The sequence below is a fragment of the Streptomyces sp. NPDC006393 genome, assembly GCF_040628575.1.
GTDB lineage: Bacteria > Actinomycetota > Actinomycetes > Streptomycetales > Streptomycetaceae > Streptomyces.
Window position 1 is genome coordinate 112275 of record NZ_JBEXZD010000003.1, and the last position, 56005, is coordinate 168279.

54 protein-coding genes, 1 pseudogene and 1 riboswitch (2 of these 56 only partly in view) are annotated in these 56005 nt (G+C 72.1%); of the genes and pseudogenes, 31 read left to right on the plus strand and 24 right to left on the minus strand.

The features are described 5' to 3' along the window. The 3 genes from ABZ484_RS02570 to ABZ484_RS02580 form a co-directional block, all read right to left on the minus strand. On the minus strand, positions 1-300 hold the 5' portion of the coding sequence (locus ABZ484_RS02570; protein ID WP_358864056.1) for a C40 family peptidase. It extends 174 nt beyond the left edge of the window; 300 of the gene's 474 nt are visible here — the first part of the coding sequence; its start codon is at positions 298-300; its stop codon lies beyond the left edge, outside the window. Between the two features lie 3 nt (positions 301-303). Then, positions 304-518: riboswitch (cyclic di-AMP (ydaO/yuaA leader) on the minus strand. A 338-nt stretch (positions 519-856) separates the two neighbouring features. Beyond that, complete coding sequence (locus ABZ484_RS02575; protein WP_358864057.1) at positions 857-1165, minus strand: hypothetical protein; 309 nt, start codon at positions 1163-1165, stop codon at positions 857-859. Between the two features lie 7 nt (positions 1166-1172). Continuing rightward, entirely contained in the window at positions 1173-1808 is a 636-nt protein-coding gene (locus ABZ484_RS02580; protein WP_358864058.1) for an ATP-dependent Clp protease proteolytic subunit, read from the minus strand. A 180-nt stretch (positions 1809-1988) separates the two neighbouring features. On the opposite strand from ABZ484_RS02580, the gene ABZ484_RS02585 reads away from it, so the two are divergent. From ABZ484_RS02585 to ABZ484_RS02625, 9 genes are all read left to right on the plus strand, one after another. Further along, complete coding sequence (locus ABZ484_RS02585; RefSeq protein WP_306185545.1) at positions 1989-2348, plus strand: ANTAR domain-containing protein; 360 nt, start codon at positions 1989-1991, stop codon at positions 2346-2348. A gap of 32 nt (positions 2349-2380) precedes the next feature. Continuing rightward, positions 2381-2665 carry a type II toxin-antitoxin system Phd/YefM family antitoxin gene (locus ABZ484_RS02590; protein ID WP_358864059.1) on the plus strand — a complete coding sequence of 95 codons (285 nt, stop codon included), beginning with the start codon at positions 2381-2383 and terminating at the stop codon, positions 2663-2665. A gap of 271 nt (positions 2666-2936) precedes the next feature. After that, positions 2937-3239 (plus strand): urease subunit gamma, encoded by a 303-nt coding sequence (locus tag ABZ484_RS02595; protein ID WP_358864060.1) that lies wholly within the window; start codon positions 2937-2939, stop codon positions 3237-3239. An 11-nt stretch (positions 3240-3250) separates the two neighbouring features. Continuing rightward, positions 3251-3562, plus strand: a complete 312-nt coding sequence (locus ABZ484_RS02600) for an urease subunit beta (RefSeq protein WP_358864061.1) — start codon at positions 3251-3253, stop codon at positions 3560-3562. After that, positions 3555-5276: an urease subunit alpha gene (locus tag ABZ484_RS02605; RefSeq protein WP_358864062.1), complete on the plus strand. Its 1722-nt coding sequence runs from the start codon at positions 3555-3557 to the stop codon at positions 5274-5276. The genes ABZ484_RS02600 and ABZ484_RS02605 overlap by 8 nt, the downstream gene beginning before the upstream one ends. A gap of 11 nt (positions 5277-5287) precedes the next feature. Continuing rightward, positions 5288-5962, plus strand: a complete 675-nt coding sequence (locus tag ABZ484_RS02610; RefSeq protein ID WP_358864063.1) for an urease accessory UreF family protein — start codon at positions 5288-5290, stop codon at positions 5960-5962. A gap of 168 nt (positions 5963-6130) precedes the next feature. Beyond that, positions 6131-6808: an urease accessory protein UreG gene (ureG, locus tag ABZ484_RS02615; RefSeq protein ID WP_358864064.1), complete on the plus strand. Its 678-nt coding sequence runs from the start codon at positions 6131-6133 to the stop codon at positions 6806-6808. Next, positions 6805-7635 carry an urease accessory protein UreD gene (locus ABZ484_RS02620; RefSeq protein WP_358864065.1) on the plus strand — a complete coding sequence of 277 codons (831 nt, stop codon included), beginning with the start codon at positions 6805-6807 and terminating at the stop codon, positions 7633-7635. The genes ureG and ABZ484_RS02620 overlap by 4 nt, the downstream gene beginning before the upstream one ends. A gap of 122 nt (positions 7636-7757) precedes the next feature. Further along, positions 7758-9356, plus strand: coding sequence for an alpha/beta hydrolase (locus ABZ484_RS02625; RefSeq protein ID WP_358864066.1), 1599 nt, complete (start codon positions 7758-7760; stop codon positions 9354-9356). 80 nt (positions 9357-9436) lie between these two features. On the opposite strand, the gene ABZ484_RS02630 is transcribed toward ABZ484_RS02625, so the two are convergent. Together ABZ484_RS02630 and ABZ484_RS02635 are read right to left on the minus strand one after the other, a co-directional pair. Further along, positions 9437-10162 carry a lysophospholipid acyltransferase family protein gene (locus ABZ484_RS02630; protein ID WP_358864067.1) on the minus strand — a complete coding sequence of 242 codons (726 nt, stop codon included), beginning with the start codon at positions 10160-10162 and terminating at the stop codon, positions 9437-9439. Between the two features lie 93 nt (positions 10163-10255). Next, entirely contained in the window at positions 10256-11257 is a 1002-nt protein-coding gene (locus ABZ484_RS02635) for a LysR family transcriptional regulator (RefSeq protein WP_358864068.1), read from the minus strand. An 82-nt stretch (positions 11258-11339) separates the two neighbouring features. On the opposite strand from ABZ484_RS02635, the gene ABZ484_RS02640 reads away from it, so the two are divergent. After that, complete coding sequence (locus ABZ484_RS02640; RefSeq protein WP_358864069.1) at positions 11340-12101, plus strand: sulfite exporter TauE/SafE family protein; 762 nt, start codon at positions 11340-11342, stop codon at positions 12099-12101. A gap of 244 nt (positions 12102-12345) precedes the next feature. Next, positions 12346-14403: a SpoIIE family protein phosphatase gene (locus ABZ484_RS02645; protein WP_358864070.1), complete on the plus strand. Its 2058-nt coding sequence runs from the start codon at positions 12346-12348 to the stop codon at positions 14401-14403. 131 nt (positions 14404-14534) lie between these two features. Here ABZ484_RS02645 and ABZ484_RS02650 read toward each other — a convergent pair whose 3' ends face one another. Continuing rightward, positions 14535-15515 (minus strand): LysR family transcriptional regulator, encoded by a 981-nt coding sequence (locus ABZ484_RS02650; RefSeq protein ID WP_358864071.1) that lies wholly within the window; start codon positions 15513-15515, stop codon positions 14535-14537. 452 nt (positions 15516-15967) lie between these two features. On the opposite strand from ABZ484_RS02650, the gene ABZ484_RS02655 reads away from it, so the two are divergent. The 13 genes from ABZ484_RS02655 to ABZ484_RS02715 all read left to right on the plus strand — a co-directional run bounded on the left by ABZ484_RS02655 (position 15968) and on the right by ABZ484_RS02715 (position 31851). Next, positions 15968-17656, plus strand: coding sequence for an ABC transporter substrate-binding protein (locus ABZ484_RS02655; protein ID WP_358864072.1), 1689 nt, complete (start codon positions 15968-15970; stop codon positions 17654-17656). Continuing rightward, positions 17653-18609: an ABC transporter permease gene (locus ABZ484_RS02660; protein ID WP_358864073.1), complete on the plus strand. Its 957-nt coding sequence runs from the start codon at positions 17653-17655 to the stop codon at positions 18607-18609. Before ABZ484_RS02655 ends, ABZ484_RS02660 begins: the two co-directional genes overlap by 4 nt. After that, positions 18606-19520, plus strand: a complete 915-nt coding sequence (locus ABZ484_RS02665) for an ABC transporter permease (protein ID WP_358864074.1) — start codon at positions 18606-18608, stop codon at positions 19518-19520. The genes ABZ484_RS02660 and ABZ484_RS02665 overlap by 4 nt, the downstream gene beginning before the upstream one ends. A 104-nt stretch (positions 19521-19624) precedes the next feature. After that, positions 19625-20770, plus strand: a complete 1146-nt coding sequence (locus tag ABZ484_RS02670; RefSeq protein WP_358864133.1) for an ABC transporter ATP-binding protein — start codon at positions 19625-19627, stop codon at positions 20768-20770. Then, positions 20767-21843, plus strand: coding sequence for an oligopeptide/dipeptide ABC transporter ATP-binding protein (locus ABZ484_RS02675; protein WP_358864075.1), 1077 nt, complete (start codon positions 20767-20769; stop codon positions 21841-21843). Before ABZ484_RS02670 ends, ABZ484_RS02675 begins: the two co-directional genes overlap by 4 nt. Positions 21844-21918: 75 nt before the next feature. Continuing rightward, complete coding sequence (locus ABZ484_RS02680; protein ID WP_358864076.1) at positions 21919-23742, plus strand: gamma-glutamyltransferase; 1824 nt, start codon at positions 21919-21921, stop codon at positions 23740-23742. A gap of 122 nt (positions 23743-23864) precedes the next feature. Further along, complete coding sequence (locus tag ABZ484_RS02685; RefSeq protein WP_358864077.1) at positions 23865-24788, plus strand: LysR substrate-binding domain-containing protein; 924 nt, start codon at positions 23865-23867, stop codon at positions 24786-24788. Positions 24789-24959: 171 nt separating this feature from the next. Next, the gene (locus ABZ484_RS02690; protein WP_358864078.1) at positions 24960-26303 is read left to right on the plus strand and encodes an MFS transporter; all 1344 of its coding nucleotides are present in this window, start codon (positions 24960-24962) and stop codon (positions 26301-26303) included. A 28-nt stretch (positions 26304-26331) separates the two neighbouring features. Continuing rightward, a complete protein-coding gene (locus tag ABZ484_RS02695) occupies positions 26332-28008 on the plus strand; it encodes an acyl-CoA dehydrogenase family protein (protein WP_358864079.1) in 1677 nt (558 codons plus the stop codon). Further along, positions 28001-29203 (plus strand): CoA transferase, encoded by a 1203-nt coding sequence (locus ABZ484_RS02700; RefSeq protein ID WP_358864080.1) that lies wholly within the window; start codon positions 28001-28003, stop codon positions 29201-29203. Before ABZ484_RS02695 ends, ABZ484_RS02700 begins: the two co-directional genes overlap by 8 nt. 11 nt (positions 29204-29214) lie before the next feature. Continuing rightward, a complete protein-coding gene (locus tag ABZ484_RS02705; RefSeq protein WP_358864081.1) occupies positions 29215-30396 on the plus strand; it encodes an acyl-CoA dehydrogenase family protein in 1182 nt (393 codons plus the stop codon). A gap of 94 nt (positions 30397-30490) precedes the next feature. Continuing rightward, positions 30491-31186 carry a DedA family protein gene (locus ABZ484_RS02710; protein ID WP_358864082.1) on the plus strand — a complete coding sequence of 232 codons (696 nt, stop codon included), beginning with the start codon at positions 30491-30493 and terminating at the stop codon, positions 31184-31186. Between the two features lie 137 nt (positions 31187-31323). Next, positions 31324-31851, plus strand: a complete 528-nt coding sequence (locus ABZ484_RS02715; protein WP_358864083.1) for a DUF4396 domain-containing protein — start codon at positions 31324-31326, stop codon at positions 31849-31851. 36 nt (positions 31852-31887) lie between these two features. Here ABZ484_RS02715 and ABZ484_RS02720 read toward each other — a convergent pair whose 3' ends face one another. Then, on the minus strand, positions 31888-32205 hold the full coding sequence (locus tag ABZ484_RS02720) for a hypothetical protein (RefSeq protein WP_358864084.1): 318 nt from the start codon (positions 32203-32205) through the stop codon (positions 31888-31890). A gap of 186 nt (positions 32206-32391) precedes the next feature. On the opposite strand from ABZ484_RS02720, the gene ABZ484_RS02725 reads away from it, so the two are divergent. Next, positions 32392-32811, plus strand: coding sequence for a CBS domain-containing protein (locus ABZ484_RS02725; protein ID WP_358864085.1), 420 nt, complete (start codon positions 32392-32394; stop codon positions 32809-32811). A 105-nt stretch (positions 32812-32916) separates the two neighbouring features. On the opposite strand, the gene rocD is transcribed toward ABZ484_RS02725, so the two are convergent. The 3 genes from rocD to ABZ484_RS02740 all read right to left on the minus strand — a co-directional run bounded on the left by rocD (position 32917) and on the right by ABZ484_RS02740 (position 35593). Continuing rightward, entirely contained in the window at positions 32917-34137 is a 1221-nt protein-coding gene (gene rocD, locus ABZ484_RS02730; protein ID WP_358864086.1) for an ornithine--oxo-acid transaminase, read from the minus strand. Next, positions 34134-34964 (minus strand): dimethylargininase, encoded by an 831-nt coding sequence (ddaH, locus tag ABZ484_RS02735; protein ID WP_358864087.1) that lies wholly within the window; start codon positions 34962-34964, stop codon positions 34134-34136. Before ddaH ends, rocD begins: the two co-directional genes overlap by 4 nt. A 125-nt stretch (positions 34965-35089) precedes the next feature. After that, the gene (locus ABZ484_RS02740; protein WP_358864088.1) at positions 35090-35593 is read right to left on the minus strand and encodes an Lrp/AsnC family transcriptional regulator; all 504 of its coding nucleotides are present in this window, start codon (positions 35591-35593) and stop codon (positions 35090-35092) included. An 89-nt stretch (positions 35594-35682) separates the two neighbouring features. On the opposite strand from ABZ484_RS02740, the gene ABZ484_RS02745 reads away from it, so the two are divergent. The 4 genes from ABZ484_RS02745 to ABZ484_RS02760 are packed head-to-tail and all read left to right on the plus strand — an operon-like array spanning position 35683 to position 39762. Then, positions 35683-36438: a LytTR family DNA-binding domain-containing protein gene (locus tag ABZ484_RS02745; protein WP_306185517.1), complete on the plus strand. Its 756-nt coding sequence runs from the start codon at positions 35683-35685 to the stop codon at positions 36436-36438. Between the two features lie 13 nt (positions 36439-36451). Beyond that, on the plus strand, positions 36452-36811 hold the full coding sequence (locus ABZ484_RS02750) for a hypothetical protein (protein ID WP_306185515.1): 360 nt from the start codon (positions 36452-36454) through the stop codon (positions 36809-36811). Between the two features lie 12 nt (positions 36812-36823). Next, positions 36824-38554 (plus strand): cation acetate symporter, encoded by a 1731-nt coding sequence (locus tag ABZ484_RS02755; protein WP_358864089.1) that lies wholly within the window; start codon positions 36824-36826, stop codon positions 38552-38554. Next, positions 38551-39762: a histidine kinase gene (locus tag ABZ484_RS02760; RefSeq protein WP_358864090.1), complete on the plus strand. Its 1212-nt coding sequence runs from the start codon at positions 38551-38553 to the stop codon at positions 39760-39762. Before ABZ484_RS02755 ends, ABZ484_RS02760 begins: the two co-directional genes overlap by 4 nt. Before the next feature lie 83 nt (positions 39763-39845). Here ABZ484_RS02760 and ABZ484_RS02765 read toward each other — a convergent pair whose 3' ends face one another. The 5 genes from ABZ484_RS02765 to ABZ484_RS02785 form a co-directional block, all read right to left on the minus strand. After that, positions 39846-40019 (minus strand): hypothetical protein, encoded by a 174-nt coding sequence (locus tag ABZ484_RS02765; protein WP_358864091.1) that lies wholly within the window; start codon positions 40017-40019, stop codon positions 39846-39848. Positions 40020-40144: 125 nt separating this feature from the next. Next, positions 40145-41095, minus strand: coding sequence for a cytochrome c oxidase assembly protein (locus tag ABZ484_RS02770; RefSeq protein ID WP_358864092.1), 951 nt, complete (start codon positions 41093-41095; stop codon positions 40145-40147). A 157-nt stretch (positions 41096-41252) separates the two neighbouring features. After that, the gene (locus ABZ484_RS02775; protein ID WP_030167069.1) at positions 41253-42278 is read right to left on the minus strand and encodes a 6-phosphofructokinase; all 1026 of its coding nucleotides are present in this window, start codon (positions 42276-42278) and stop codon (positions 41253-41255) included. Positions 42279-42582: 304 nt separating this feature from the next. Then, positions 42583-43311, minus strand: a complete 729-nt coding sequence (locus ABZ484_RS02780) for a glutamine amidotransferase (protein ID WP_358864093.1) — start codon at positions 43309-43311, stop codon at positions 42583-42585. Positions 43312-43331: 20 nt separating this feature from the next. Further along, the gene (locus ABZ484_RS02785; RefSeq protein WP_030167062.1) at positions 43332-44570 is read right to left on the minus strand and encodes a MurT ligase domain-containing protein; all 1239 of its coding nucleotides are present in this window, start codon (positions 44568-44570) and stop codon (positions 43332-43334) included. 158 nt (positions 44571-44728) lie between these two features. Between ABZ484_RS02785 and def the strand changes: the two genes are divergently transcribed. Further along, positions 44729-45298, plus strand: a complete 570-nt coding sequence (gene def, locus ABZ484_RS02790) for a peptide deformylase (protein WP_358864094.1) — start codon at positions 44729-44731, stop codon at positions 45296-45298. Positions 45299-45312: 14 nt separating this feature from the next. On the opposite strand, the gene ABZ484_RS02795 is transcribed toward def, so the two are convergent. Further along, positions 45313-45957, minus strand: coding sequence for a TetR family transcriptional regulator (locus ABZ484_RS02795; RefSeq protein WP_030167056.1), 645 nt, complete (start codon positions 45955-45957; stop codon positions 45313-45315). A gap of 170 nt (positions 45958-46127) precedes the next feature. On the opposite strand from ABZ484_RS02795, the gene ABZ484_RS02800 reads away from it, so the two are divergent. Beyond that, on the plus strand, positions 46128-47357 hold the full coding sequence (locus tag ABZ484_RS02800) for an acyl-CoA dehydrogenase family protein (RefSeq protein WP_358864095.1): 1230 nt from the start codon (positions 46128-46130) through the stop codon (positions 47355-47357). A gap of 107 nt (positions 47358-47464) precedes the next feature. Here the strand turns inward: ABZ484_RS02800 and ABZ484_RS02805 are convergent, their stop codons facing one another. The 8 genes and pseudogenes from ABZ484_RS02805 to ABZ484_RS02840 form a co-directional block, all read right to left on the minus strand. Beyond that, positions 47465-48061 (minus strand): cupin domain-containing protein, encoded by a 597-nt coding sequence (locus ABZ484_RS02805; protein ID WP_358864096.1) that lies wholly within the window; start codon positions 48059-48061, stop codon positions 47465-47467. 6 nt (positions 48062-48067) lie between these two features. Beyond that, positions 48068-49246, minus strand: a complete 1179-nt coding sequence (locus ABZ484_RS02810; protein WP_358864134.1) for a cytochrome P450 — start codon at positions 49244-49246, stop codon at positions 48068-48070. 359 nt (positions 49247-49605) lie between these two features. After that, positions 49606-50673, minus strand: a pseudogene (locus ABZ484_RS02815) (type III polyketide synthase); the annotation flags it as partial. Between the two features lie 533 nt (positions 50674-51206). Further along, positions 51207-51446 (minus strand): DUF6213 family protein, encoded by a 240-nt coding sequence (locus ABZ484_RS02820; RefSeq protein WP_028423261.1) that lies wholly within the window; start codon positions 51444-51446, stop codon positions 51207-51209. A gap of 25 nt (positions 51447-51471) precedes the next feature. Next, a complete protein-coding gene (locus tag ABZ484_RS02825; RefSeq protein ID WP_358864097.1) occupies positions 51472-52857 on the minus strand; it encodes an NADP-dependent succinic semialdehyde dehydrogenase in 1386 nt (461 codons plus the stop codon). Between the two features lie 73 nt (positions 52858-52930). After that, on the minus strand, positions 52931-53413 hold the full coding sequence (locus ABZ484_RS02830) for an NUDIX domain-containing protein (RefSeq protein WP_358864098.1): 483 nt from the start codon (positions 53411-53413) through the stop codon (positions 52931-52933). Next, entirely contained in the window at positions 53410-54948 is a 1539-nt protein-coding gene (locus ABZ484_RS02835) for an ATP-dependent DNA ligase (RefSeq protein ID WP_358864099.1), read from the minus strand. Before ABZ484_RS02835 ends, ABZ484_RS02830 begins: the two co-directional genes overlap by 4 nt. A 135-nt stretch (positions 54949-55083) precedes the next feature. Next, positions 55084-56005, minus strand: the 3' portion of a protein-coding gene (locus ABZ484_RS02840; protein WP_358864135.1) for an NAD(P)/FAD-dependent oxidoreductase. Its footprint extends 62 nt past the window's final position; only the last 922 of its 984 coding nucleotides appear in the window; the start codon falls outside the window, past its right edge; its stop codon occupies positions 55084-55086.

Here is a 56005-nt window from a genome sequence, read left to right on the forward strand (position 1 = left end):
GATGTGGCGGGTCCTGTTGTACTGCTGGGCGGCCGTGCGCGGCAGCCGCTTGCCCGCCTTCTTGAACGAGTACAGCGTGAGCCCGGAGCAGTCGAACCTGCGCGGACCGGTCGCTCCCCACTGGTAGGGGGCGCCCTTCTTGGACGCCGCGATCTTGAGCGCCTTCGTCGCCAGGGTCGCGGCCGAGGCGTCCGGCGCGAAGCCCGGCACCACGATCGAGCCGCCCACGGCGGCGATGGTCAGGGCCGAGGCCGTGCCGGCCCGGGCCATGAACGACGGGACACGATTGAGCGCAGTCATGCGCAACCCTTCGTCAGCCGCCTGTGAAGGATGACCTGTCGGATTCGGGCTGGCGAAGTAGCCCGGCCGCGTCGGACGCGGCTTCACCCCAAGGGCTGCTCGGCCCGGCCATGGCGTGACCGAACCGGCGACCCGTCGTGCTCGGGTCCTCCACTCCTGCCGATCCACTGCCGTCGACCGGTCGTCCGGGCGGCGGCAGGACTCGGCGTCCGCCCGGACCGCCCCGCCGCTGCGGCGGGGGCTTGTCGTCAGACAGGGATCTTGGCTCACGGATGTCCGAAAATCCCAACGGAACCGGAGATTTGTGTTGTTACTCACCACTCACCCGTTCGGGTGGACACCCCCGCCTTCGAACGTCTGTCGCCTTCCGGGGCGAGGCCCGGACCAGCGTCGTAACACCTCGTTGCGCCAAGTGGGGCAGGTGCGTTGCGCAACCGCTGCGGCCCGGGAGAAGGATCGTCGTTTCCACCGAAAGGCCGTACGTCATTTGGTCCGTTCCGGCCTATCCGCGCCCGCCGTGTCTCCGCCGCCGGGCCGTCGCACGGCTGCGGGGGCGTCAACTCGCGGCGTCGGAGGGCACCGTGACGCGGGCGGTGCGCCGGTCGCCGTCCAGGACCCGCAGCGCCCGCGCCAGGGTCGCCGCGTGCAGCTCCGTCTCGCCCCGCTGGTGCATCAGCGTCAGAGCGTCGCGCAGCTCGGCCGCCCTGCCGACCAGGGCCTGGGCGGCCCTCAGGCCCCGGTAGGTGTCGCCGGACCGGGCGGGATTGATCCGGCCGAGCAGGTCCACCACGTCGAGGTAACGGTCGATCAGTTCCGCCTCGGCGCGGGTCAGCGCCGGCAGCGGCGGCAGCTCGGGTGGCAGCATCGGCGGCTCACCCCGCGTCCGGTGCGGTCCGTACGGCGTCGCGGCCCGGGACGATCCGGTCCACGAGCCCGTACTCCAGCGCGCCTTGCGCGTCCAGGATCCGCTCGCGGTCCAGGTCCGCGGCCACCTGCTCCGGGGCGCGCCCGGTGTGCCGTACGAGCATGTCCTCCAGGCGGGCCCGCACGCGCAGCAGCTCCTCCGCGCGGACGGTCAGGTCCGACACCTGCCCCTCCACCGGCTCGGGCAGCGACGGCTGGCGCAGCACCATCCGTGCGCCGGGCAGCGCGGACCGCTTGCCCGGGGCGCCCGCGGCCAGCAGCACGGCCGCGGCCGAGACGGCCTGGCCCAGGCAGACCGTCGCCACGTCGCAGGCGACGAACGCCATCGTGTCGTGGATCGCCGCCATGGCCTCGAAGGATCCGCCGGGCGAGTTGACGTACAGCGAGATGTCCCGGTCGGGGTTCTGGTGCTCGAGATGGACGAGCTGTGCGACGACGTCGTTCGCCGAGATGTCGTCGATCGGCGTGCCGAGCAGGACGATCCGTTCCTCCAGGAGTTTCGCGTACGGGTCCAGGGTGCGTCGTCCGGCGCTCGTGAGCTCGGTGAACTCCGGCGGGACGTGGTGGTCGGACGGTCGGTTCATGGCGCATCTCCTCCAGAGAGAGATCTGTAAAAAATGTACAGGACGTACGTACGTGGAGGAGGGGTGTCGCCGGGGATCGCACGGTGATCCGGCGGTGATCCGGTCTCCGGTCGTGCTCCGGAGGGTCCTGGAGCAAGCTGGAGATGGAACTCCGGCCGCTCGACGACCCAGGAGATCTCGATGGCGTTCTTCGCGATTTCCCGGTGGCATCCCCTCCAGCCGCTCTCCGTGACCGATCTCGTGCTGGAGCACGAGCGGCTGCACGAGGAGATCGGCCAGCTGCGGCACGCCGTGACCTCGCACGCCGTCATCGACCAGGCCATCGGTGCGGTGGTGGCCTTCGCCGGGGTGCCGCCCGACGACGCCTGGCGGGTGCTGCGGGAGGTCTCGCAGCGCACGAACACCAAGGTGCGCACGGTCGCCGAGCACGTCCTGAAGTTCGCGCAGGGCGGCGCGCTGTCCGACACCGAGCTGGAGGAGCTGAGGCGGGCGCTCGACCGGCACGCGGCGGGCCTGCCCGTGGGCCGCTCCGAGCCCTGAGGACGACCGCGGACGCCCCGTAAGGTGGGGGTATGGCCTACGAGATTCCGGTGACGCAAGCCAGGGCTGAACTCGCCGATCTGATCAATCGCGTGGTGTACGGCGGTGAGCGCGTCGTGGTCACGCGGCACGGCAAGCCTCTGGTCGCCCTGGTCTCCGCCGCCGACCTGGAACGGCTGGAGAGCGAGTGCGAGGAGCCCGCCGGCGAGCAGGTGATCGGCGCCGTCTCCCAGGTCCGGGACGTCGCCTCCGCCGTCCCGCGCGAACAGCACCGCTTCGGCATCACGGCGGAGCACCGGGGGCCGGAGCCGCGCTAGCGGGTCGCCCTCCGGCCGCACCCTCGTCGTGGCCGGGCCTCCGTCGCGCGCCGCGTATGGGCCGGCCCATCGGCCGGTCATGGAATGATCAAGGTCTGGTTAACGTCGCCGAAACTCCGGCGAACTAGCCTCGCGTTCCACGCCACCTGCGGTTTTTCCGTCCTGGATGTTCGCACATGGGCGATGTGTCCCTGTGTTAGACCTGTCCCGTCGCGGTGGCTGCGGCAACCGGACCCCGCACGGTCCGGAGCGAGGACTGTGAGGTGGGTACGTGCAACTGACCCCGCACGAACAAGAGAGGCTGCTGATCCATGTGGCGGCCGACGTGGCCGAGAAGCGCCGGGCCCGGGGGCTGAAGCTGAACCACCCCGAGGCGGTCGCCCTCATCACGTCGCACATCCTCGAGGGCGCCCGGGACGGCAGTACCGTCGCCGAGCTCATGTCCACCGGACGCAAGCTGCTCACCAGGGACGACGTCATGGACGGCGTGGCGGAGATGATCCACGACGTCCAGGTCGAGGCCACCTTCCCCGACGGCACCAAGCTGGTGACCGTCCACGAGCCGATCGTCTGAGGGGGACCGCCGTGATCCCCGGAGAGATCCTGTTCGCCGACGGCCCCATCCTCTACAACGAGGGCCGCGAGGTCACCCGGCTGACCGTGTTGAACGCCGCCGACCGCCCCGTCCAGGTCGGCTCCCACTACCACTTCGCCGAGGCCAACCCCGGCCTGGACTTCGACCGTGCCGCCGCCCGCGGCAAGCGGCTGAACATCGCCGCCGGGACCGCCGTGCGCTTCGAGCCCGGCATCCCCGTCGATGTCGAACTCGTCCCGCTCGCCGGCGCCCGCGTCGTGCCGGGGCTGCGCGGCCGGATCGGGGGTGCCCTCGATGCCTGAGATCTCCCGCGCCGCCTATGCCGACCTGTTCGGCCCCACCACCGGCGACCGCATCCGGCTCGCCGACACCGACCTGGTCGTCGAGATCGAGGAGGACCGCTGCGGCGGCCCCGGACTCGCCGGTGACGAGGCCGTCTTCGGCGGCGGCAAGGTCATCCGGGAGTCCATGGGACAGTCGCGCGCCACCCGCGCCGACGGCGCCCCCGACACCGTGATCACCGGTGTCGTCATCGTCGACCACTGGGGCATCGTCAAGGCCGACGTCGGCATCCGCGACGGCCGGATCACCGGCATCGGCAAGGCGGGCAACCCCGACACCATGGACGGTGTCCACCCTGACCTGGTCCTCGGCCCGGAGACCGAGATCATCGCGGGCAACGGGCGGATCCTCACCGCCGGGGCCATCGACGCGCACGTCCACTTCATCTGCCCCCAGGTCGCCGACGAGGCCCTCGCCTCCGGCATCACCACCCTGGTGGGCGGCGGCACCGGCCCGGCCGAGGGCTCGAAGGCGACCACCGTGACCCCCGGCCCGTGGCACCTGGCCCGGACACTGGAGGCGCTGGAGGCGTACCCGCTCAACATCGGCCTGCTGGGCAAGGGCAACACCGTCTCCCACGAGGCGATGCTCTCCCAGATCCGCGGCGGCGCGCTCGGCCTGAAGCTGCACGAGGACTGGGGCTCCACGCCCGCCGTCATCGATGCCGCGCTCACCGTCGCCGACCGCACCGGCATCCAGGTCGCCATCCACACCGACACCCTCAACGAGGCCGGTTTCGTGGGCGACACGCTCGCCGCGATCGCCGGGCGCGGCATCCACAGCTACCACACCGAGGGCGCGGGCGGCGGACACGCGCCGGACATCATGACCGTGGTGTCCGAGCCGAACGTGCTGCCCAGCTCCACCAACCCGACCCGCCCGTTCACCGTCAACACCGCCGAGGAACACCTCGACATGCTGATGGTGTGCCACCACCTCAACCCGGCGGTACCGGAGGACCTGGCGTTCGCCGAGTCCCGGATCCGCCCGTCCACGATCGGCGCCGAGGACGTCCTGCACGACCTCGGCGCGATCTCGATCATCTCCTCCGACTCCCAGGCCATGGGCCGGGTCGGCGAGGTGATCCTGCGGACCTGGCAGACGGCGCACGTCATGAAACGGCGCAGGGGAGCGCTGCCGGGCGACGGGCGCGCCGACAATCACCGCGTACGTCGCTATGTCGCCAAGTACACGATCAACCCGGCCGCCGCGCAGGGCCTGGACCACGAGATCGGTTCCGTCCGGACCGGCAAGCTCGCCGACCTGGTGCTGTGGGAGCCCGCCTTCTTCGGTGTCAAGCCGCTGCTGGTCATCAAGGGCGGGCAGATCGCGTACGCCCAGATGGGTGATGCGAACGCCTCGATCCCGACCCCGCAGCCCGTCCTGCCGCGCCCCATGTACGGCGCGATCGGACGGGCGCCCGCGTCCAACTCGTTCAACTTCGTGGCCCCGCTCGCGCTGGAGGACGGGCTGCCGGAGCGGCTGCGGCTGGGCAAGCGCTTCGTCGCCATCGCCTCCACGCGCGGGGTGACCAAGGCCGACATGCGGGAGAACGACGCGCGGCCGGATGTACGCGTCGACCCGGACAGCTTCGCCGTCCGCGTCGACGGCGAACTGGTCGAGGCGACACCGGCCGCCGAACTGCCCATGGCCCAGCGCTACTTCCTCTTCTGAGGGGTGCAGGCATGTCACGAGCGGCACTTCTCGTCCTGGCCGACGGCCGCTTCCCCGCCGGAGGGCACGCGCACTCCGGCGGGGCCGAGGCGGCCGTCAGGGCCGGGCGCATCACCGGGGCGGCGGACCTGGAGGACTTCTGCCGGGGACGGCTGCACACGGCCGGACTGGTCGCCGCCGCCCTCGCCGCGGCCGCCGCGCTCGGGCACGACCCGGCCGAACTCGACGCGGCGGCGGACGCGCGGACCCCGTCACCGGCGCTGCGGGTGGCCGCGCGCAGGCTGGGGCGGCAGCTGATGCGGGCCGCACGGGCGACCTGGCCGGCGGCCGAACTGGACGCCGTGGCGCGGGCGTTCCCCAAAGGCGCCCATCAGCCGGTGGTGCTCGGGCTGACGGCGCGGGCGGCCGGGCTGGAGCCCGAGGACGCGGCGCACTGCGCGGCGTACGAGAGCGTGAGCGGGCCGGCCACGGCGACGGTGCGGTTGCTCGGCCTCGATCCGTTCGACGCGACCGGTGTGCTGGCGCGGCTGGCGCCCGAGCTGGACGCGGTGGTCGAGCGGGCGGTGGGCGCGGCGCGGCGTGCCGCCGCCGACGGGGTCGACGCGCTGCCCGCGGGGTCCGCGCCGCTGCTGGAGATCGGGGCGGAGGCGCATGCGGCCTGGCCGGTGCGGTTGTTCGCGTCGTAGGCCCGTTGCGGGACCGTCCGTCCCGGGGAGTTCGCCCCCGCCGCCCCTTCCCATTCCCGACCCTGAGGGCTTCGCCCCCCAGACCCCCCATCGGCCTGAACGGCCTCGTCCTCAAACGCCGGACGGGCTGACGTGCCCCGACCGGGCCGCTTGTACTGGAGCCATCTGATGCACCTTGACCATTCCCACCACACCACCCCCGCCCCGAGCGCCGACGCGCACCGGCCCGACGGGAGGCGGCGGGCGCTGCGGATCGGGCTCGGTGGGCCCGTGGGGTCCGGGAAGACCGCCACCGTCGCCGCGCTGTGCCGGGCGCTGCGCGAGGAGCTCTCGCTCGCCGTCGTCACCAACGACATCTACACGCGCGAGGACGCCGAGTTCCTGCTGCGCGAGGCGGTGCTGCCGCCCGAGCGGATCACGGCCGTGGAGACGGGCGCCTGTCCGCACACGGCGATCCGGGACGACATCTCGGCGAACCTGGAGGCCGTGGAGGACCTGGAGGACGCCGTCGGTCCGCTGGACCTGGTCCTCGTGGAGTCCGGCGGGGACAACCTCACCGCGACCTTCTCCAAGGGGCTCGTCGACGCGCAGATCTTCGTCATCGACGTCGCCGGCGGCGACGACATCCCGCGCAAGGGCGGTCCGGGTGTCACCACCGCCGACCTGCTGGTCGTCAACAAGACCGACCTCGCACCGTACGTCGGCTCCGACCTCGGGCGGATGGCCGCCGACGCGAAGGCGGCGCGCGGCGAACTGCCGGTCGTCCTCCAGTCGCTGCGGGGCGGGACCGGGGTGTCGGAGGTCGCCGGATGGGTGCGGGCACGGCTCGCGGTGTGGACGGCATGACGGCCGTGGTCCCGAACACGGCCGCTGCCCCCGCCCCGAGGAGCGGCGTCCGGGCCGCCGCGCGGATCGTCGCCCGGGACGACGGACGGGGCGGTACCTCCCTGCCCGTGCTCGAGGGCGAGGGCCCGCTCGCGCCGCGGCGGACGCGGAGCGGCGGCGCCGAGGCGAACGTCCTGCTCGTCGGCGCGATGAGCGGACCGCTCGGCGGTGACCGTTTCACCGTCGACGCAACCGTCGGCAGCGGGGCCCGGCTGCGGATCGGGTCGGCCGCCGCCACCCTCGCGCTGCCCGGCCAGGCCCCGGGCGAGGCCCGCTACGACGTACGGCTCACCGTGGCCGACGGCGGCGAACTGCACTGGCTGCCCGAGCAGCTGATCTCCGCACGGGCCAGCGACCTGCGGGTCACCACGCGCGTCGACTTGGCGCCGACGGCCCGTCTCGTCCTGCGCGAGGAGCAGGTCCTCGGCCGGGCCGGGGAGCGCCCCGGGCGGCTCACCAGCCGTCTGACCGTCCGGGTCGGCGGCCGGGCCGTGCTCGACCAGGAGCTGAGCTGCGGCCCGGGCGCACCGGCCGGCTGGGACGGGCCCGCCGTGCTGGCCGGACACCGGGCCGTGGGGCAACTCGTCGTGGCGCGCCCCGAGTTCGCACGGGCACCGGTGGCGGCCCGCCTGCTCGGCGAGGGCGCCGTGCTGGTGCCTCTCGCCGGGCCCGCCGCGCTGGTGAGCGCGGTGGCGCCGGATGCCCTGCTGCTGCGCCGCCTGCTCGACGAGGCACTGGCCGCTCTCGGCCCGGCGGCGGCCCGGGAACCGGCGCCTGATCTCCGCTGAGCGGAACAGTCCGCGCCGGTTATCGGATTGGCAAAGAAGGTCAACGACCCCTGTTCTCAGGGACCTCACAGCCGCAAGGATCCCCCGTACCCAATTCGTAACGATGTACGGGGAGGTCCTACTTGAGGGACATCAGACCGAAGAGCCGGGTCATGGCGCTCGGTTCGGCCGGCGCGCTGGTCACGGCGACCCTGATAGCCGGCGCCGTGTCCGCCCCCGCGGCCAGCGCGGACAGCCGCCGCGGCCAGGACCGCGAGGCGGTCGGCGCCGCGATCGCCGCCGCCCGCGCCGCCCAGGCCGGTATCGACTGGCAGGACTGCCCCGCCGACTGGGGACTGGCCAAGCCCATCCAGTGCGGCTACGTCTCCGTGCCGCTCGACTACGCGCACCCCTTCGGCAAGCAGATCAAGCTCGCCGTCGACCGCATCGGCAACACCGGCACCCCGCAGGAGCGCCAGGGCGCCCTCGTCTACAACCCGGGTGGTCCCGGCGGCTCGGGCCTGCGCTTCCCGGCCCGGGTCACCGCCAAGAACCCCGTCTGGGCCAACGTGGCGAAGGCCTACGACTTCGTCGGCTTCGACCCGCGCGGTGTCGGCCACTCGGCGCCCATCTCCTGCATGGACCCGCAGGAGTTCGTGAAGGCACCCAAGATGGACCCGGTGCCCGACTCCGAGGCCGACAAGCTCGCCCAGCGCAAGCTGGCCCGCGAGTACGCCGAGGGCTGCCTGGACCGTACCGGCCGGGCGATGCTCGAGCAGATGACCACGCCGAACACCGCACGCGACCTGGACGTCATCCGCGCCGCGCTCGGTGAGAAGAAGATCAACTACCTGGGCGTCTCCTACGGCACCTACCTCGGCGCCGTCTACGGCACGCTGTTCCCGGGCCACGTCCGCCGGATGATCGTGGACAGCGTCGTCAACCCGGCGAAGGAGAACATCTGGTACCAGGCCAACCTGGGCCAGGACGTCGCCTTCGAGGGCCGCTGGAAGGACTGGGAGGACTGGGTCGCCAAGAACGACGCCAGCTTCCACCTGGGCACCACCCGCGACGCCGTCCAGGCCAAGTGGCTCCAGCTGCGCGCCACCGCGAAGAAGAACCCGATCGGTGGGGTCGTCGGCCCGGCCGAGCTGCTCGGCTTCTTCCAGAGCGCCCCGTACTACGACTCCTCGTGGGTCCCGGTGGCGACGGTGTTCAGCAAGTACTTCGCCGGTGACACCCAGGCGCTCGTCGACGCCGCCGCCCCCGACATGTCCGACACCGCGGGCAACATCTCCTCGGAGAACGGCAACGCCGTCTACACGGCCGTCGAGTGCACCGACGCCAAGTGGCCCACCAGCTGGAAGAAGTGGGACCAGGACAACACGCGGCTGAACGCCAAGTACCCGTTCCTGACCTGGTCCAACGCCTGGATGAACCTGCCGTGCGCCACCTGGCCGGTTCAGCAGCGGACCCCGGTGAACGTCAAGACCGGCAAGGGCCTGCCGCAGGTGCTGATCGTGCAGTCCACGCGGGACGCGGCCACCCCGTACCCGGGCGCCGTCGAACTGCACAAGCGCTTCAAGGGCTCCCGCCTGATCACCGAGAAGGACGCGGGCTCCCACGGAGTCACAGGTCTGGTCAACCCGTGCATCAACAGCCGGGTGGACGCCTACCTGCTCACCGGCAAGGTGGACGGGTCGGACGTGACCTGCACCCCGCACGCGACCCCGCAGCCGTAACGGGCGGACGCACGCGGTGAGGGGCGGCCGGCATGCCCGGCCGCCCCTTCGCCGTACCGTCTCGGCCCCGGACCCGGGGGTCAGCCCAGCGGTGACCGCGGGAACCTGCGCTCCCTCTGGCCCGTGGCGGCGGCCTGCTCGGCCTTGGCCACGGCCGCGTACTGGTCGACGTACTCCTGCTCGGACAGCGACAGGATGGCGTACATGATCTCGTCGGTGACGGCGCGCAGGACCGCCTTCTCGTCCTCCATCCCGGCGTAGCGGGAGAAGTCCAGCGGCTTGCCGAAGCGGATGACCACCGGATGGACCCTCGGCACGACCTTGCCCGGGGGCTGGGCCTCGAACGTACCGATCATCGCGCAGGGCACCACCGGGACCCCCGCCCTGAGCGCCATGACCGCGACACCGACCTTGCCCTTGTACAGGCGTCCGTCGTGCGAGCGGGTGCCCTCGGGATAGATGCCGAGCAACTCCCCCTTGCTCAGCACCCCGAGCCCCTCCCGGATCGCCGCCTGGCCGGCCTCCTTCCCGGAGCGGTCGACGGGGATCTGCCCGGCGCTGCGGAAGAAGGCGGCCGTGAGGCGGCCCTTGAGGCCCGGGCCCGTGAAGTACTCCGCCTTCGCCAGGAAGGTGATGCGCCGTCTGAGGATCGCGGGCATCAGGAAGTGGTCGGAGAACGACAGATGGTTGCCCGCGACGATGGCCGCGCCGGAGTCCGGTACATGCTCCAGCCCCTCGATACGTGGCCGGAAGACCATCCGGAGCAGCGGTCCCAGCAGCACGTATTTGAGCAGGTAATAGAACACGGCTCGCTCCTCAACTCTTACCGGGACCGCTTCAAACCGGCGTCTTCGCAGGTCAGCCACAGGATCGCGGCAGTGGCGCCAGTGCGACCTTAGTCATCTGTAACCGAGTTCGGCAGGGCTCATGCTGCCCTCGTGCGAGAGCTGCGGGCCGACCGCGTTGCCGACTGCATCTCTGTGCGGATCGCGGACGGAAGACACGGAAGACTCGGACAGGGCCGCCTGGCGCAGGTGTTCTGCGAGCGCCGCGGTCGCCACCGACGCCGCGCGGTCCCCGACGCCCCAGGCCAGCAGGTGGTGGCGGCGTGCCCAGGGCTCCCGCAGTTCGCACACGTCGAGACGCTGGTGGGGGTCGATGGCGCGGCGCGGCACGACGGCGAGCCCGGCGCCGGCGACGGCAAGGGAGACGAGGACATTCAGGTCGGCGACCGTGGTGCGGTAGCGCACGGCCGGGGCGTGGGGCCCGAGGCGCTTCTCGATCCAGCGGCGCAGTGAGGAGTCGGCGTCGAGGCCGACGAGAGGGTGTTCGGCGACTTCGCTGTAAGTCAGCGCGGTCCGCCCGCTGAGGATTCCTCCTTCCTGGCCGATCACGACGAGGGAGTCGTCGCCCAGGGGTTCCACGCGCAGGCCGCGGTCTCCTGCCTCGTTGTCGAGGACGATCCCCAGGTCCGCCTCGCCGTCGGCGAGCATCCGGAGAGTCTGTGGGGTGCGGCTCTCGGACACCGTGACATCGGTGTCCGGGTGGGCGCGGAGGAACGAGATCAGGGCCTGCGGCACGAGCCGGTGCACCGCGGAGCCGCCGCCCAGCAGGATCAGCGGAGAGGTCGGGGACCGTGTGTAGCTCGCGACGGCGCTCTCGAGCCGCGCGGTCCGGTCGAGTACGTCGCGTGCGTGGCGGGCCAGGGTCGTCCCCGCCGGCGTGGGCCGCACACCCCGTCGGCCGCGGATCAGCAGGGCCACGCCGGCGTGGTGCTCCAGCGAGCGCACTCTGGCACTGGCCGAGGGCAGGCTCAGGTGCATGCGCTGAGCGCCCGCCGTGATCGACCCCTCCGTGAGGATGTGGAGAAACAGACGCAGGTCGTCCAGGTCATAGCGCACCGACCCAGCCTATGGCACAGCCTTAGGCAAGGTACGTCGATTCCGCATTGTGGAACTGTTCGTCCACGATGAAGCTCGACATGTGATCGAGTTTCCCCTTGTCCTGCTGGCCGGTGTCGCCGCCGGAGTCCTCAACGCCATGGGGGGCGGAGGGACGTTCGTCGCCCTGCCCGCTCTCGTCGCCTTCGGCCTGCCGCCGGTAACGGCGAATGCGGTGTCGCGAGTCGCCCTCGTACCCGGCGCCGTGGCCAGTGCTTGGGTGTACCGGCGCGAGCTCGCCCCCGTCGGACCCACCTCCACGAGGGCGCTGACAGCAGTGAGCATGGTCGGCGGTGGCGTCGGTGCCGGCCTGCTGCTGGTGCTGCCCGCCTCGTCGTTCGAGGACGCGGTGCCGTGGCTGCTCGCGTTCGCCACAGTGACACTCGCCTTCGGCCGCCACCTCTCCCGGGCGTTGAGCAGCGCGCTGGGCCGCTCCGTCGATCTGAGCTCACGAGCCGTCCTGATCGGACAGTTCTTCCTCGCCGTGTACGGCGGATACTTCGGCGGAGCCGTAGGCATCATGATGCTGGCCCTGTGGGGCATCGGCCTCGGTCTCGACGCCGCGGCCGGCAACCCGATGCGGGTCACCCAACTCGCGGCCGTCTATCTCAGCGCGACGGTGCTGTTCCTCATCGCCTCGGACGCGCTGAGCGCTCCGCTGCTCCTCACCGTCATGCTGGTCGGCGCGGTGGCCGGTGGCTTCGCGGGCGCCCACCTGACGCGCCGCCTTCCCGCCTGGCTGCTCCGAGGCATCCTCCTGGCGACCGCCGTGATCACAACCGTCCTGTACTTCGTGCGCGGCTGACCAGAGACAGAGGTGGACATCGCCCTTGGGACCGGCCGGCGCGTGGGTCCGCAGGTCACGCGGGTGCACGGCTGTGTTCTGCGGGTGCGGGGGTTCCCGGGCATGATGAGGAAGAGACCGGTCTCGCTGACGGTCGGTGGCCGGGCAGACACGGTCGATCCGGGAAGGCATGGTGATGGCACGCACGGATCCCAGCGCAGGCGGTTGTCCCGGCAGCCCGTCCCCTGGGGCGTTCGACACCACCGTGGACCTGGATGTTCTGTTCGCTCAGGCGCCGGTGGGCCTGGCCGTCTACGACAGCGCGCTTCGCGCGCTGCGTGTCAACGCGGCACTCGAACGTCTCTGCCGGATCGAGGCTGACCAGGTCGTGGGCAAGCCGATCGGTGAGTTCTTCCCCGCGCGTGACATCGCCCGTCTGACCGAGCTCTTGCGCACCGTCCTGGAAACAGGCAGACCTGTGGCGACCACCGTGCCCCTGGCCGTGACCGGAGGTGATCCTGACCGAGTCTGTTCCCTCTCGACGTTCCCTCTGTGTGACTCGAGCGGCCGGCCGATGGGGGTTGCCACCGCGATCTCCGCCATGGGTGGGCGGCCGAGGCCGGCGCGCCGCGAGGGCCTGACCTTGCTGGAAACCGCCACGACGCGCATCGGGTCGACCCTGGAGGTGGTCCGGACCGCGGAGGAGCTCTGCGAAGTGGCGGTCCCCCGCCTGGCCGACTTCGTCGCCGTCGATCTGCTGGAAGGGATCGACCGCGGCGAGGAACCGCTCCCCGGACCGGTGGAACGCGCGACCCTGCTGCGCCGCGCGGCGATCCTCTCGCGCACGGCGCACGCTCCGGAGGCGACCCATCCGGTCGGGGAGCTGATGACCTTCCATCCCAGCACTCCCTACGCCCAGTGCCTGGCCTCAGGGCAGCCGCTGCTGATCCCGGTACTGGACCAGGACGCGAGTTGGCTGGCTCAGGACCCCACCCGCGCCGCCAAGATTCTCGGGGCCGGCATCCACTCGTTGATGACGGTGCCCCTGCGGGCGCGCGAGACCACGCTCGGACTCGCACACTTCTACCGCTGGCAGTTGCCGCAGCCTTTCGAGCCGGACGATCTGGCCCTGGTCCACGACCTCGTAGCCCGGGCCGCGGTGTGCATCGACAACGCTCGCCGCTACACCCGAGAACATCACGACGCCCTCACCCTCCAGCACAGTCTGCTGGTGCGGGGTGCCGTGCCGACGCGCAGCTCGCTGGAGACCGCACACCGTTGTCTGCCCGCCCGCACCCGCGCCGGGGTGGGCGGCGACTGGTTCGACATCCTTCCGCTCTCCGGCGCCCGCGTCGGCCTGATCGTCGGCGACGTGACCGGCCGGGGCATTCAATCCGTGGCCTGCGCCGGACGGCTGCGTACTGCCATGCGAACCCTGGCAGCCTTGGATTTCACTCCGGACGAGGCGCTGGCCCACATAGACGCTCGCGTGCGCCAGGCCGCCGACGACGACCTTTTTGCCGATCAGGAGGCCACATCGCTAGGCTCCACATGCCTGTACGCCATCTACGACCCCGTCACCGGGCGATGCTCCGCGGCCAGCGCCGGCCATGTGCCGCCCATCGTCGTACGTCCCGGAGGAGCAGCCGGGCTTCTGCCTCTGTCCGTGGGTCCGCCGCTCGGCCTGGGGGGCCTGCCGTTCGAGACGACGGAGACGCGTCTGCCCGACGGCAGCCTGCTGGCCCTGTACACGAATGGTCTCCTCCACGGCCTCCAGCACGACCCGGACGGCCTGATGCATCTGCTGCACGCCTTGACCGAGCCGGGCCGGCCGCTGGACGACCTCTGCCAGGCCGCTGTGGAGGCCGCCCTCGACGAAGGGCCGCCGACGGACGACGCCATCCTTCTCCTGGCCCGCACCCGCAGCCTCGAGGCCGACCGGGTCGCCACTTGGGACCTGCCCGCCGAGCCCGAAGTCGTCGCCCGGACTCGAGCCCGGGCCTCGCGCCAACTCACTGTCTGGGGCCTCGCAGAAGAAGCGCCGTCGGCCGAGCTGGTCATCAGCGAGCTGGTGACCAACGCGATCCGCTACGGCCGCAGTCCCATCCAGCTGCGGCTGATCCGGGAACACACGCTCATCTGCGAGGTCTCGGACGCCTCCCACACATCGCCCCACCTGCGCCAGGCGACCAGCGACGACGAAGGTGGCAGAGGTCTGTTCATGGTCGCGCAATTCGCGGACGCGTGGGGCACGCGCTATACGCCCACCGGCAAGACCATTTGGGCGGAGCTGACCATCACCCCCTCGGCCGCCGGCCTCTGACGGCTTCCCCGCCATGACCATCGTGCGGGTGCGGCGCCGGCAAGCGGGGAGTCGGCGGGTGGTACGACGATCGTTGAGCCCGGGCGGTCGGTCCGGCTCGGCGAGGCCGAAAGTGCCCGCCTCGCCGCCGATCAGTCGCTGTCACCTGGAGGTGCCTCGGGCAGCCGGGAGCCGGTCCCCCAGCTGGTCTCCGAGCCCGTGTCGGCGACTCCTCGACCGGACCCGGCGTCGGTGAGCGCCCACTGCATGGTGGCGTCGATGAAGGCTCTGGCCGCCGGAGTGAGCGGCCCGCGGCGGTGCACCAGCCATTGGGGAAGCCGTTCTGGAGGCGTGAAGGGGTAGAGGCGGGCGCCGGCCCGTCGGGCGAGGTCCGACCAGCCGTCCGGTACGAGCCCGGCGCCGATACCACGGAGGACCATCGGGAGGATCACACTGCGGTCGCCCACCTCGGCCGCGATGGTCATGTCCCCCACCGTGGCGGCGAGCCGGTCGAAGACGGCGCGGACCGCCGTGGGCGGCTGGGGCACCACGAAGCGCCTGCCGCGCAGGACCTCGGGCGTCACGCCGCCCCCCGCCTCCACCACCTCGTCGGACGGGAGGACGAGCAGAATCTCCTCGTCGCGCAGATGACGTGCCTGCAGTCCCTGGGCGGCGGGGGGCCCGGAGTTGCCGCAGACGCCGACCTCGCAGTGGCCGCGCAGCACCATGGCGACCACCTCGGACGCGGACAGTGCCGGGGTGACGCTGACCGTCACCCCGGGGTGTCGCTCGCGGAGATCCGCGACGACGCTGGTGACGGGCTCCAGCGCGGAGGACGATGTGGCGGCGACGTCCACCCTGCCGGCCACACCGTCGCCGATCGATCGAGCCGCGGCGTGCAGGGCGTCGAGATCGCGCAGCACCAGTCGTGCCTTTTCCACCAGCGCCTCTCCTGCCGAACTGAGGACCGCGTTGCGCCCCACCCGATGGAAGAGAGTCACGCCGAGTTCGCGTTCGAGTCGCTGGATGGCCCGGGACAGAGAGGGCTGAGCCGTGCACAGGGCCCGGGCGGCCCTGCCGAAGCCGCCGTGCTCCACGATGGCCACGAAGTACTCGATCTGATGACGTTCCACGGTGGCTCTCCGGACTCATAGCTGCAGTGCATCAACACGGTGTCACATGTGTCTTGGACGCCGGACTGTGGCTGCCGGTTAACTCCTTGCCAACGGCCAGGGAACGCCGAGGGAGCACCCGTGCGGGATCCGCGTGAACGCCGGTTCGTCGAGCCGGCCGGAGAAGTGAGCGGCACCGTCGAAGTGCAGGTCGTCACCGCGCGGCGGTCGGCGGTGCCGGGAGGGGCGAGCACGGTCGTACGGACGCAGGGACGCCCGGGCGCGTCGCGTCGCGTCACCGCTCTCGCGCCCACCGGCATGGCGTTAACCCCGAACCGCTGAACACAGGCGGGGCGCGGCGGGAACTCCCGGGTCGCAGGCGTCCGCCGCGCCACCGGCACACCGACCGCCGCAGACCGTCATTCCGCTGCCACAGTCCCGAGCATCCCGGAGCCAGAGAGGGAGAATCCCGCATGCACCGCACAGGCCGGGGCAGCCGCCCCGGAGCTCCACCGGCAGGGCCGTCCACACCCCTCGCCACGGGCGCCGCCCGGCGCCGCGTACGCCGGTGGCGTGCCGTCCCGTCGACCGCTGTCCTGCTGGCGCTGACGGCGGGCTGCGCCTCGCTGAGCGACCCCGCCAGAAGCGCGGTCACGGAGCGGACCTCCGACGACCGTCCGGTGCGCGACGGCGGAACGCTCACCGTCGCCCTCAAATCGGAACCCGACAAACTGGACCCGACCCTTGCCGAGACCCTCGTCGGGCGGACGGTCTTCGCCGCCATGTGCGAGAAGCTGTACGACATCGACCGCAGCGGAAAGATCGTCCCGCAGCTCGCCTCCGCGTTGCCGCGGACCTCCGACGGCGGCCGCACCGTCACGATCACCCTCCGCAGGGGCCTGCGGTTCAGCGACGGTACTCAGCTGAACGCCCGGGCCGCGGCGGCCTCCCTGATGCGCCACCGCTATCTGCCCGGTTCGGCGCGCGCGACCGAACTCGCCCCGCTGAAGTCCGCCGTGGCCGCCGGCCCGTACACGCTCACGCTCCACCTGGCCCAGCCCTATGTCCCGCTCACCGCCGTGCTGGCCGACCGGGCCGGGATGGTCCTCTCGCCGCGAGCGGTGAAGAAGTACGGGAAGAACTTCTCCAACCACCCCTCCTGCGTCGGCCCGTTCAAGTTCGTCGAGCGGGTGACCGGTGACCGGATCGTGCTGAAGAAGGATCCCCTCTACTACGACGCCGACCACGTGCACCTGGACGAGGTGGTCTTCAAGCCGATCCCCGACGGCAGCGTGCGCCTCGCGAACCTCCGCGCTGGAGACGTACAGGTCGGCGACCAGATGGACCCCGTCGACGTGCGAAGCGCCCTCACCGAGAAGAACCTGCAGCTGTTCGCCTCGCCCTCGCTCGGCTACCAGGGCATCGGCTTCAACGTGGGCAACACCCGGGGCCTCGGGCAGAAGCCCGGGAAGATCGACACCCCGATCGCCCGCGACCCCCGTGTCCGGGAGGCGTTCGAGCTCTCCCTCGACCGCGACGTGATCAACAAGGTGGTCTTCCAGGGCATGTACGCGCCCGCATGCGGACCAGTGTCGCCCAAGTCGGCCATCGCTCCCGCCGCACCCGGCTGCCCCGGACGCGATCTGAAGAAGGCGAAGCAGCTGCTGAAGGAAGCCGGGGTGAAGCTCCCGGTCCGGCTCGAACTCAAGGTCTCCACCTCGCCCGTGGACATCCGGTTCGGGCAGGTCGTCCAGGCGATGGCCAAGGACGCCGGGTTCGCCGTACGGCTGGCACCCACGGAGTACACCACCATGTTGCAGGAGACCGACGCAGGCCGTTACGACGCGTACAGCAGCGGCTGGTCCGGGCGGCTCGACCCGGACGGCAACATCGCCTCCTTCCTCGGCACGCGCGGCGCCATGAACACCTACGGCGTCTCCGATCCGGACATCGACCGACTCATCGCGGAAGGCCGCGCCACCGCGGGCGAGAAGGCCCGCGCCCGCATCTACGCCGACCTCACGCGCCGCATCCGTGACCAGCACACGCTGATCTACCTCTACCGGAACAACAACTACGTCGTCGCCCGCAGGGACGTCGCGGGCGTGAAGGTCTACGACGACGGCCTGGTCCGGGTCAAGGAAGCGGGGTACGCCCGGTGAGCCGCTACCTGCTCGTCCGCCTCCGGCAGTCCCTGGTGACGCTCTTCCTCGTCAGCGTCGTCGTCTTCGCGGGCGTCCGCGCACTGCCCGGCGATCCGGCCCTCGCCCTCGCCGGCGAGGAGCGCAGTCCGCAGGCGCTCGCGGCGATACGCCAGGCCTACGGCCTGAACGACAACATCGTGATCCAGTACGGGCGCTTCGTCGGCCACGCCCTCACCGGAGACCTCGGCACCTCCTCGCGCACCGGCCTGCCCGTCCTGGACTCGATCACCTCGGCCCTCCCCGTCACGCTCGAACTCGCCGCGTTCTCACTGCTGCTGGCCGTGGTGCTCGGCATCGGTGCCGGCGTCGTCGCCGCCGTGCGCCGGGGGCGGCCGGAGGAGTGGCTCGCCAACGCCGCCGCCCTCCTCGGCCTGTCGGTGCCCCACTTCTGGCTGGGCATCGTGCTCGTCCTCGTCTTCGCCATCGCCGTCCCCGTCTTCGCCGCCTCGGGCTTCGTCCCCTTCGGCGCCGACCCCCTGGAGAACATCCGCCACCTGGTGCTCCCGGCCGTCGTCCTCGGCTCGGGCCTCGCCGCGGTCGTCATGCGGCAGACGCGCGCGGCGATGCTGGAGAACCTGTCCGCCGACTACGTCCGCACGGCCCGCGCCAAAGGGCTCTCACGCCGCCAGGTGATCGCCGGGCACGCGCTCCGCAACAGCCTGGTGACCGTCGTCACCGTGCTCGGCCTGCAACTCGGCCAGCTCATCTCCGGAGCCGTGGTCACCGAGCAGATCTTCGTCCTCCCCGGCTTCGGCAAGCTCACCATCGACGCGGTCTTCACCCGTGACTACGCGATGCTGCAAGGGGTCGTGCTGTTCACCTCCGCCGCCTACATCCTCATCAATCTCCTGGTCGACGTGCTCTATTCGGTCGTCGACCCGCGTATCCGGCTCGGAGGTGCCCCCCGATGACCGCAGCCCCGGCCTCCGTGGCTCCTCCCGTCCAGGCCGCGGCCGGCGACGCCCCGGCGGCGGCACACGGCAGAGGCGCCCGCGACAGGCTCCGCGCCCTGTGCAGGAACCGGCTCGCCCTCACCGGCGCCGTCATCGCCGCCGTGTTCGTGCTGGCCGCGGTGTGCGCGCCGCTCCTGGCCCCGTACGACCCGGCCCAGCCGCACTTCGGCGACACGCTCGCCGCCCCCAGCACGGAGCACTGGCTCGGCACCGACGACCTGGGCCGCGACCAGCTCTCCCGGATCATCTTCGGCGCCCGTGCCTCCATGCAGGTCGGCGTTCTCGCGGTCGTCCTGGCCTTCGTCGTCGGGGTCCCGATGGGTCTGGTGGCGGGCTACTACGGGCGGATCGCCGACGGGATCGTCTCCCGGATCACCGACACCCTGCTCGCCTTCCCGTTCCTGGTCCTCGCCGTCGGGCTGGCCGCCGTCCTCGGCCCGTCCCTCCTCAACGCCACCATCGCGGTCGGCATCGCGCAGGTCCCGCCGGTCATCCGCATCACCCGTGCGGAGACCCTGCGGCTGAAGCACGCCGACTACGTCGCCGCGGCCATCGCCAACGGCGGCGGTGACCGCACCGTCCTGCTGCGGCACATCCTCCCCAACGCGACCTCGGCGCTGATCGTCCAGGCCACCGTCGGCATCCCGGCGGCGATCATCGGCGAGGCGCTGCTCAGCTTCCTCGGCCTCGGCGTGCAGCCCCCCGACGCGTCGCTCGGCGTGATGCTCTCCAGCGCCCAGGCATTCCTGGCCCCCGCGCCGTGGCTGGCCGTCTGGCCGGGCCTCGCCATCGTGGCGGCGACCCTGGCGTTCAACCTGCTCGGCGACGGAGTCCGCGACGTCTTCGACCCCCGTGGAGGCACCCGGTGACCACGACCGAACCGTCCGGCTCGACGCAACCGTCCGACACACAGCGACCGTCCGACACGACGCGCCCGTCCGGCACGGCCGAACCGGTCCTCAGCGTCCGCGACCTGACGGTCTCCTTCCGCTCCGACACCCGGACCGTGCACGCCGTCGACCGCGTGTCGTACGACCTGGCCCGCGGCGAAGTCCTCGCCGTGGTGGGCGAGTCCGGCTGCGGCAAGTCCGTCACCTCCATGGCGGTCATGGGCCTGCTGCCGCCGAGTGCCACGGTCTCCGGGTCCGTCCGTCTCGGCGGACGGGAGCTGGTGGGCGCGAGCGACAAGGTTCTTCAGCGGATCCGGGGCCGGGACATCGCGATGATCTTCCAGGAGCCGATGACCTCCCTGAACCCGGTGCTCACCATCGGCCGCCAGATCGGCGAGGTGCTGCGTCGCCACCAGGGGATCGGCCGCAAGGAGGCCAGGGAACGGGCAGTGGAACTGCTCGACCTCGTCGGCATCCCCGCACCGCGCGAGCGCGTCCACGACTACCCGCACCAGCTCAGCGGTGGCATGCGGCAGCGTGTGATGATCGCGACGGCGGTGGCGTGCGACCCGGCCGTCCTGATCGCCGACGAGCCGACCACCGCCCTGGACGTCACCGTGCAGGCCGGCATCCTCGAGGTGCTCCAGTCGCTGCGCGAGCGGCTCGGCACGGCGATCGTCCTCATCACGCACGACCTCGGCGTCGTGGCGGACATCGCCGACCGGGTGCTGGTCATGTATGCGGGACGTCCGGTGGAGCAGGCGCCGGTGGACGACCTGTTCGCCGCGCCCCGGCACCCCTACACCGGCGGCCTCCTGGGCGCGGTGCTCCGCCCCGGCGCGATGCGCAAGGGTGTACCGCAGGACGGGCCCAGGCCCCGGCTGCGGGAGATCCCCGGCATGGTGCCGAGCCTGTCCGGACAACCCGACCGCTGCACGTTCGCGTCCCGCTGCGAGCACGCGGACGAGCGTTGTGCCGCCCAGCAGCCGCCGTTCGTCACGGTGACCACGGCGCCCCGCACGGCCGCTGCCACCCGCCCCGCGGCCGAGGCGGGTGGCACCGGGGCCCCCGCATCGGCGAGTGCCTCCGCGGCCGCGGCGACGGCGGCGACCGCGCCGCCCGGAGCCTCAGGTCCGCCGGCCGCGCACCGGGTCGCCTGCTGGCACCCGATCGACACCGCGCCGGGGGAGCACCCCGGCCTCGTATCCACCGAGGAGGCCGCCCGATGACTCCGGCGGATTCGATCCCGGCGCCGCGCGACACCACGGACCTCAGGCGCTCCGCCACCGACGCGGGTACCGGTGCCTCGGCGCCCGCGCTCCACCTGTCCGAGCTCACCCGGCACTTCCGCACCGATCAGGGCACCGTGAAAGCCGTCGACGGCGTCAGCCTCACCGTCGGCCGCGGCGAAGTCGTCGGCCTGGTCGGCGAGTCCGGCAGCGGCAAGTCCACCGTCGGCCGGTGCGCCGTACGGCTCGACGAGCCCACCGGCGGCACCGTACGCATCAACGGCAGGGACGTCACCCACCTGTCCCGACGTGCCCTGCGGCCCCTCCGCAAGGATTTCCACCTGGTCTTCCAGGACTCCTCCTCGTCCCTCGACCCGCGGATGACGGTCGGCCGGATCATCGCCGAGCCGCTGCGTCTGCACGGGCTCGCGTCCAAGACCGCCGCCCGCACGCGGGCCGCGGAGCTGTTGGGACAGGTCGGGCTGCGCCCGGAGCACGCCGACCGGTACCCGCACGAACTGTCCGGCGGCCAGCGGCAGCGCGTCTCCATCGCCCGCGCGCTGTCCGTCGACCCGGATCTGCTCATCGCGGACGAGCCGACCTCCGCGCTGGACGTGTCCGTGCAGGCCGCCGTGCTCAACCTGCTGGCCGATCTGCAGCGCGACCGCGGCTTCGGCTGCCTGTTCATCACCCACGACCTGGAGGCGGTCGAGTACCTCGCGGACCGCATCGCGGTGATGTACCTCGGGCAGATCGTCGAGGAGGCGCCCGCCCCCGAGCTGTTCGCCCGCCCCGCACACCCGTACACCCAGGCCCTGCTGTCCGCGGCGCCCGTACCCGATCCGGCCGTCCAGCGCACCAGGGAACGCATCGTGCTCAGCGGGGAGCTGCCGAGCCCGCTCGCACCGCCGCCCGGCTGCCGCTTCCACACCCGCTGCCCGCTCGCCGACGCCCGCTGCCGCACCGAGATCCCCGAGCTCCGCACACTGTCCGGCGGCCGACGGGTCGCCTGCCATCTCGTGTCCACCGACGGCACCGCGCCCGACGCGGCCGCGGCGGCCGCGGCCCCCTGACGGCACCGGACCCCGAACCGCAGCCGTCCGTCCCGTGCCTCAGGGCAGAACCACACCGCACCAAGGAGTCGTCAGATGACGTTCACCACCCGGCCGACCCTCCAGGGCACCTTCGGCATGGTGTCCTCCACCCACTGGCTGGCGTCCCAGTCGGCGATGGCCGTCCTGGAGGACGGCGGCAACGCCTTCGACGCGGCGGTCGCCGCCGGATTCGTGCTGCACGTCGTCGAACCCCACCTCAACGGGCCCGCCGGCGAGGTACCGGTCATCCTCGCCCCCGCCGACGGGCCGGTGCGCGTCCTGTGCGGCCAGGGCCCCGCGCCCGCCGGAGCGAGCATCGACCACTACACCTCGCTCGGTCTCTCCCTCGTCCCCGGCACCGGGCCGCTCGCCGCCGCCGTGCCGGGCGCCTTCGACGCCTGGATGCTGCTGTTGCGCGACCACGGCACCAAGTCCCTGGAAGACGTGCTGAAGTACGCCATCGGGTACGCCGAGAACGGCCACGCCCCCGTCGAACGGGTCGGACAGACCGTCGAGACCGTGCGCGCACTGTTCGAGAAGGAGTGGACCTCCTCCGCCGAGCTCTACCTGCCCGGGGGCCGGCCCCCGGTCCCGGGCACCCTCTTCAGGAACCCCGTCCTCGCCGCCACCTGGCGCCGCCTCATCACCGAGGCCAAGGCCGCCGGCAGCGGCCGCGAGGCGCAGATCGACGCCGCCCGGCGCGTCTGGCGCGACGGCTTCATCGCCGAGGCCCTCGCCAAGACCGCCGCCCTGCCCACCCTCGACACCTCGGGCGAACACCACGCCGGCACCCTCACCGGCGACGACCTCGCCGCCTTCTCGGCCGGCTACGAGGAACCCGTCACCCACGACTGGAACGGCTGGACGGTCTGCAAGGCGGGAGCCTGGTCCCAGGGCCCGGCGTTCCTGCAGCAGCTGGCGCTGCTCCCCGAGGAGCTGCCCGCCTACGGCACCGCCGACTACCTCCACACGCTCATCGAGGGCACCAAGCTCGTCATGGCCGACCGCGAGGCCTGGTACGGCGACGCCGACGGCCCCTCGACCGCGCCGCTGACCGCCCTGCTCTCCGCCGACTACAACGCGGAGCGCCGCGCGCTGATCGGCGACACCGCCTCCTACGACCTGCGCCCCGGTGCCCCCGGCGGGCGCACGCCGAGGCTGAGCGCGCACGCGGGAGCCGTCGCGGCCGGCGAGCCGGGTTTCAGCCCCATGGGCATCCCGGGCGCCCCGGTGGCGGGCGTCGGGGAGCCGACCGTCGCCCAGGACGGTACGACCCGCGGTGACACCTGCCACGTCGACGTCGTGGACCGGTGGGGCAACATGGTCGCCGCGACGCCCAGCGGCGGCTGGCTCCAGTCCAACCCGGTCGTGCCGGAGCTCGGCTTCCCGCTCGGTACCCGGCTGCAGATGGCCTGGCTCGATCCGGGGCTGCCGAACTCGCTCACCCCGGGCCGCCGGCCCCGGACCACGCTCACCCCGTCGCTCGCGCTGCGGGGCGGCGTTCCGGTGATGGCCTTCGGCACCCCCGGTGGCGACCAGCAGGACCAGTGGCAGGTGCATTTCTTCCTGGCGGTCGCGCTCCGTGGGGCGGTGCGCGGCGGGCTCGACCTCCAGGGCGCCATCGACGCCCCCAACTGGCACACCGACAGCTTCCCCGGCTCCTTCTTCCCCAGGGAGATGCGGCCGGGCGGCGTCACCGTGGAGTCGCGCATCGGGGACGAGGCGATCGACGAGCTGCGTCGGCGCGGTCACGACGTGACCGTGGGCGACCCGTGGTCCGAGGGGCGGATGTGCGTGGTCGGCCGCGACCCGGAGACGGGCGTGGTGTCGGCCGGCGCCAACCCGCGCGGCATGCAGGGGTACGCGGTCGGCCGCTGAACGGCGTCGTCACCGCCGCCGGCGATCTCCCGAGGACGGACCGTGGGCGGGGGTGGCAGTCCTGTCGTTCACAGCGGGGGCTGCTTCGGGAACGGGCGGCGTGAGGTGGCATGGTCGGGCGTGTGGAACTACGTCACCTCTCCGGATTCGTCGCCGTCGCCGAGGAGCTGCACTTCGGCCGGGCGGCCGAGCGGCTGCACATGGCGCAGTCGCCGCTCAGTCAGCAGATCCGGCTGCTGGAGCGCGACCTCGGGGTCAGGCTGTTCGACCGTACGACCCGGTCGGTGCGGCTCACCGCCGCGGGGAAGGCGTTGCTGGAGCCCGCCCGGCATCTTCTGGCCGAGGCCTCGGCCGTGCGGCGAGCCGTGCAGGTGGCGCACCTGGGCGAGGTCGGCCGCGTCACGCTGGGCTTCGCGGGTGCCAGCAGTTACTCCGCACTGCCGGTGCTGACGCGGGCGATCACCTCCGAACTGCCCGGGATCGAGCTGGTGCTGGAAGGCCAGACCTATGCCGGCGAGGCGCTGGGACGCATCGCCGACGGGACCCTGGATCTCGGGTTCGTGGCGCTGCCGGTGCGGCGCGGGATCAGTGCACGCGTCGTCCGCATGGAGCGGCTGCTGCTTGCGCTGCCGGACAGCCATCGGCTTGCCGAGCGCGCCGAGGTCGCCGTCGCGGAGCTCGCGCGGGAGCCCTTCGTGACGTTCCCCCTCTCGCGCGGCTCCGCCGTCCGGGAGGCGACGGTGCAGGCCTGCCACGAGGCGGGGTTCGCACCGCGGATCGCGCAGGAGGCCCCCGACTCGTACAACCTGCTCGCCCTCGTCGGCGCGGGCGTCGGTGTCGCGGTGGTCGTGGAGTCGGCGCGTCACATCCATCTGGAGCATGTCGTCTTCCGTCCCCTCGCCGGGGAGGAGGTGCCAGTGCTGCCGATCGCGCTGGGCTGGCGTTCCGGCGACCGGTCCGCGGCGCTGGCCGCGGTGCTGCGCGTCGCCGAGCGGGTGCTGCCGACACCGGCTGAAGCCGGTGGACAGGAGCCCCGGAAGCGATGAACGACTTTGACGGATGACGTCTTACCGGAGGGCCGGATTGGTCTTGGACACCACCTAATCGGCGGGTGCAGAGTCATCCGTGTCTCGCGCACGGGGCATGGACCGGCCGCTCGGTTCCCCCACCCGCATGCTCTCCGTGGCGCGACCTGCCGCTACGAGAGGACGCTCGTCATGCAGCACGACACTCCCGCTCAGGTCACTCCCGTCAGCTCGACGCCCACGGCCCGCGACGCCAGGCGCGCCGGGATCACCGCCTTCGTCGGCACCACCATCGAGTGGTTCGACTTCTACATCTACGGCTCCGCCTCCGCGCTGGTCCTGGGCAAGATCTTCTTTGCCGATGTCCCACCCACGGTCGGCACGCTCGCCGCCTTCGCCACCTTCTGGGTCGGCTTCCTCGCCCGCCCGCTCGGCGGCCTGGTGTTCGGCCACTTCGGAGACCGCTACGGCCGCAAGAAGGCACTGGTCACCACGCTCACCATGATGGGCACGGCCACCTTCTGCGTCGGGCTGCTGCCCGGATATGCGCAGATCGGCGCCGCCGCCCCCGTACTCCTCGTCCTGCTGCGCATGGTCCAGGGCGTCGCGATGGGCGGCGAGTGGGGCGGCGCGGTGCTCATCGCCACCGAGTACGCCCCGCCGAAACGGAAGCTGCTCTACGGCGCCTTCGCCCAGCAGGGCTCGCCGGTCGGCAACCTCCTGGCGACGCTCGCCTTCCTCGGCATCGCCAGGCTCCCGGACGCGGCCTTCGAGTCCTGGGGCTGGCGCGTCCCGTTCCTCGCCTCCGCCGTGCTGGTGATCGTCGGCCTGGTCATCCGGCTGCGGCTGGCCGAGACCCCCGAGATGCTCGCCGTCCTGGAGCGCCGGCAGACTGCGAAGCTGCCGGTCAAGGAGGTCCTCACCCGCAGTCCGCTGCTGGTCGTGCTGGGCGTGTTCGCGGGTACCGCCGGCGTCGCGATCACCTACGTCAAGACGACCTTCGCGCTCTCCTGGGCCACCTCCGACCTCGGCTTCGACCGCACCACCTTCCTGACCGTCATCTCGATCGCCCTCGTCGTGCAGGTCGTGGTCCAGCCCTTCGGGGCCGTCCTGGCGAGCAGATGGCCGGTGAAGAAGGCCGTTCTGTGGATGCTGCTGCCCGAATTCGTCCTGCTGCCGCTGATGTTCGTGCTCGTCGGCACCGGCAACTTCTGGCTCGCCGTCCTCGGCATGGGTCTGGCGACCTTCCCGCACGCCATGTACTACGCGGCACTCGCGGGCATCCTCGCCCGTGTCTTCCCCGTCGAGGTCCGGTACACCGGCATGTCGCTGTCGTACCAGCTCTGTACGACGCTCTTCGCCGGCACCGCGCCGATCGTCGCCCAGTACCTGCTCACCACCTCCGGCTCCATCTGGCCGGTCGTCGGACTCGGCCTCGGCTACACCGTCGTGACCCTCCTCGGTGTGCTGCCCCTGCTGGCCCGCACCACCGAAGAGGCCCCCGCCCGCACCGCCCGAACCGCCTCGCTCGCCTGAGCCGCACCACCCCTGAGGAGACCCAGCCATGAACTACGCCGACCGGGACCCCGCCCTGCGCCCCCTGCTCGACCGGATCCTGTCCGCCGAGGACCGCGCCCGTGCGGAGCCCCTGCTCACCGAGCTCGGTGAGCTGGCGGCAGGTGAGCTGGACCGGCAGGCCGCGCTCGCCGACGCCAACCCGCCCAGGCTGCGCCAGTACGCCCCGGACGGCGAGCGCGTCGACGAGATCGAGTACCACCCGGCCCACGACCGGGTGGCCTCGATCGCGTACGAGCGGTTCGGCCTCGCCGCGATGTCCCACCGCCCCGGCGTCCACGGCTGGCCCGCCACGATCCCGCACGCGGTCAAGTACGCGCTCTCCTACCTGTATGTGCAGGCGGAGTTCGGCATGGCGTGCCCGCTGTCGATGACGGACTCGGCCGCCCGCATCCTGCGCCTGTTCGACCCGGGGCGGTACGCCGACGAGATCGCCGCGCTGTCCTCCACCGACCCGCGACTGCGCGCCACCGGTGCGATGTTCATGACCGAGCGGCAGGGCGGCACGGATGTCGGGCTCACGGAGACCCGCGCCACCGACCGCGGCACGCACTGGACGCTCACCGGCAAGAAGTGGTTCGCCTCCAACCCGGGCGCCGACGTGATCCTCACCCTCGCCCGCGTCCCGGGACAGGGCCCGGGCACGCGCGGGCTCGGCATGTTCCTCGTCCCGCGGCTGCGTCCGGACGGCAGCCGCAACGCGGTCCGCGTCGACCGCCTCAAGGACAAGCTCGGCTCGAGGTCCATCGCGAGCGCCGAGGTCACCCTCGACGAGGCGTACGCGACGCCCGTCGGCGAACTCGGCCGCGGTTTCCGCCAGATGGCCGAGATGGTCAACGTCTCCCGTCTCTCCAACGCCATGCGCGCCACCGCCCTGATGCGCCGGGCCGTCCGGGAGTCCATCGACCACACCCGCACCCGCGAGGTGTTCGGCAAGCCGCTCTTCGAGCAGCCTCTGATGCGGGCCACCCTGCTGCCGTTGATCGTCGACGCGGAGGCCGCGCTCGGGCTCGTCCTCGAGGCCGCCGGCCGCCTGACGGCCGCCGACGAGGGATCCACCGCCGCCCGTGACCTCGTCCGTGTCCTCACCCCGCTCGCCAAGCACACCCTGTGCAAGCGGGCCCGTACCGTCACCGGCGAGGCGATGGAGATCCGCGGCGGCAACGGCTACATCGAGGACTGGGTCAACCCGCGCCTGCTGCGCGACGCCCACCTCGGCTCCATCTGGGAGGGCTCGTCCAACGTGATCGCGCTCGACGTGCTGCGCTGCATGCGCCGCCAGGGCGCCCACCACACCCTGGCCGACACCTACGGGGAAGGTCACCTCGCCGACCATTGGAAGGCCCTCCGGGACAAGGGCGACCGGCTCCTCGAACTCCCCGAGGCGGAACAGGAGATGCGCATCGGCCGGTACGCCGACGAGCTCACGCGCACGGTCATGGCGACGCTCCTGTTCGAACAGGCCGACTACGAGGCCGAGGCGACCGGCAACGGCCGCAAGCTCCTGGTCGCCCATGCCCACCTCGCCCTGATGGACGACCCGGACGCCCTGCCCCGCACCGCACTGGACCACCTCGACGAACTCGCCGACGGTGGCCGGGTACCTCTCGCCCTGGTGCGCGAGACCGTTGCCCGGTCCGGCGCGAAGGAGGCGGCCCGTGTCTGAACAGCCCGCAGCAGCACCGCTCGCCGGCATCAAGGTCGTCGACCTCTCGAAGATTCTGGCCGGACCGTACGTCACGATGTCGCTGGCCGACCTCGGAGCCGACGTCATCAAGGTCGAACACCCCGACGGCGGCGACCCGACGCGCGGCTGGGGACCGCCCTTCAACGGCCCCGACGCCACCTACTACCTGGCGGCGAACCGCAACAAGCGCTCGGTGACCCTGGACCTCAAGTCCCCCGGGGGCCAGGAGGCCGTGCACCGGATGCTGGCGACCGCCGACGTGGTCGTCGAGAACTTCCGCCCCGGCAGCTCCCTCGCGCGTACCTTCGACTACGCGCGGCTGTCCGCCGCCTACCCGAGGCTGGTGGTGCTGCACATCTCCGCGTTCGGAGACCACGGGCCGCTGCGCGACGAACCCGGCTACGACATGGTCGCCCAGGCCTCGGCCGGTCTGATGTCGCTCACCGGTGAACCGGACGGCCCGCCCGTCAAGGCCGGCTACGCGATGGGAGACCTCGGAGCCGCTCTCTTCGGCGTCATCGGAGTGACCTCGGCACTCGTCGAGCGCGAGCGCACCGGACGCGGGCAGTACGTCACCACCTCGCTGTACGAGTCACAGCTCGCCCTGCACATCAACTGGGCGACAGGCTACTTCGCGACCGGGGAACGCCCGCAGCGCCTCGGCTCCGGCCACCCGAGCCTCGTCCCGTACCAGGCCTACCCGGCCGCCGACGGGCACTTCGTGATCGCCATCGGCAACGACGCGCTGTTCCGCCGGCTGTGCGAGGCGCTCGGCCACCCGGAATGGGCAGACGATCCGCGTTTCGCCACCAACCGGGACCGGGTCACCCACCGCGCGGCCCTCAACGCCGAGCTCGACGGGGCCCTGGCCCATGACACCGTGGCCCACTGGTGCGCCCTGCTGGGGAGCGAGGGTGTCCCCGTCACACCCATCCGTGCCCTCGACGAGGTGTACGACTGCCCGCAGACCGCGGCGCTCGGCATGGTCCAGAAGGTCGATCATCCCGACGTCGGACCGCTCGAGCAGGTCGCCTTCCCCGTCACCTTCCGCGGCGAGCGCCCCTCGGTGCGCACCGCACCGCCCACCCTGGGCCAGCACAGCCGCGACGTGCTCGCCGAGCTCGGCTACAGCGAAGCCGAGATCACCCGACTGCTCGACCACCCGCAGGCGTAAGGAGTCCGACCATGCCCTTCCCCGCTCTCGACCCGGCCGATCCGCTCGGCCTGGAGTCCCTCCTCACCGATACCGACAGGGCCGTGCGCGACACGGTCCGCCAGTATCTGGACGACAAGGTGCAGCCGCACATCGCCGACTGGTTCGAGCGGGGAGAGCTCCCCGACCTCCCCGAACTCGCCCGCGACTTCGGCGACCTGGGCCTGCTCGGTATGCACCTCGACGGCTACGGCTGCTCGGGAATGTCCGCTCGGGCGTACGGACTGGCCTGCCGCGAGCTGGAGGCTTGTGACTCGGGCCTGCGTTCCTTCGTCTCCGTACAGGGCTCCCTCGCCATGTTCGCGATCCACCGGTTCGGTTCCGAGGAGCAGAAGCGGGAATGGCTGCCGCGTATGGCGGCGGGCACGGCCATCGGATGCTTCGGCCTGACCGAACCCGACCACGGCTCCGACCCTTCGTCGATGCGCACGCGCGCCCGGCGTGAGGGCGGCGACTGGATCCTCGACGGGCGCAAGATGTGGATCACCAATGGCTCGGTGGCGGCGGTCGCCGTCGTCTGGGCACGCACCGACGACGGCATCCGAGGCTTCGTCGTACCGACCGACACCCCGGGCTTCTCCGCGCCCCCCATCAAGCACAAGATGTCGCTGCGGGCCAGCGTCACGAGCGAACTCGTGCTGGACGCCGTCCGGTTGCCCGCATCCGCGTTGCTGCCCGAGGCCCGTGGCGTCTCCGCACCGCTCACGTGCCTCAACGAGGCGCGGTACGGCATCGTGTGGGGGGTCACCGGCGCGGCCCGCTCGGCCTGGCAGGCAGCCGCCGACCACGCGGCCCAGCGCGAACAGTTCGGCAAGCCCCTGGCGGCCTTCCAGCTCACCCAGCAGAAGCTGGTCGACATGGCTCTGGAGCTGCACAAGTCGACCATGACCGCGCTGCGGCTGGCCGATCTGAAGGACTCCGCCGAAGGTGCCCACCCCGCGCAGATCAGCTTCGGCAAGCTGAACAACGTACGCGAGGCCCTCGAGATCTGCCGCACGGCCAGGACGATCCTGGGCGCCAGCGGAATCTCCCTCGAATACCCGGTCATCCGCCACATGAACAACCTGGAGTCCGTCCTCACCTACGAGGGCACGACCGAGATGCACACCCTCGCCCTCGGTCAGGCACTGACCGGCGTCGCGGCCTTCCGCTGACACGGTTCGCACAACGTTCGCTGCCGGGCGAACGGGGAGGCGGGCGCGCGGCGCCTGCCGGATCCCCCGCGCCCGGCGACGTACGGTGGGCCGTATGGCCCCTCCGCTTCCGGGTCCGCTGGAGGACCTGGCGCCGCTGCTCAGCCACTACGGCTACTGGGCCGTGGGTGGCGTGGTCCTGGTGGAGGACTTCGGCGTCCCCGCCCCGGGCGAGACCATCCTGATCGCGGCGGGCGTGTACGCCGGCGCGGGTGAGCTGAACGTCGTGGCCGTGGGGGTGATCGGGTTCCTGGCCGCCGTCGTCGGGGACAACATCGGCTATCTGATCGGCCACTTGGGCGGGCGTGCCTTCGTCCACCGCTGGGGCAGGTACGTCTTCCTGACGCCGAAGCGGTTCGAGGCGGCCGAGCGGTTCTTCACCCGGCACGGCGGCAAGATCGTCACCGTGGCGCGCTTCATCGAGGGTCTGCGCCAGGCCAACGGCATCATCGCCGGCACCACCGGCATGCCCTGGCGCCGCTTCCTCGCCTTCAACGCGCTCGGCGCGGCGTTGTGGGTGGGCCTGTGGGTGACCCTCGCGTACTTCGCCGGCACGCACATCAACGCCGTCTACGACACCATCCAGCGGTACGAGGCGTACGTCCTCGCCGGAATCGGCGTCCTCGTCGTCGCGCTGATCGCCCGGCATCTGGTGCGGCGCAGGCACCGGCACCGCCACCAGGAGAGCCGAGAGGAGCACCCCCGAGAGGAACACCCCCGAGAGGAGAACCCCCGAGAGGAACACCCCTGAGGGAAACGCCCCTGACGGAAACATCGCTGCCGGGAACACCACTGACGGGAATACCCCTGGGGGGTATGCTGTTCGGGAGTGGTGAAGGGCTTCGCCGGCAGGCGGGGCCCCATCAGCGCCGACAGGGGAGAGCGACGATGACACACCCGGCCAGCCCGCACGAACACCAGCATGAACACCACGGACACCACCAGGGACACCCTCACGCCCCGGCCGCTCCGGCGGGCGCGGGTGCCTCCTGGCGCACGGCCGCGCAGGCGACGCTGCACTGCCTGACCGGCTGCGCCATCGGCGAGGTGCTCGGCATGGTCCTCGGGACGGCGGCCGGGCTCCACAACGCGGCCACGGTCACCGTCTCGATCGCCCTGGCCTTCGTCTTCGGCTACGCGCTGACGATGCGCGGGGTGCTGCGCGCGGGCGTACCCCTACGGCAGGCGCTCAAGGTCGCGCTCGCCGCGGACACGGTGTCCATCGCGGTGATGGAACTGATCGACAACACCGTCATGGTCGGGGTGCCCGGCGCCATGGACGCGGGCCTGGCCGACGCGTTGTTCTGGGTCTCGCTGATCCTCTCCCTCGCCCTCGCCTTCGTGCTGACCACTCCGGTCAACCGGTGGATGATCGGCCGGGGCAAGGGACACGCGGTCGTGCACGCCTACCACTGATCTCGCCGACCGTGACGCCGGTCCTGCGGGCCGGTGTCACGGATGGGGCCGGTCGTCCGGGCGTGTGGTCTCGTTCATCGGGCCGGGGGCCGTTCGGCCGTAGCGGCCGGGTTGCCGCGCGGCCCGGTGGACGCGCCGGTGGTGCGTGGCGGCGCCGGTCATCAGGGACAGACCCAGGCAGAAGAGCAGGGCGAGGGCGAGTCCGGCGCTGAAGATCGCCAGGGTGCTCATGGTGGCGATCTGGTTGCCGAGCACCGAGACCGTGTAGTCGGGCCCGCCGGACAGGTTTCCGGCGATGGCCAGGCCGGTGAACGCGGCGGTGGCCGCCAGGAGAAGCAGTCCGAAGAGCAGCATGGGAGTCATCTCCTCAGGAAGTCCCGTCTCCCGCCTCGTGTACCCGCATCGCCGCCGCGCCAACGAGCCGGCGCGTGCCGATGAGGCCGTACCGAACGGGTGGGTATGTGCGGCGCCGCTCCCGCCGGGTACCCGGCCGGAGCAGTGCGGTGAACGGCACCGCAGGACCTCACGAAGGGAGGCGTCATGGCTCAGCACGTACGCGACATCATGACCAGCCGACTGGTGACGGTGGAGCCGCAGACCTCGGTCACGGCAGCGGCCCAGAAGATGCGCGACGAGGACATCGGCATCGTCCTGGTCTGCGAGGGCGACGAGCTGCGCGGTGTGGTCAGTGACCGTGATCTGGTGATCCGCTCGCTGGCGGAGGGCGGCGACCAGGAGAAGCGCACCGTCGCCTCAGCGTGCAGCGCCGACCTCTTCACACTGACCCCGGACGAGGACCTCGACACGGCGGTGCAGATGATGCGCGAGCACGCCGTGCACCGTATACCGGTCGTCGACCAGGGACACCCCGTGGGCATCGTCTCCATCGGCGACCTGGCCATCGAGCGTGACCCGCGCTCCGCGCTCGGCGGGATCAGCTCGGCCGAGCCCAACGAGTAGGCCACGACCGGACGGACCACGACAGGACAAAACCGCCGAGCCACGACCGGAACCGACCACTGGGGGCGCCCGCGCGGGCGCCCCCAGCCGTGGGAGGTGGAGCCGTCAGGAGGCCAGGACCTTCTCCAAGGAGCCGATCGCGGAGCGCAGTTCGTTCTCGGTGACGGTCAGCGGCGGCGCCAGCCGGATCGTGGCGCCGTGGGTGTCCTTGACCAGGATGCCCTCCCGCATCAGACGCTCGCTGATCTCCCGGCCGGTGCCGATGGCCGGGTCGACGTCGACGCCCGCCCACAGACCGCGCGAGCGGAAGCCCACCACACCCGCGCCGAGCAGACCGGTCAGCCCCTCGCGCAGCACCGCGCCCAGCTCGGCGGCCCGGCGCTGGAACTCACCGGTCTCCAGCAGATCGACCACCGCCGTGCCGACCGCCGCCGCCAGCGGATTCCCGCCGAACGTCGAGCCGTGCTCGCCGGGCCGCAGCACCCCGAGCACCTCGCGGCTGCCCACGACCGCCGACACCGGCACGATGCCGCCGCCCAGCGCCTTGCCGAGGAGCACGACGTCCGGCACCACGCCCTCGTGCTCGACCGCGAGGGTGCGCCCGGTGCGGCCGAGACCCGACTGGATCTCGTCGGCGACGAACAGGCAGCCGGCCCGGCGGGTCAGCTCCCGCACACCGGCCAGGTAGCCGTCCTCCGGGACGATCACGCCCGCCTCGCCCTGGATCGGCTCGATCAGCACCGCCGCCGTGGTCTCGTCGACCGCCGCCTCCAGGGCCGCCAGGTCGTTGTAGGGAACGATCCGGAAGCCCGGTGTGAACGGCCCGAAGCCCGAGCGGGCCGTCTCGTCCGTCGAGAAGCTGACGATCGTCGTCGTACGGCCATGGAAGTTGTCCGCCGCGACCACGATCGTCGCCCGGTCGGCGGGGACGCCCTTGACCTCGTACGCCCACTTGCGGGCCACCTTGATGCCGCTCTCCACCGCCTCGGCGCCGGTGTTCATGGGCAGCACCATGTCCTGCCCGGTCAGCCGCGCCAGCCGCTCGGCGAACTCGGCGAGCCGGTCGTTGTGGAAGGCCCGCGAGGTGAGGGTGAGGCGGTCCAGCTGCTGGTGCGCCGCCTCGATCAGCGCCGGGTGGCGGTGGCCGAAGTTCAGGGCCGAGTAACCGGCCAGCATGTCCAGGTAGCGGCGGCCCTCGACGTCCTCCACCCAGGCGCCCTCGGCCCGGGCGACGACGACCGGCAGCGGGTGGTAGTTGTGCGCGAGGACCGGCTCCTCGGCGCGGATCAGCTCGTCGGAGGTGCGGGTGTGCGCGGGTGCGGTCATGAGCGGATCTCCTGGGTGCAGCACTTGATACCGCCGCCGGCCTTGTGGAACTCCGACAGGTCGACGGGAACGGGCAGGTAACCGTGGTCGGCCAGCCGGCCGGCGAGGGCCGTGGCGCCGGGCGAGATGAAGACGTGGCGGCCGTCGGAGACGGAGTTGAGGCCGAAGGCCATCGCGTCCTCGCGGGTGGCGATCACCGCGTCCGGGTAGAGACGGGCGAGCACCTCCCGGCTGCCGGGCGAGAACGCCTCCGGGTAGTAGGCGATGTTCCCGTCGGTGCCGTCCGCGCCGTCGTCGAGGACGAACAGCGCCGTGTCCAGATGGTAGAAGTGCGGGTCCACCAGCGTCAGGCCGATCACCGGCACGCCCAGGTACTCCTGCGCCTCGCGATGGGCCTCCGGGGTGGTGCGGAAGCCGGTGCCGGCCAGCAGCCAGCGCCCGGCCGGCACGAAGTCGCCCTCGCCCTCGCACACCGACTCCGGCCGGTAGACGTCGAACCCGGCCGACTTGAACCAGGTGTCGTAGGGGAGGGACTCCGGGCGCCGCTCGGGCGCGCGGAAGAAGGAGCCGAAGACGCGGCCGCCGACCACGACCGCCGCGTTCGCGGCGAAGACCATGTCCGGCAGGCCCGGCACGGGTTCCACGGTCTCGACGGTGTGGCCGTGGGCGCGGTAGGCGTCGACCAGCGCCTGCCATTGCGCCTGGGCGAGCGGGACGTCGACGGGACGGTCCGGACGCATCCAGGGGTTGATCGCGTACTGCACGGCGAAGTGTCTGGGTTCGCAGACGACGAAGCGCCGCCGGCGCGGCACACGGGACTCGGGCACGAAGGGGTTCCTCCGCTTCCTGGGGTGTCGAGTGAGGGTTGACACCCACGGTAGGAAGTGACGGATACGGCCGACAAGCAACGAGAGCTGCGTGTCCGAGCAGCAATGCTGCGTATCGGAGCCGTTCAGCGCACGTCTGCTGCGTTTTCGGGGGCGGGCTGGCTGGCACCCGCCTCCGGGCTTTCCGGCAGCAGATGCGACAGCACCATCACACTGATCGTCTTGCGGATGAACGGCTCCGTCCGGATCCGCTCCAGCACCTCCTCGAAGTGCTCCACGTCCCGTGCCCGCACGTGCAGCAGCGCGTCCGCGCCGCCGGTCACCGTCATGGCCGCCGTGATCTCCGGATGGTTGCGCACCACCTCGGCCAGCCGCCGGGGCGGCGCCGCCCCCTCGCAGTACACCTCGACGTACGCCTCCGTGCGCCAGCCCAGCGCCGACGGCTTCACCGTGGCCGTGAACCCGGTGATCACACCCGTCTCGCGCAGCCGGTCCACCCGCCGCTTCACGGCCGTCGCGGACAGGCCGATCTCCGCGCCGATCTCGGCGAAACTGCTGCGGGCGTTCGCCATCAGGGCGGTGAGGATCTTCCGATCCAGGTCGTCGAACGGTACCGGCCTGCTGTTCATGTCGGCACTGTATCCAGCACCGTATCCAGCACGAACGTCCACGCCCGGGACATGTCACGGCGTGCCTTTCGCCCCTACACTCCACGTTCATGCTGCGCGCCCTCGCCGTCGACGACGAACGCCCCTCGCTCGAGGAACTGCTGTACCTGCTGAACGCCGATCCCCGGATCGCCGGCGTGGAGGGCGCCGGCGATGCCACCGAGGCGCTGCGCCGCATCAACCGGGCCCTTCAGTCCGGCCCCGACGGGCCCGACGCCATCGACGTCGTCTTCCTGGACATCCAGATGCCCGGCCTCGACGGGCTCGACCTGGCCCGGCTGCTGACCGGGTTCGCCCGGCCGCCGCTGATCGTCTTCGTCACCGCCCACGAGGACTTCGCCGTCCAGGCCTTCGACCTCAAGGCCGTCGACTACGTCCTCAAGCCCGTCCGCAAGGAACGCCTCGCCGAGGCCGTCCGCCGCGCCGCCCAGCTGCGCGACGCCGCCCCGCGGATCACCGTCAGCGAGCCCGATCCCGACCAGATGCCCGTGGAACTCGGCGGGGTGACCCGGTTCGTCGCCGTCGACGACATCACCCACGTCGAGGCCCAGGGCGACTACGCCCGCCTGCACACCACCCGGGGCAGCCACCTGGTCCGCATCCCGCTGTCCACCCTGGAGGAACGCTGGCGCTCCCGAGGCTTCGTCCGCATCCACCGCCGGCACCTTGTCGCCCTGCGGCACATCGACGAGCTCCGCCTGGACGCGGGCTCGGTGAGCGTGCTGGTCGGCGACGAGGAACTCCAGGTCAGCCGCCGCCACGCGCGTGAGCTGCGGGAGCTGCTGCTGCGCCGGACCGCGCACTAGGGGGTCGTACGCCATGCCGCAGGACGCCGGCGAGCGCCGTGTCACCGTCACCGGCCCGCCCCGCCGCACCCGCCGGGCCCCGGGCCACTACCGCCCGCGCACCGAGATCGACGAGCAGACCACCCTCGGCCACACCTACGTCCGCTCCCTGATCCGCAGTCAGCTGCGCACCGCCCTGGCGGTGTTCGCGGTGCTGGTGCTGCTGGTCGCCCCGCTGCCGCTGGTGTTCGCCGCGGCCCCCGAGGCCCGGCGCCTGACCTGGGCGGTCCTCGGCTTCTGCCTCTACGCCCCCTTCGTGCTGCTCGCCCGCTGGTACGTGCGCCGCGCCGAACGCAACGAACGCGACTTCGTCCGGCTCGTCGAGGACCGCTGAGGACACGCGGCCGTGAACTCCGCCTACACCGTCCCCGCCGTGGCCCTCGTCGTCGTGGCCACCGTCCTGGTCGGCGCGTTCGGACTGCGCGTGTCCCGGACGACGTCGGACTTCTACGTCGCCTCCCGCACCGTCGGCCCGCGCCTGAACGCGGCCGCCATCAGCGGCGAGTACCTCTCCGCCGCCTCCTTCCTGGGCATCGCCGGCCTGGTCCTGGTCCAGGGCCCCGACATGCTCTGGTACCCGGTCGGCTACACCGCCGGCTATCTGGTCCTGCTGCTGTTCGTCGCCGCCCCGCTGCGCCGCTCCGGCGCCTACACGCTGCCCGACTTCGCCGAGGCCCGGCTCGCCTCGCAGGGCGTACGCCGGCTCGCGGGCGCCTTCGTCGTCGGCGTCGGCTGGCTGTACCTGCTGCCCCAGCTCCAAGGCGCCGGGCTGACCCTGGCGGTGTTCACCGGCGCGCCGAACGCCCTCGGCGGCGTCGTCGTGGCCGCCGTCGTGGTGGCCACGGTCGCCGCGGGCGGCATGCGCAGCATCACCTTCGTCCAGGCCTTCCAGTACTGGCTGAAGCTGACCGCCCTGCTCGTCCCCGCGCTCTTCCTCGTCCTCGCCTGGCAGGGCGACGGCGCACCCCGCCACGCCTTCGACGAACCGCCCGCCTTCCGCGAGCAGCGCACCGTCCGCGTCGACGGCGCCCTCGACCTGCGGCTGGAGCGCCCGCTCACCGTCACCGTCAGCGGCACCGTCGACGGCCGCACCCACCACGACCGGCAGACGACCCTGGCCGCCGGCACCCACCACCTCGAGCGCGGCACCCGGCTGACCTTCGCCTCGGGAACCGCCGTCCCCGAGGCCGCCCGGGGCGGCACCGGCGGCATGTCCACCTCGCTCACGGCGGGCCGCGAGGACCGCCCGCTGTACGCCACCTACGGCCTCATCGTCGCCACCTTCCTCGGCACCATGGGCCTGCCGCACGTCGTCGTCCGCTTCTACACCAGCCCGCACGGCGTGGCCGCCCGCCGCACCACGGTCGCCGTCCTCGGCCTGATCGGCGGCTTCTACCTGCTGCCTCCTCTCTACGGCGCCCTGGGCCGGATCTACGCCCCGGAGCTGACGATCACCGGGAACGCGGACGCCGCCGTCCTGCTGCTGCCCGACCGGATGATCGGCGGCCTCGGCGGCGACCTGCTGGGCGCGCTGGTGGCGGGCGGCGCCTTCGCCGCCTTCCTGTCCACGGCCTCCGGCCTGACCATGGCGGTGGCCGGGGTGCTCACCCAGGACGTGCTGCCCTCGCGCGGCCCGCTGCCCGCCCGCGGCGTACGGCACTTCCGGCTCGGCACGGTGCTCGCCATGGCCGTGCCGCTGGCCGCGAGCGTGCTGGTCGGCGGACTGCCGGTGGCCGACGCGGTCGGGCTCGCCTTCGCCGTGTCGGCTTCGTCCTTCTGCCCGCTGCTCGTCCTCGGCATCTGGTGGCGGCGGCTCACCCCGCCCGGCGCCGCCGCCGGCATGCTGACCGGCGGCGGCGCCGCGCTCGTCGCCGTCGCCGTGACCATGGCCGGCCTGCCCGGCAGCGGACCGCTGCACGCCCTGCTCGCCTGGCCCGCCCTGTGGTCGGTGCCCCTGGGCTTCCTGACCATGGTGCTGGTGTCCCTGGCCACCCCCGGCCGCGTTCCCGCCGGTACGGCCGCGGTCCTCGCGCGCTTCCACCTGCCGGAGCAACTGAGGGCGGAGGTGCAGGCGTGAGCGGTTTCCTCGCCGGACTGTGCGTGGCCGTCCTGCCGCTGCTGGCCGCCGGCTTCTGGCTCGGCCGGCGCACCGCCCGGACGCCGCACCTCGGCGGGCTCGGCACCCCCGTCGAGCACGCCACCTTCCAGACCCTGCACACCGCCTCCCTGGCCGCGCCCCCGCTGCGGGCCGGGCTGACCGAGGAGACCGCCCGCAGGTCGGCGCGCCGGCTGCGCTCCCTGCTCGGCACCGACGCGCTCTGCCTCACCGACGACACCCAGGTCCTGGCCTGGGACGGGGTCGGTGCCCACCACCGCGGCGAGATCATGGACCGGCTCGGCGGGCCGCTGGACACCGGCCGCGGCGAGGCCTTCCGCCTGACCTGCGAGGCCCCGGACTGCCCGGTGCGCTGGGCCGTCGTCGCCCCGCTCACCGTGGACGACCGTGTGCACGGCGCCCTGGTCGCCTGCGCGCCCCGCGAGTCCGCCGTCCTGGTCCGCGCCGCCGCCGAGGTCGCCCGGTTCGTCTCCGTCCAGCTGGAGCTCGCCGAGCTCGACCGGTCCCGCACCCGGCTGATCGAGGCCGAGATCAAGGCGCTGCGGGCGCAGATCTCACCGCACTTCATCTTCAACTCGCTCGCGGTGATCGCCTCGTTCGTGCGCACCGACCCCGAGCGCGCCCGCGAGCTGCTGCTGGAGTTCGCCGACTTCACCCGCTACTCGTTCCGGCGGCACGGCGACTTCACCACTCTGGCCGACGAGCTCCACGCCATCGAGCACTACCTGGCGCTGGTGCGGGCCCGCTTCGGCGACCGCCTGGCCGTCACCCTCCAGATCGCCCCCGAGGTGCTCCCGGTCACCCTGCCCTTCCTGTGCCTGCAACCGCTCGTGGAGAACGCCGTCAAGCACGGCCTGGAGGGCAAGACCGGCACCTGCCGCATCCGCATCACCGCCCAGGACGCGGGCGCCGAGGCGCTCGTCGTCATCGAGGACGACGGCGCCGGCATGGACCCCGAGCTGCTGCGCCGCATCCTCGCCGGCGAGGACAGTCCCTCCGGAGGCATCGGGCTGTCCAACGTGGACGACCGGCTCCGCCAGGTCTACGGCGACGACCACGGCCTGGTCATAGAAACCGCGCCGGGCGCGGGCATGAAGATCATCGTCCGGCTGCCGAAGTACCAGCCGGGCGTGCACTCCTCCGGACGGCTCGGACAGCTCGCCGACTGAGGAACGGGCCCCGGCCCTGGTGGTCCGGGGCCCGGCGCTCCGGCGGCCGGTGCTCCGCCGCCCGGTGCTCCGCCGCCCCGGGCTCAGGCGCTGCCGTGGGTGACCACCATGCCGAGGGTGATCAGGCCCAGCACGACCCACCCGAACCACAGCCAGCCGTTGCCGCCGAGCGCCACCGAGTAGGCCGTCACGGCGACCAGGGCCCCCAGGGTGAGCGCCCCCATCGCCTTCGTGGAACCGTCCGTCGAACCGGGCATCGCGACACCCTCCTCGTGGTCCGTCTCCCCTCCATGGTGCCCCGGTTCCGCCGTTCGAGCGGCGGCGGTGCGGGGGAATGCGAGGGAAGGGACCGAGAACTCGAAGAGGTGTTCGGTTCAGGTGTTCAGTTCCCGCGTGCCTGGAGCGAGGCCAGATAGGCGTTGTACGCCTCAAGTTCCTTGTCGCCGTCCCGGTCCGCGGCCCGGTCCTTGCGCTTGGCCTGCCGCTGCTCGGAGCGGTACCACTGGAACAGCAGCGCCAGCAGCACCAGGACGGAGGGGACCTCGCTGAAGGCCCAGGCGATGCCGCCGGCCGCGGACTGGTCGGACAGCGCGTCGATGCCGAGGGAGGCCGGCGGATGCCGGAAGGTGTCCACCATGGGCGTGGAGCCCATCATCAGCGCGATGCCGAAGAACGCGTGGAACGGCATGCCCGCGAACAACTCCAGCATCCGCATCAGGTAGCCCGGGCGGTTCGGACCAGGGTCGACGCCCATGATCGGCCAGAAGAAGGCCAGGCCGACCGCGAGGAAGTGCACCATCATCGCGATGTGCCCCGCCTTCGATCCCATCAGGAAGTCGAACAGCGGTGTGAAGTACAGCGCGTACAGGCTCGCGATGAACAGCGGGATGGTGAACGCGGGGTGCGTGACGACCTGGACGTAGCGGCTGTGCAGCAGGGCCAGCAGCAGCTCGCGCGGCCCCCTGCGGCCCCGGCCGGCCACCGGCAGCGCGCGCAGCGCCAGGGTGATCGGGGCACCGAGCAGGATCAGGATCGGCGACAGCATGCTGATGACCATGTGCTGCACCATGTGCACGCTGAACATGACCATCCCGTAGTCGTTCAGCCCGGTGCACATCATGAGCCCCACGGTCAGCACGCCCACGACGTACGCGACGGTGCGGCCCACCGGCCAGGAGTCGCCGCGCCGGCGCAGCCGCACCACGCCCCAGCCGTACAGGCCGAGGCCGAGCAGACAGGCGACGAGGAAGAACGGGTCCGCGGACCACTCGAGGCCGCGGCCCAGGGTGAACGGCGGCAGGTCCATGGTCATGCCATGCCCGCTGTGATCCATCCGCCGGCTCCTGATTCGTGGGGGTTGTGCGCTGTCTGACCGAGCTGTGCGTGTCCGCAGCCGTCTGTCCGCAGCTGTCTGTCCGCACCAGACTAGAACCGCCCCCGGCCGCGACGGCGACCGGGGGCGGTTGGAGTCCGAGTGTGCCGCGTGTGACCTACAGCACGCACTCCGCCTCGGCGTACCGGTCGGCGGGAACCGTCTTGAGGGTCTCCACCGCCTCGGCCAGCGACACCATCACGATGTCCGTGCCGCGCAGCGCGGTCATCCGGCCGAACTCCCCGCGGTGCACGGCCTCCACGGCGTGCCAGCCGAACCGGGTGGCCAGCACCCGGTCGTAGGCCGTCGGCGTGCCGCCGCGCTGGACGTGCCCGAGGATGACCGGCCGGGCCTCCTTGCCCAGGCGGTGCTCCAGCTCCAGGGAGAGCTGCCGGGCGATGCCCGCGAACCGCTCGTGGCCGTAGATGTCCTTGCCGCCCTCGTCGAAGTCCATGGTGCCCGGCAGGGGCTTGGCGCCCTCCGCGGCCACGACGATCGCGAAGCGCTTGCCCGCCGAGAACCGCTCGCCGACCTTCTTCGTCAGCTCCTCGATGTCGAAGGGCCGTTCGGGAACCACGACGGCGTGGGCGCCGGCCGCCATGCCGGACTGGAGCGCGATCCAGCCGGTGTGGCGCCCCATGACCTCGACGATCAGCACCCGCTGGTGGGACTCGGCGGTGGTCTTCAGCCGGTCCAGGGCCTCGGTGGCGACGGTCACGGCGGTGTCGAAACCGAACGTGACGTCCGTCACCGCGATGTCGTTGTCGATGGTCTTGGGCACGCCCACGATGGGCAGCCCGTTGTCGGAGAGCAGCCGGGCCGCCTTGAGCGTGCCCTCGCCGCCGATCGGGATGATCGCGTCCAGTCCGAGCTCCTGGACATGGCCCCTGGCCCGCTCCACACCGTCCCGCAGGTGCTCGGGGCGGACCCGTGAGGAGCCGAGGATGGTGCCGCCGCGCGCCAGGATGCCGCCGACGGCGTCGAGGTCGAGCTTGAGGTAGTCGCACTCCAGGAGGCCCTTCCAGCCGTCCCGGAAGCCGATGACCTCGTCGCCGTGGTCGGCGACGGCGCGGTGCACGACGGACCGGATGACGGCGTTCAGGCCGGGGCAGTCGCCGCCGGACGTGAGGACACCAATGCGCATAGCCCGAATAACCTTCTCCACATGGGCACGGGACCGGACCGCGCTGTCCGGCTCGATCCCCGCCACCCTAGCGGCACCAGGGGGCAGGTCCGAACCATGCGTCCGCCTGCTGGACGGGGCCGCTCACCTGTGCGGACGGCCCGTCAGACGGGCTGGTCGCGCCGTGCCGACGGGCCGGTGCACGCGAGCTCGCACGAGCCGCGGAAGAACCGTTTCCCGCGCGCCCCCGACACGCGCCGAGACGGGGTCCGGGGGCGCGGGGGCCGCTGAGCGGCTCTCCTGCGCGGGCTGCCGGACGGCTGTCCTACGCGGGCTGCTGCGCGGCCGCGATGCGCTCGCCCCGCAGGGCCTCGTACCAGCGGTCGTCGATCGGCGGCAGCGCGTTGACGTCGAGCGCCAGCTTCAGCAGCAGGTCCGCGATCTGCGGGTTGCGGGCCAGCACCGGCCCGTGCATGTACGTGCCGAAGACGGTGTCGTTGTACGCGCCCTCCGTGCCGTCGCCCGTGCCGTTGCCCTTGCCGATGCGGACCTGCGCGAAGGGGCGGGCGGTCGGGCCGAGGTGGGTGACGCCCTGGTGGTTCTCGAAGCCGGTCAGCGGCGGCAGGCCGAGCCGGGGGTCGATGTCGCCCAGCACGTCGCCGACGCACCGCTCGCCCTCGCCGCGCACCGAGACCACGTCGAGCAGGCCCAGGCCCGGCTCGCGCTGGCCGAGGTCGTTGACGAACTCGTGGCCGAGGATCTGGTAGCCGGCGCAGACGGAGAACACGATCGCGCCGTTCTGCACGGCCTGGTACAGGTGCCCGTCGCGGCGCAGCCGCTCCGCCGCCAGCCGCTGCGGCCGGTCCTCGCCGCCGCCGATCAGGTAGATGTCGCCGGAGGTCGGGATCGGCTGGTCGCTGCGCACGTCGAGACGGGCCACGTCCAGGCCGCGCTGGCGGGCCCGGCGCTCCACGACGAGCGCGTTGCCCTGGTCGCCGTAGGTGCTCAGCAGGTCCGGGTAGATCCACACCAGCCGCAGTTGGTTGTCGCTCATGAAGTGCTCGTCCTCCGTGGTCAGTTGCCGACGCGGCGGCGCAGGTCCTGGAACGCGGTGTAGTTGGCGATGACCTCGATCCGGCCCGGCGGCGCCTGCTGCACGGCCTGGTCGAGGTTCTCGCAGACCTGGAAGTGCTGGTTCGCGACCTCCAGACGCACCGCGAGGTCCAGCTTCCGGTCACCGATCACGAAGAGCGGGTGGCCGGTCAGACGCGTGTAGTCGACGTCCCACAGCCACGAGGTGTCCGTGCCGTCCGCGCCGCGCGCGTTCACCGACAGGATGACCGGGGTGGGCGGCGGGTCGATCAGCGAGAACGTCTCCAGCCAGCCGGCCGGGTTCTTCGCCAGCAGCAGGCGCAGGTCGCGGCCCTGGAACTGGACGACGTCGTAGCGCCCGGCGACCGCCTGCACCTGGTACATCCGCTCCAGGGCGACCTGCGGCGGCACCCCGAAGACGGCGGCGACGGCCGCGGAGGAGGCGGCGTTGGCCTTGTTGGCGCGGCCCGGCAGCTGAAGGTGGATCGGCCAGGCCGAGCCGTGCGGGTCCAGCACGTGGTCGCCGGAGAGCGCCCAGCTGGGCGTGGGCCGGCGGAAGCCGCACTCGCCGCAGAACCAGTCGTCCCCGGGGCGCTGCATCACACCGCCGCAGGACGGGCACGACCAGGCGTCGTCCTTCCACATCTGCCCGGCGGCCACCCAGATCACATTGGGCGAGGAGGACGCGGCCCACACCACCAGCGGGTCGTCGCAGTTGGCGACGATCACGGCCTTGGAGCCGGCCAGGCCCTCACGCCAGTTCTCGGCGAGCATCCGGGTCTCGGCGGCCCGGTCCAGCTGGTCGCGGGAGAGGTTGAGCAGTGCGATGCACTTGGGGCCGGTGTCGCGGGCCACACCCGCGAGGTACTTCTCGTCGACCTCTATCACGCCGAACTTGGCGTCCGACCCGCCCGCCAGCGCGGAGGTGATGCCGGCCGGCATGTTGGCGCCGAGGGCGTTGGAGACGACCGGGCCGGCGGCCCGCAGCGCCTCGGCGATGAGCCGCGTGGTGGTGGTCTTGCCGTTGGTCGCCGAGACCAGGACGACGTCCAGGTTCTGGGCGAGCCGGCCGAGCAGGTCGGGGTCGAGCTTGAGGGCCACCCGACCGCCGATCACCGAACCGCTGCCGCGCCCCGCGGCGCGCGATGCCGCCGCGACCGCCTTGCCCGCGGTCACGGCCAGCTTGGCCCGCGGCGTGAGCGGGTCCGAGTTGCCTGCCATCAGTTCTCGATCCTCCTTGCATACGCGCCGCGCCTGAGCCATCCGGCAACGTGGTGAGGCCTCAGCCTATCGAGATCCGTTCGCACTCCCGAACCCCGGCACCGTCGCGACGCCCGCGCGCCCTTCGCGCGTGACGACAGGACCGTACCCTTGCCGCCATGCCACACCGCTCGATCCCGGGCGCCCGCGGGCGCGTCCGGCCTCTCAGCCTGCTCTCGGACCCGGTGCTGCACGCGCCCTGCCGTGAGGTCACCGGCTTCGGCCCCGCACTGTCGGAGCTCGTGGAGGACCTGTTCGCCACGATGTACGCCGCCCGTGGCGTCGGCCTGGCCGCGAACCAGGTGGGGGAGCCGCTGCGGGTGTTCGTCTACGACTGCCCCGACGACGAGGACGTACGTCACCTCGGTCACGTGGTGAACCCGCGCCTGGTGGAGACCGGCGGCGTGGTGGTCCGCGGCCCGGAGGGCTGTCTGTCCCTGCCGGGTCTGGAGGCGGGCACCGAGCGCCACGACGAGGCGGTCGTCGAGGGCTACACGGTGACCGGAGAGCCGGTCACCGTGCGCGGGACGGGGTTCTTCGCCCGCTGTCTCCAGCACGAGTGCGACCACCTGGACGGCGGCCTGTACGTGGACCACCTGACGGGGTGGCGGCGGCGCAGGCTGCTCAGGCAGGCGGCGAAGGCACCCTGGAACCGCGATCAGGCCGGCGGCGGGGAATCCGGGTCTTAGGGGGTGTCTCGCCCCTAGAACCCCGGGCCGCCGATCCTGTCCCCGGCCGCCGCGAGGCGGCCCCAGAGGAGGTCGGCGAGGCTGCGGACCAGTTCCGCGCGGGAGCAGGGGCGCTCGCCCAGCCACCAGTCACCCGCCGCGTGCATCATGCCGACGATGCCGTGGCCCCACACGCGCGCCAGCTGCTGGCTGTTCGGGCCGAGGTCCAGGCGCTCCTCGATGACCTGGGCCAGCTCCTCGCCCATGCGGCGCAGCAGCGGGGCGGAGTGCTTGCCGACGTCGAAGCCCTGGTCGCCGCCCTGGCCGCCCTCCGCCGGATGCATCAGGAACCGGTACACCTGCGGGCGGGCCTCGATGGCCGCGAGATAGGTGTCCAGCGTCGACTCCACGCGTTCGCGCCGGTCCGCGGGGGCGTCCAGAGCGGCCCGCAGCGAGTCGAGCAGGGCGTCGGTGTGCCGCTTGGCGAGCGCGGCGTACAGGCCGCCCTTGTCGCCGAAGTGGCGGTAGAGGATCGGCTTGGTGATGCCGGCCTCGGCGGCGATGGCGTTCATCGAGGCCTGCGGGCCGTCGCGCAGCACCACCCGGTCGGCGGCCTCCAGCAGCTCGCGCCGTCGGCGGTCGGCGGACCGCTGCTGATCGGTCCGCTGTGTGGTGTCCATGAGCTCTCCCCACCCGTGCTGATTCGGTGACGCCTGCGCAAACTAACACTCACCGGCCCCGGCGCATCGAACGGGCTGCCGATGGCAGGCGGGGGATTTGACTTTTCCTACCGGCCGGTAACACAGTACGGTTACCGCAAGTAACACGCAGGTGTGGCACTGGAGGGGACATGGCCGAGTTCACCATGGAGCTCAACGACGAACAGAAGGAGGTGCGGGACTGGCTGCACGGCTTCGCCGCCGATGTGATCCGCCCCGCGGCCGCCGAATGGGACGAGCGTGAGGAGACTCCCTGGCCGGTCATCCAGGAGGCCGCCAAGGTCGGCATCTACTCCCTCGACTTCTACGCCCAGCAGTACTTCGACTCCACCGGCCTCGGCATCCCCATGGCCATGGAGGAGCTGTTCTGGGGCGACGCGGGCATCGCCCTGTCCATCGTCGGCACCGGCCTCGCCGCGGTGGGCGTCCTCGCCAACGGCACCGAGGAGCAGATCGGCACCTGGATCCCCCAGATGTACGGCGACGCCACCGACGTGAAGGTCGCCGCCTTCTGCTCCTCCGAGCCCGACGCCGGCTCCGATGTCGCCTCCATGCGCACCCGCGCGGTGTACGACGAGGCCAAGGACGAGTGGGTGATCAACGGCACCAAGACCTGGGCGACCAACGGCGGCATCGCCAACGTCCACGTGGTCGTCGCCTCCGTCGACCCGGAGCTGGGTTCCAAGGGCCACGCCTCCTTCATCGTCCCGCCGAACACGCCGGGCCTCGCCCAGGGCCAGAAGTTCAAGAAGCACGGCATCCGCGCCTCCCACACCGCCGAGGTGATCCTCGACAACGTGCGCGTCCCCGGCTCCTGCCTGCTGGGCGGCAAGGAGAAGCTGGACGAGCGCCTCGCCCGCGCCCGCGAGAAGGCCAGGCAGGGGGGCGGGGAGCGGCTGAAGAACGCGGCCATGGCCACCTTCGAGGCCTCCCGCCCGGCCGTCGGCGCCATGGCCGTGGGCACCGCCCGGGCCGCGTACGAGGTCGCCCTGGACTACGCCAGGACCCGTGAGCAGTTCGGCCGGCCGATCATCGACAACCAGGGCGTCGCCTTCCAGCTCGCCGACATGCGCACCCAGATCGACGCGGCCCGGCTGCTGGTCTGGCGCGCCTCCTGGATGGCGATCAACGGCAAGCCCTTCACGGCCGCCGAGGGCTCCATGTCCAAGCTGTTCGCCAGCGAGACCGCCAAGACGGTCACCGCCCAGGCCATCCAGATCCTCGGCGGCAACGGCTACACCCGCGAGTACCCGGTGGAGCGCATGCACCGCGACGCGGCGATCTACACCATCTTCGAGGGCACCAGCGAGATCCAGCGCCTGGTCATCGCCCGCACGATCTCGGGCATGCCGATTCGCTAGACGGGCTGACGCCCGCGTGCCCCGTCCGTCGCTTACGTCGTGCAGTCACGTACGTCGTGCAGTCACGTGCGTCACAAATGTCACGCACGGGCGGGGCACTTCGGGGCTCAGCGGTGCCTGAGCGGTGTCAGTTGTTCGATGTCGTAGCGCCGGCGCAGGTCTTCGATGGCCTCGTGGTCCGGGGGGCCTCCGTCCGCCAGGATCTCCAGCAGCTCCTCGAAGTACCGCTCGTGGTCCGGGGGCGGTGCGGCCTGGAAGAACATCTTGGCCGGGGTTTCCGTGGGATTGGCGAACGCGTGCGGGCAGCCCGGGGGCACCACGATGACCGTGCCCGGCGTCGCCCGCACGACCCGGTTGCCCGAAGGGGACTCCCACTTCTGCCAGTGGTCGGGGGTCCGGATCCGCGGCTCGAAGGCGAGCACGTCCAGCTCACCCTCCAGCACGTAGAACAACTCCTCGCTGCGCGTGTGCACATGGGCGCCCACGTCGAAGCCCGGCGGGACCTCCACCTCGAAGGTGGAGGCCGTCCGGGAGTGCGAGCCGGTCACCTTGAACGTCACGCGCTGGGCGGGCGTCTGGACGACCCGGCCGTGGCCCGGCGGTACCAGCAGCCCCTCGTTCGCGATGGGCGGGGCGTCCTCGGCCGCCGCCGGCGTCTGATCGTCCACGACCGCGGTGAAGGGAGGCTCATTCGTCGCCGTCATCTCGGCTCACCACGTCACGGGCAGGGCCTCGGGCCCGCGGATCAACGCGCCCTTCCTGAAGGGCACCTGACCCGGCGGCACCGCGAGCCGAAGCCCCGGCAGCCGGTCCAGGAGGGCGTCGACCAGCAGCTGCGCCTCCATACGGGCCAGTTGGCCACCGGGGCAGTAGTGCGGGCCGAAACCGAACGCCACATGGGGGTTCGGGCTGCGCGAGAAGTCGATCCTCTCCGGGTCCGGGAAGACGTCCGGGTCGCGGTTGGCGGCCACGTACGACACATAGACCGCGTCGCCCGCCCGGATCCGCACCCCCTTGATCTCCACGTCCTCCCGTGCGATCCGCGACAGCCCGACCGCGTTGCGGTGCGGGATGTAGCGCAGTAGTTCGTCGATGGCCTGCGGACGGATCTCCGGCCGGGCGCGCAGCTGGTCGGCCAGCTCGGGCCGGGTGAGCAGGACGTAGAACATCTGCCCGCTGTTGTTGGTGACCGCCTCGCCGCCGATCTGGAGCAGCACCGCCAGACCCACGGCCTCCGCCAGGGAGATCTCACGGCGCCCGACGGCGGCCCCGAGCAGCGAGGCCACGTCCCCGGTGGCGCTGTCCGCGCGCGCGTCGATCAGTTCGGTGAAGTACGCGCCCATCTCCTCCTTGGCCCGCTCGCTGACGTCGGCGCCGTGCGAGGAGGACAGGATCAGCTGGGTCCACGTGTGCATGCTGTGCCGGTCGGCGACCGGGACACCCATCAGCTCGCAGATCACCGCGATCGGGAACGGGCTGAGCACCGCACTGGTGAGGTCCGCGGGCGGGCCGGCCGCGAGCAGCTCGTCGACCAGCTCGTCCAGCATCCGCCGGGAGCTCTCCCGCACCCGCTCGACCCCGCGCGCGGTGAGCGCGGGAGCGACCGAGCGGCGCAGCCGGGTCTGGTCGGGCGGGTCCAGGAAGCCCACCGCGCCACGGCTCGGGATGAAGTGCGGGGCCAGCCGGGTGACCTGCCGGTCCATCACCGCCTCACGGCTGAACCGGGGGTCGTTGGTGACCAGCCGCACATCCTCCATGCGGGTCACCAGCCACGCCCAGCCCTGCCCGTTGGGCAGCTCGATGCGGGTGACCGGACCCTCCTCCATCAGGTCGGCCAGCACCGGGTCGAAGTCGACTCCGGGCAGGTCGAGCGCCGGCCAGTGCCGGATCGGGGGAAGGGCCCCGGGGGCGGGGGCAGGGGCAGGGGCGGGCTCGGTGACAGGGAGCGGTTCGGTGACGGGAGGTGGCTGGGTGACCGGTGGGGGCTCGGTGACGGGGAGGGGCTCAGTGGAGGGCAGGGGTTCGGTGAGGGGGAGGGGCTCGGCGGGGCTGAGCGTCTCGGCGGCGGTGAGCGTCTGGGTCAGGGTCAGCGCCTCGGAGAGCCTCGCCTCGCTCGCCCCGGCCGAGCGGGCCACCGCTGTGGTCCCGGTCGTCCCGGTCGCGCCGGCCACCCCCGAAGCCTCTGCCGCCCCGGTCAGGTCGGTCGCGCCGGTCACGTCGGGGGCCCCGGTCACGTCGGCTGTGTCGGTCATGACCGGCCTCCGTTCTGCCAGCTGCCGAGGGACATCTCCGCGGTGATGCCGGGCCCGAACCCGGCCAGCAGCCCGCGCGCCCGGTCCTCGACGCCGCCCTCGTCGAACAGACGGCGCAGCGCGTCCAGCACGACCGCGCTCGCGATGTTGCCGTACTCGGTGAGCGTGGCCCGGCTGAACCGGAACGCGTGCGGCTCGACGTGCAGGAACTTGCTGAGGTCGTCGAGGATGCGCGGACCGCCCGCGTGGATGACGTAGAAGTCCAGGTCGGTCGCGTCCCAGCCGTGCATCGCGGCGAGATCCTGAAGGGCCGGGGCGAGCGGCTCCATCGTCGTGGGCACCCGCTTGTCCAGCAGGAAGTGGAAACCGGTCTCCCGGACGTCGTACGCGATCCAGTCCTCCGTCTTGGGGATCAGGTAGGAGCCGTTGCGCTCCAGCCGGACACCGGTGCCGCCGGTGCCGCGGACCACGGCGGCGGCTATGCCGTCGCCGAACAGGCCGTTGGACAGCAGCGAGCCGACGCCGAGGTCGGTCGGCTGGTAGCACAGCGAGCAGAACTCGCAGGCCACGATGAGCGCGTTGGCGTCCGGGTAGGCGGAGCAGAAGTCGTGGGCCCGGTTGATCGCGGCGCCGCCCGCCGCACAGCCCAGCTGGGCTATGGGCAGCTGGCGGGTGGTGGAGTCGAAGTCCATCTCGTTGATCAGCCACGCCGTCAGCGAGGGCATCATGAAGCCCGTGCACGAGACGTAGATGATGACGTCGATGTCGGTGGTCAGGAGTTCGGCGTCGTCGAGCGCTCGCTGGATGACCGCGGGGACCCGGGCCTTCGCCTCGTGCTCGTAGAGCTTGTTGCGCTCTTCGAAGCCCGGGTGCTTCAGGGTCTCCTCGATGGGCTGGACGATGTGCCGGGTGTGCACACCGGTGTTCTCGATCAGCCGGAGGGCCAGCGGGAGTTGCGGGTGGTCCGCGTGACGGGAACGCGCGAGCTCCAGCGTTTCCTCCATGGTGATCACGTGTTCTGGAACGGACACCGAGGGCCTGCACAAAGTCGCCATGATCCGTGCCTGCTTTCGCCTTCCGGAAGGCCGGTAGCCCCCCGGTCAGAGGGTGGTGCACCCAGAAGGGTGGTCCACCCACGATCACCCGGGAGAGCGACGATCTCTCGCGGGACTACTCCAATCCGGCGACGACGCAACGGGGCCGCGGTGCCCCGGAGCCCTCCGGCGAGCGGCGGTCGAGAGGGCGGCGACCAGGGGAGAAGCGCAGATCAGGGGCTTCGGCGGCGCGGCGCCCAGAGCGCGGTTCGTCCGGCCTTCGCCGGGGGTCGCCGAAGGCACGGCGAGCGAGTGCGCGCGCGCCGCGCCCGGCGAGGGGACGAGGCGGCGGCGGGGCGTTCGGGCGACGAGGCGGCGACGGTCGTTCGAAAGGGGGGCGGCGCGTTCGGACGGGCGGCGCGGTTCTCCGCACGGGAGACGGGGGGGTGGGAGCGGCCACGGCCCCGAGGCGCGGGGCGAGGCGCTCGTCGGGGCCGGAAAATGGTGGCTGCGGCGGGCGGCCCCTGGCGCGATCGCCGCGCTCGTCGGGCCCCGCGCGGTGTCTATCCGGAGGCCGCCCCGCTGCTGTGCGCGATGCAGGCCACGTCGATCCGGTCGGCCAGTTTGGCGAGTTCGATGGTCAGCGCGGCCACCGTGTCCTCGTCGAGACCCTCCTGCCCGGCCTCCACCAGGCGCAGCCACCGGCCACCCACCGTCCGCAGCAACTTGCTCACATCGGCCGCGGCCACCTGCAAGGTACCGCGGTCGTCGACGATCAGAGGGAGAGTCACTTCGCGGTTCACACAGGGGATCGTAGCCGCGGAACGCTCACGCTCCGTGCCATACGGTGGTGATGTTGCAGAACTCGCGGATTCCGTGCCCGGACAGCTCACGGCCGTACCCCGACCGCTTCACCCCGCCGAAGGGGAAGGCCGGATGCGAGGCGGTCATCCCGTTGACGTAGACGCTGCCCGCCTCCAGATCCCGTGTGAACCGGTCGATCTCGGCCTCGTCGTGCGTCCACACGTTCGAACTCAGCCCGAACGGTGAGTCGTTCGCGATCAGTACGGCTTCGTCCAGGTCGGCCGCGTGGTAGAGGGTGGCGACCGGGCCGAAGGCCTCCTCCCGGTGGATCCGCATCTCACGGGTGACGCCGGCGAGGACCGTCGGCGGGTAGTACCAGCCCGGCCCGTCGGGACGTTTGCCGCCGCACAGCACGGTCGCGCCGCCGCGCACCGCGTCGTCGACCAGCTCCTCCAGGTCCTCGCGGGCCCGCTCGCTGGACAGCGGCCCGATCTGCGTCTCCTCGTGCATCGGGTCGTCCACCTTCAGCGCCTGCATGCCCCGTACGAAGCGTGCGGCGAAGGCGTCGTAGACGTCGGTGTGCACGATGAACCGTTTGGCGGCGATGCACGACTGCCCGTTGTTCTGGCACCGCGCGGTCACCGCGACCTCGGCGGCCCGGGCGAGGTCGGCGGACGGCATGACGACGAACGGGTCACTGCCGCCCAGCTCCAGCACCGTCTTCTTGACCATCTCCCCGGCGGTGGACGCCACGGCCCGGCCCGCGGGCTCGCTGCCGGTGAGCGTGGCGGCCTTGACCCGCTCGTCACGCAGGATGTCGTCCACCGCGCGGGAGGGGATCAGCAGGGTCTGGAAGCAGCCCTCGGGAAAACCGGCCCGGTGGAAGAGATCCTCCAGGTACAGGGCGGTCTGCGGCACGTTCGAGGCGTGCTTGAGCAGGCCGACGTTGCCCGCCATCAGCGCGGGCGCGGCGAAACGGATCACCTGCCACAGCGGGAAGTTCCACGGCATCACCGCGAGCACGGGCCCGAGCGGCCGGTAGCGCACCCGGACCTCGGTGGCACCGGAGTCCTTCACATCGGCGTCGGAGGGTTTCTCGTCGGCGAGGAGTTCCTCGGCGTGGTCGGCGTACCAGCGCAGCGCCTTGGCGCACTTCACGGCCTCCGCACGGGCCTGCCGGACCGGCTTGCCCATCTCGGTGGTCATCATCCGGGCGACGTCCTGCTGGTCCTCGACGAGGAGGTCGGCGGCCGCGCGCGCCAGGCGGGCGCGCTCGTCGAAGGCCGTCGTCCGGTAGGTACGGAAGGTGGCCTCCGCGAGCTGGAGCCGGCGCTCGATCTCCTCCTCGCCCATGGCCTCGTACGTCTTGAGCGTCTCGCCGGTGGCCGGGTTCACCGTGGCGATGGACATGACTGACCTCCCTGGGAGCGCTGTGCTTCGACCTTCCCGCGCCGCGGTGGCCACCGCAACGCGTAGTGCCTCGTCAGAGCGAGTGCTCCGCCAGTCGGTCGAGAAACGCGGCCTGGGCCGTGACGATCACCTCGCGGGCCCGGTCCAGGCCCAGCCACGCGACGCGGTCCAGTTCCGGGAACTCCTGGGTGCGCCCGGAGCGCGGCGGCCACTCCATCAGGAACGTGCCGGGGGCGATCGCCGCCGGATCGAGATCGCCCTCGACCGCCCAGACGGTCACGATCTTGCCGTTCTTCTGCCGGACCTCGCCGAGCGGCACGGCCTCGCCCTCGGGAGGCTCCACCCCCAGCTCCTCCCGGAACTCGCGGCGGGCGGCCTCCCAGGCGGGTTCGTCCGGCTCGTACTCGCCCTTGGGCACGGTCCAGGCCCCCGCGTCGCGCCGGGTCCAGAACGGGCCGCCCATGTGCCCGAGCAGGACCTCCACGCCGACCGAGCCGTCGCCGGTGCGCCGGAACAGCAGCAGACCGGCACTGTGCCTGCCCCGGCGGTCGCTCACGGCCCGACCTCCGGGTGCGCGGCCAGCAGCGTCTCCACGGTGTCCGCCTCCTCGGGGCGCTTGTCCTCGCGGTAGCGCACGACCCGGGCGAAGCGGAGGGTGACGCCCGCGGGGTAGCGCGTGGACCGCTGGAGGCCGTCGTAGGCGATCTCCACGACCAGCTCGGGCCGTACGAGCACCCCCCAGCCCTTCTCGTCGACGGCCAGCTCCCGCAGCCGCTCCGTCTGCCAGGCCAGCATCGCGTCCGTCATGCCCTTGAAGGTCTTGCCGAGCATGGCGAACCCGCCATCGGCGGTACGGGCGCCGAGGTGGAGGTTGGAGAGCTTGCCGGTACGGCGGCCGTGCCCCCACTCGGCGGCCAGGACCACCAGGTCGAGGGTGTGCACGGGTTTGACCTTCAGCCAGGACGCGCCGCGCCGGCCCGCGCTGTAGGGGGCGTCGAGCGCCTTGACGACCACGCCCTCGTGACCGCGTTCCAGGGTCCTGGCGAGGAACTCCTCGGCCGCCCCGACCTCCTGCGGCCCGGACACGACCGTACGTCTGACCCGCATGGGCTCCGGAACCAGCCGCGCCAGCTCGGCGTGCCGCTCGCAGAACGGCAGGTCGAGCAGGTCCCGGTCGCCCACCGACAGCGCGTCGAAGAAGACCGGCGAGACGGGGACCGCCTCGGCGGCCGTGGCCACGTCCAGCCGGGAGCCGACGCGTCCGGCGGTCTCCTGGAAGGAGCGCGGGCGCCCGTCCGCCCCGAAGGAGATGACCTCGCCGTCCAGGATGAACCGCTCGCCGGGCAACCCCAGGGCGGCCGCGGTCACTTCGGGCAGCCGGTCGGTGATGTCGTCCAGGGTGCGGGTGTGGATCCGCACCGCGTCGCCGTCGCGGTGCACCTGGACCCGGATGCCGTCGAGCTTCTCCTCCACGGCGCACGCCCCCAGCTTGTCCACCGCCTCGGCCACGGAGGACGCGCTGTGCGCGAGCATCGGCAGGACGGGACGGCCCACGGTGAGCCGGAAGCGCTCCAGCGCCGCCGGGCCGTCCGCGAGCAGCGCCTGCGCCACGGTCTGCAGCGACCCGGCCAGCATCACCGCCCGCCGTACGTCCGCCGCCGGTGCACCCGTCGCCGCGGCCAGTCCCTCCACGGCGACGGCGTCCAGCGCCCCCTGCCGGACCTCCCCGGTGAGCAGTCCGCGCAGGAAGCGCTGCTCGTCCTCGGTGGCCGCGCCCATCAACTCGCCGACGATCCGGGCGCGTTCGGTCTGCGAGCCGGCCCCGGACACCTTGCCCAGCTCGCTCAGCCGGGCGTCCACCTCGCGCACGGCGAGCGACGGCGCGGCAGCCGGGGGGACCCGGCTGCCGAGCACCTTCCAGCCCACCCCGAGCCGCCCCTGCGGCAGCCGTCCCGCCAGATACGGGATGACGATCGGCACGTCGTCCGCGTCCGCCTCCCGGAACAGCTCGGCGAGCAGCGCGGTCTTCCGGGACCGCGCCGAGGTCGCCGCGACCTCCCGTGACACCTCCGCCAGCCGCGCGAGCAACATGCAGCCATGGTGCACCGCGATCCGCCGGTGCACACCCGGGCGGCACGGTCCGTTCGCGAAGTGTGGTTCGTTCGCGGGGTGCGGCACGTTCGCGCTTCGCGGTTCGTCCGTGGGGTGCGGTGCGTTCCCGCGGTGCTACGCCCGGGCGGTGCTCCGCGTGGTGCTCTGCGCCGCCACCGCCGCGTCGAGGTCGGTGAACAGGAGTTCGCCGTTGATCGCCGCGCCGGCCCGGTAGCCGCGGCTGGCCGCGTTGATCACCTGTTCGGCGAAGCCGCTGGCATTCCCGGCGGCCCACAGGCCGGGGACGGTCGTCAGGCCCCGCTCGTCGATCACGGGGTAGACGCCGAAGGGCGTCTCGCGCAGCTCGGCGCCCAGCCGCCGCAGGAGATCGGTGCGCGGCAGCGCTCGGGGGGCGACGAACAGCACCTCGCGGGCGTGCGTCGTCCCTCCCCCGGAGGCGGTGCCGCCGGCGAGCCGGACCCCGGCCAGCCGGTCGGCCTCGACGACGACACCCGCCACCTCGCCCGGCACCACGTCGACGCCGGCCGCGGCCAGTCTGCGCAGATCGTCGTCGGACAGCTCCTCCTCACCGACCTGGTGCAGGAAGAGGGTCACGTCCTTGGACCACTGGGTGACCATCAGTGCCTGGTGCACGCTCAGCGGGCTCGTCGCGAGCACGCCGAAGGCCCGGTCGCGGACCTCCCAGCCGTGGCAGTACGGGCAGTGCAGCACGTCCCGGCCGAAGCGCTCGGCCACGCCCGGGACCGCCGGGAGTTCGTCCTTCAGCCCGGTGGCGACGACCAAGTGCCGGGCGTGGACGGTGCGGCCGCCCGCCAGGGCGACGTCGAACTCGCCGGCCGCGTCCCGGACGGCGTCCACCGCCCGGTCCCGGACCAGTTCGACCCCGTACCGTGCGATCTCCTCACGGCCGGCGGCCAGGAACCCGGCCGGTGACATGCCGTCCCGGGACAGAAAACCCTGCATGTGCGCGCTGGGCGCGTTGCGCGGCTCGCCCGCGTCGACGACCAGCGTGCGGCGCCGGGCGCGGCCGAGGACC

What these genes read in the sequence shown, in the direction of transcription:
- ABZ484_RS02575 (WP_358864057.1), bottom strand. Translation starts at nt 1,165, where the DNA reads ATGCTGCCACCCGAGCTGCCGCCGCTGCCGGCGCTGACCCGCGCCGAG.
- ABZ484_RS02580 (WP_358864058.1), bottom strand. Translation starts at nt 1,808, where the DNA reads ATGAACCGACCGTCCGACCACCACGTCCCGCCGGAGTTCACCGAGCTC.
- ABZ484_RS02585 (WP_306185545.1), top strand. Translation starts at nt 1,989, where the DNA reads ATGGCGTTCTTCGCGATTTCCCGGTGGCATCCCCTCCAGCCGCTCTCC.
- ABZ484_RS02590 (WP_358864059.1), top strand. Translation starts at nt 2,381, where the DNA reads ATGGCCTACGAGATTCCGGTGACGCAAGCCAGGGCTGAACTCGCCGAT.
- ABZ484_RS02605 (WP_358864062.1), top strand. Translation starts at nt 3,555, where the DNA reads ATGCCTGAGATCTCCCGCGCCGCCTATGCCGACCTGTTCGGCCCCACC.
- ABZ484_RS02610 (WP_358864063.1), top strand. Translation starts at nt 5,288, where the DNA reads ATGTCACGAGCGGCACTTCTCGTCCTGGCCGACGGCCGCTTCCCCGCC.
- ureG (WP_358864064.1), top strand. Translation starts at nt 6,131, where the DNA reads ATGCACCTTGACCATTCCCACCACACCACCCCCGCCCCGAGCGCCGAC.
- ABZ484_RS02620 (WP_358864065.1), top strand. Translation starts at nt 6,805, where the DNA reads ATGACGGCCGTGGTCCCGAACACGGCCGCTGCCCCCGCCCCGAGGAGC.
- ABZ484_RS02655 (WP_358864072.1), top strand. Translation starts at nt 15,968, where the DNA reads ATGCACCGCACAGGCCGGGGCAGCCGCCCCGGAGCTCCACCGGCAGGG.
- ABZ484_RS02665 (WP_358864074.1), top strand. Translation starts at nt 18,606, where the DNA reads ATGACCGCAGCCCCGGCCTCCGTGGCTCCTCCCGTCCAGGCCGCGGCC.
- ABZ484_RS02675 (WP_358864075.1), top strand. Translation starts at nt 20,767, where the DNA reads ATGACTCCGGCGGATTCGATCCCGGCGCCGCGCGACACCACGGACCTC.
- ABZ484_RS02680 (WP_358864076.1), top strand. Translation starts at nt 21,919, where the DNA reads ATGACGTTCACCACCCGGCCGACCCTCCAGGGCACCTTCGGCATGGTG.
- ABZ484_RS02690 (WP_358864078.1), top strand. Translation starts at nt 24,960, where the DNA reads ATGCAGCACGACACTCCCGCTCAGGTCACTCCCGTCAGCTCGACGCCC.
- ABZ484_RS02695 (WP_358864079.1), top strand. Translation starts at nt 26,332, where the DNA reads ATGAACTACGCCGACCGGGACCCCGCCCTGCGCCCCCTGCTCGACCGG.
- ABZ484_RS02705 (WP_358864081.1), top strand. Translation starts at nt 29,215, where the DNA reads ATGCCCTTCCCCGCTCTCGACCCGGCCGATCCGCTCGGCCTGGAGTCC.
- ABZ484_RS02710 (WP_358864082.1), top strand. Translation starts at nt 30,491, where the DNA reads ATGGCCCCTCCGCTTCCGGGTCCGCTGGAGGACCTGGCGCCGCTGCTC.
- ABZ484_RS02715 (WP_358864083.1), top strand. Translation starts at nt 31,324, where the DNA reads ATGACACACCCGGCCAGCCCGCACGAACACCAGCATGAACACCACGGA.
- ABZ484_RS02720 (WP_358864084.1), bottom strand. Translation starts at nt 32,205, where the DNA reads ATGCTGCTCTTCGGACTGCTTCTCCTGGCGGCCACCGCCGCGTTCACC.
- ABZ484_RS02725 (WP_358864085.1), top strand. Translation starts at nt 32,392, where the DNA reads ATGGCTCAGCACGTACGCGACATCATGACCAGCCGACTGGTGACGGTG.
- rocD (WP_358864086.1), bottom strand. Translation starts at nt 34,137, where the DNA reads ATGACCGCACCCGCGCACACCCGCACCTCCGACGAGCTGATCCGCGCC.
- ABZ484_RS02740 (WP_358864088.1), bottom strand. Translation starts at nt 35,593, where the DNA reads ATGAACAGCAGGCCGGTACCGTTCGACGACCTGGATCGGAAGATCCTC.
- ABZ484_RS02745 (WP_306185517.1), top strand. Translation starts at nt 35,683, where the DNA reads ATGCTGCGCGCCCTCGCCGTCGACGACGAACGCCCCTCGCTCGAGGAA.
- ABZ484_RS02750 (WP_306185515.1), top strand. Translation starts at nt 36,452, where the DNA reads ATGCCGCAGGACGCCGGCGAGCGCCGTGTCACCGTCACCGGCCCGCCC.
- ABZ484_RS02765 (WP_358864091.1), bottom strand. Translation starts at nt 40,019, where the DNA reads ATGCCCGGTTCGACGGACGGTTCCACGAAGGCGATGGGGGCGCTCACC.
- ABZ484_RS02770 (WP_358864092.1), bottom strand. Translation starts at nt 41,095, where the DNA reads ATGGATCACAGCGGGCATGGCATGACCATGGACCTGCCGCCGTTCACC.
- ABZ484_RS02775 (WP_030167069.1), bottom strand. Translation starts at nt 42,278, where the DNA reads ATGCGCATTGGTGTCCTCACGTCCGGCGGCGACTGCCCCGGCCTGAAC.
- ABZ484_RS02780 (WP_358864093.1), bottom strand. Translation starts at nt 43,311, where the DNA reads ATGAGCGACAACCAACTGCGGCTGGTGTGGATCTACCCGGACCTGCTG.
- ABZ484_RS02785 (WP_030167062.1), bottom strand. Translation starts at nt 44,570, where the DNA reads ATGGCAGGCAACTCGGACCCGCTCACGCCGCGGGCCAAGCTGGCCGTG.
- def (WP_358864094.1), top strand. Translation starts at nt 44,729, where the DNA reads ATGCCACACCGCTCGATCCCGGGCGCCCGCGGGCGCGTCCGGCCTCTC.
- ABZ484_RS02795 (WP_030167056.1), bottom strand. Translation starts at nt 45,957, where the DNA reads ATGGACACCACACAGCGGACCGATCAGCAGCGGTCCGCCGACCGCCGA.
- ABZ484_RS02800 (WP_358864095.1), top strand. Translation starts at nt 46,128, where the DNA reads ATGGCCGAGTTCACCATGGAGCTCAACGACGAACAGAAGGAGGTGCGG.
- ABZ484_RS02805 (WP_358864096.1), bottom strand. Translation starts at nt 48,061, where the DNA reads ATGACGGCGACGAATGAGCCTCCCTTCACCGCGGTCGTGGACGATCAG.
- ABZ484_RS02825 (WP_358864097.1), bottom strand. Translation starts at nt 52,857, where the DNA reads ATGTCCATCGCCACGGTGAACCCGGCCACCGGCGAGACGCTCAAGACG.
- ABZ484_RS02835 (WP_358864099.1), bottom strand. Translation starts at nt 54,948, where the DNA reads ATGTTGCTCGCGCGGCTGGCGGAGGTGTCACGGGAGGTCGCGGCGACC.